Origin of the sequence: Cohnella candidum (genome assembly GCF_003713065.1) — a bacterium.
Lineage (GTDB): Bacteria > Bacillota > Bacilli > Paenibacillales > Paenibacillaceae > Cohnella > Cohnella candidum.
This window is the reverse complement of sequence record NZ_CP033433.1, coordinates 4,658,187-4,715,857: the sequence shown is the minus strand read 5'-3', so window position 1 is coordinate 4,715,857 and position 57,671 is coordinate 4,658,187. Positions and strand designations below refer to the sequence as shown.

52 protein-coding genes and 1 pseudogene (2 of these 53 cut by a window edge) are annotated in these 57,671 nt (G+C 56.1%); 6 read left to right on the top strand and 47 right to left on the bottom strand.

The annotated features are described in order from the left end of the window. The 17 genes and pseudogenes from EAV92_RS21805 to EAV92_RS21720 form a co-directional block, all read right to left on the bottom strand. On the bottom strand, positions 1 to 237 hold the beginning of the coding sequence (locus tag EAV92_RS21805; RefSeq protein WP_123043035.1) for an ABC transporter permease. 702 nt of this gene lie to the left of the window's left edge; the window shows 237 of its 939 coding nt (coding positions 1–237); its start codon is at positions 235 to 237; its stop codon lies off the left edge, out of view. A gap of 5 nt (positions 238 to 242) precedes the next feature. Further along, the gene (locus EAV92_RS21800; protein WP_123043034.1) at positions 243 to 1,733 is read right to left on the bottom strand and encodes a sugar ABC transporter ATP-binding protein; all 1,491 of its coding nucleotides are present in this window, start codon (positions 1,731 to 1,733) and stop codon (positions 243 to 245) included. Between the two features lie 32 nt (positions 1,734 to 1,765). Continuing rightward, a complete protein-coding gene (locus EAV92_RS21795) occupies positions 1,766 to 2,749 on the bottom strand; it encodes an ABC transporter permease (RefSeq protein WP_123043033.1) in 984 nt (327 codons plus the stop codon). A 165-nt stretch (positions 2,750 to 2,914) separates the two neighbouring features. Continuing rightward, complete coding sequence (locus EAV92_RS21790; protein WP_123043032.1) at positions 2,915 to 4,096, bottom strand: M24 family metallopeptidase; 1,182 nt, start codon at positions 4,094 to 4,096, stop codon at positions 2,915 to 2,917. Positions 4,097 to 4,190: 94 nt separating this feature from the next. Continuing rightward, positions 4,191 to 5,234, bottom strand: a complete 1,044-nt coding sequence (locus EAV92_RS21785) for a substrate-binding domain-containing protein (RefSeq protein ID WP_123043031.1) — start codon at positions 5,232 to 5,234, stop codon at positions 4,191 to 4,193. Positions 5,235 to 5,673: 439 nt separating this feature from the next. After that, complete coding sequence (locus tag EAV92_RS21780) at positions 5,674 to 5,928, bottom strand: HPr family phosphocarrier protein (RefSeq protein WP_123043030.1); 255 nt, start codon at positions 5,926 to 5,928, stop codon at positions 5,674 to 5,676. A 155-nt stretch (positions 5,929 to 6,083) separates the two neighbouring features. Then, positions 6,084 to 6,803, bottom strand: coding sequence for a Na-translocating system protein MpsC family protein (locus EAV92_RS21775; protein WP_241158348.1), 720 nt, complete (start codon positions 6,801 to 6,803; stop codon positions 6,084 to 6,086). A 66-nt stretch (positions 6,804 to 6,869) separates the two neighbouring features. Next, positions 6,870 to 7,724: an ATP-binding protein gene (locus EAV92_RS21770; protein WP_164472888.1), complete on the bottom strand. Its 855-nt coding sequence runs from the start codon at positions 7,722 to 7,724 to the stop codon at positions 6,870 to 6,872. Between the two features lie 280 nt (positions 7,725 to 8,004). Continuing rightward, the gene (locus EAV92_RS21765) at positions 8,005 to 9,066 is read right to left on the bottom strand and encodes a BtaManbiosPhlase (protein ID WP_123043028.1); all 1,062 of its coding nucleotides are present in this window, start codon (positions 9,064 to 9,066) and stop codon (positions 8,005 to 8,007) included. A gap of 18 nt (positions 9,067 to 9,084) precedes the next feature. Beyond that, positions 9,085 to 10,044 carry an MTP-1 family protein gene (locus EAV92_RS21760; protein ID WP_123043027.1) on the bottom strand — a complete coding sequence of 320 codons (960 nt, stop codon included), beginning with the start codon at positions 10,042 to 10,044 and terminating at the stop codon, positions 9,085 to 9,087. A 40-nt stretch (positions 10,045 to 10,084) separates the two neighbouring features. Then, a complete protein-coding gene (locus EAV92_RS21755; RefSeq protein WP_123043026.1) occupies positions 10,085 to 10,936 on the bottom strand; it encodes a protein phosphatase 2C domain-containing protein in 852 nt (283 codons plus the stop codon). A gap of 73 nt (positions 10,937 to 11,009) precedes the next feature. After that, entirely contained in the window at positions 11,010 to 12,572 is a 1,563-nt protein-coding gene (locus EAV92_RS21750) for an extracellular solute-binding protein (RefSeq protein WP_123043025.1), read from the bottom strand. 58 nt (positions 12,573 to 12,630) lie between these two features. Further along, positions 12,631 to 13,509, bottom strand: coding sequence for a carbohydrate ABC transporter permease (locus EAV92_RS21745; protein ID WP_123043024.1), 879 nt, complete (start codon positions 13,507 to 13,509; stop codon positions 12,631 to 12,633). 1 nt (position 13,510) lies between these two features. Then, the gene (locus EAV92_RS21740; RefSeq protein ID WP_123043023.1) at positions 13,511 to 14,437 is read right to left on the bottom strand and encodes an ABC transporter permease; all 927 of its coding nucleotides are present in this window, start codon (positions 14,435 to 14,437) and stop codon (positions 13,511 to 13,513) included. 172 nt (positions 14,438 to 14,609) lie between these two features. Then, a complete protein-coding gene (locus EAV92_RS21735; protein ID WP_123043022.1) occupies positions 14,610 to 16,913 on the bottom strand; it encodes a helix-turn-helix domain-containing protein in 2,304 nt (767 codons plus the stop codon). A gap of 169 nt (positions 16,914 to 17,082) precedes the next feature. Beyond that, positions 17,083 to 17,200 (bottom strand): annotated as a pseudogene (locus EAV92_RS24975) (bacitracin ABC transporter ATP-binding protein); the annotation flags it as partial. A gap of 792 nt (positions 17,201 to 17,992) precedes the next feature. Next, positions 17,993 to 19,345 (bottom strand): glycoside hydrolase family 30 protein, encoded by a 1,353-nt coding sequence (locus EAV92_RS21720; RefSeq protein ID WP_123043021.1) that lies wholly within the window; start codon positions 19,343 to 19,345, stop codon positions 17,993 to 17,995. A 111-nt stretch (positions 19,346 to 19,456) separates the two neighbouring features. Here EAV92_RS21720 and EAV92_RS21715 point away from each other — a divergent pair, with 111 nt between their 5' ends. Continuing rightward, positions 19,457 to 20,269 (top strand): helix-turn-helix transcriptional regulator, encoded by an 813-nt coding sequence (locus EAV92_RS21715; RefSeq protein ID WP_164472887.1) that lies wholly within the window; start codon positions 19,457 to 19,459, stop codon positions 20,267 to 20,269. A 105-nt stretch (positions 20,270 to 20,374) separates the two neighbouring features. Continuing rightward, positions 20,375 to 20,938, top strand: coding sequence for a cysteine hydrolase family protein (locus EAV92_RS21710; protein WP_123043019.1), 564 nt, complete (start codon positions 20,375 to 20,377; stop codon positions 20,936 to 20,938). Positions 20,939 to 21,145: 207 nt separating this feature from the next. On the opposite strand, the gene EAV92_RS21705 is transcribed toward EAV92_RS21710, so the two are convergent. The 7 genes from EAV92_RS21705 to EAV92_RS21685 form a co-directional block, all read right to left on the bottom strand. After that, positions 21,146 to 22,000 (bottom strand): hypothetical protein, encoded by an 855-nt coding sequence (locus tag EAV92_RS21705; protein ID WP_123043018.1) that lies wholly within the window; start codon positions 21,998 to 22,000, stop codon positions 21,146 to 21,148. Between the two features lie 140 nt (positions 22,001 to 22,140). Continuing rightward, positions 22,141 to 25,209, bottom strand: a complete 3,069-nt coding sequence (locus tag EAV92_RS21700; protein ID WP_123043017.1) for a peptidase domain-containing ABC transporter — start codon at positions 25,207 to 25,209, stop codon at positions 22,141 to 22,143. A 27-nt stretch (positions 25,210 to 25,236) separates the two neighbouring features. After that, positions 25,237 to 25,995 (bottom strand): peptidylprolyl isomerase, encoded by a 759-nt coding sequence (locus EAV92_RS21695; RefSeq protein WP_123043016.1) that lies wholly within the window; start codon positions 25,993 to 25,995, stop codon positions 25,237 to 25,239. 85 nt (positions 25,996 to 26,080) lie between these two features. Further along, complete coding sequence (locus EAV92_RS24655) at positions 26,081 to 26,236, bottom strand: hypothetical protein (RefSeq protein ID WP_164472886.1); 156 nt, start codon at positions 26,234 to 26,236, stop codon at positions 26,081 to 26,083. 26 nt (positions 26,237 to 26,262) lie between these two features. Continuing rightward, a complete protein-coding gene (locus tag EAV92_RS24650; RefSeq protein ID WP_164472885.1) occupies positions 26,263 to 26,436 on the bottom strand; it encodes a hypothetical protein in 174 nt (57 codons plus the stop codon). Positions 26,437 to 26,528: 92 nt separating this feature from the next. Further along, positions 26,529 to 27,497, bottom strand: coding sequence for a protein kinase domain-containing protein (locus EAV92_RS25085; protein ID WP_164472884.1), 969 nt, complete (start codon positions 27,495 to 27,497; stop codon positions 26,529 to 26,531). A gap of 91 nt (positions 27,498 to 27,588) precedes the next feature. Next, positions 27,589 to 28,620 (bottom strand): DUF3231 family protein, encoded by a 1,032-nt coding sequence (locus EAV92_RS21685; RefSeq protein WP_123043014.1) that lies wholly within the window; start codon positions 28,618 to 28,620, stop codon positions 27,589 to 27,591. Between the two features lie 166 nt (positions 28,621 to 28,786). Here EAV92_RS21685 and EAV92_RS21680 point away from each other — a divergent pair, with 166 nt between their 5' ends. Beyond that, positions 28,787 to 29,014 (top strand): hypothetical protein, encoded by a 228-nt coding sequence (locus EAV92_RS21680; RefSeq protein ID WP_123043013.1) that lies wholly within the window; start codon positions 28,787 to 28,789, stop codon positions 29,012 to 29,014. A 61-nt stretch (positions 29,015 to 29,075) separates the two neighbouring features. Here the strand turns inward: EAV92_RS21680 and EAV92_RS21675 are convergent, their stop codons facing one another. Next, on the bottom strand, positions 29,076 to 30,059 hold the full coding sequence (locus tag EAV92_RS21675; protein ID WP_241158347.1) for a sulfite oxidase: 984 nt from the start codon (positions 30,057 to 30,059) through the stop codon (positions 29,076 to 29,078). 171 nt (positions 30,060 to 30,230) lie between these two features. Between EAV92_RS21675 and EAV92_RS21670 the strand changes: the two genes are divergently transcribed. Then, on the top strand, positions 30,231 to 31,325 hold the full coding sequence (locus EAV92_RS21670) for a M24 family metallopeptidase (RefSeq protein WP_123043011.1): 1,095 nt from the start codon (positions 30,231 to 30,233) through the stop codon (positions 31,323 to 31,325). Between the two features lie 51 nt (positions 31,326 to 31,376). Here EAV92_RS21670 and EAV92_RS21665 read toward each other — a convergent pair whose 3' ends face one another. After that, positions 31,377 to 33,596, bottom strand: coding sequence for a bifunctional 2',3'-cyclic-nucleotide 2'-phosphodiesterase/3'-nucleotidase (locus EAV92_RS21665; RefSeq protein ID WP_123043010.1), 2,220 nt, complete (start codon positions 33,594 to 33,596; stop codon positions 31,377 to 31,379). 286 nt (positions 33,597 to 33,882) lie between these two features. Then, entirely contained in the window at positions 33,883 to 34,209 is a 327-nt protein-coding gene (locus tag EAV92_RS21660; RefSeq protein WP_241158346.1) for a Uma2 family endonuclease, read from the bottom strand. A 45-nt stretch (positions 34,210 to 34,254) separates the two neighbouring features. On the opposite strand from EAV92_RS21660, the gene EAV92_RS21655 reads away from it, so the two are divergent. Together EAV92_RS21655 and EAV92_RS21650 are read left to right on the top strand one after the other, a co-directional pair. Further along, on the top strand, positions 34,255 to 34,728 hold the full coding sequence (locus EAV92_RS21655) for a hypothetical protein (RefSeq protein ID WP_123043008.1): 474 nt from the start codon (positions 34,255 to 34,257) through the stop codon (positions 34,726 to 34,728). Next, positions 34,725 to 35,240 carry a hypothetical protein gene (locus tag EAV92_RS21650; protein WP_123043007.1) on the top strand — a complete coding sequence of 172 codons (516 nt, stop codon included), beginning with the start codon at positions 34,725 to 34,727 and terminating at the stop codon, positions 35,238 to 35,240. The genes EAV92_RS21655 and EAV92_RS21650 overlap by 4 nt, the downstream gene beginning before the upstream one ends. Positions 35,241 to 35,404: 164 nt before the next feature. On the opposite strand, the gene EAV92_RS21645 is transcribed toward EAV92_RS21650, so the two are convergent. From EAV92_RS21645 to EAV92_RS21545, 20 genes are all read right to left on the bottom strand, one after another. Continuing rightward, positions 35,405 to 35,827 carry a type II toxin-antitoxin system RelE family toxin gene (locus tag EAV92_RS21645; RefSeq protein ID WP_123043006.1) on the bottom strand — a complete coding sequence of 141 codons (423 nt, stop codon included), beginning with the start codon at positions 35,825 to 35,827 and terminating at the stop codon, positions 35,405 to 35,407. Next, positions 35,827 to 36,117, bottom strand: coding sequence for a hypothetical protein (locus EAV92_RS21640; RefSeq protein WP_206424250.1), 291 nt, complete (start codon positions 36,115 to 36,117; stop codon positions 35,827 to 35,829). The genes EAV92_RS21645 and EAV92_RS21640 overlap by 1 nt, the downstream gene beginning before the upstream one ends. A gap of 171 nt (positions 36,118 to 36,288) precedes the next feature. Continuing rightward, positions 36,289 to 37,659, bottom strand: a complete 1,371-nt coding sequence (locus tag EAV92_RS21635; RefSeq protein ID WP_123043004.1) for a TIGR02679 domain-containing protein — start codon at positions 37,657 to 37,659, stop codon at positions 36,289 to 36,291. Positions 37,660 to 37,683: 24 nt separating this feature from the next. Beyond that, positions 37,684 to 41,781: a TIGR02680 family protein gene (locus tag EAV92_RS21630; RefSeq protein ID WP_123043003.1), complete on the bottom strand. Its 4,098-nt coding sequence runs from the start codon at positions 41,779 to 41,781 to the stop codon at positions 37,684 to 37,686. A 109-nt stretch (positions 41,782 to 41,890) separates the two neighbouring features. Continuing rightward, positions 41,891 to 43,126, bottom strand: coding sequence for a TIGR02678 family protein (locus EAV92_RS21625; RefSeq protein WP_123043002.1), 1,236 nt, complete (start codon positions 43,124 to 43,126; stop codon positions 41,891 to 41,893). After that, complete coding sequence (locus EAV92_RS21620) at positions 43,119 to 44,648, bottom strand: TIGR02677 family protein (protein WP_123043001.1); 1,530 nt, start codon at positions 44,646 to 44,648, stop codon at positions 43,119 to 43,121. Before EAV92_RS21620 ends, EAV92_RS21625 begins: the two co-directional genes overlap by 8 nt. Positions 44,649 to 44,754: 106 nt before the next feature. Then, positions 44,755 to 45,168, bottom strand: coding sequence for a hypothetical protein (locus EAV92_RS21615; protein ID WP_123043000.1), 414 nt, complete (start codon positions 45,166 to 45,168; stop codon positions 44,755 to 44,757). 81 nt (positions 45,169 to 45,249) lie between these two features. Further along, positions 45,250 to 45,888: a bifunctional 4-hydroxy-2-oxoglutarate aldolase/2-dehydro-3-deoxy-phosphogluconate aldolase gene (locus EAV92_RS21610; RefSeq protein WP_123042999.1), complete on the bottom strand. Its 639-nt coding sequence runs from the start codon at positions 45,886 to 45,888 to the stop codon at positions 45,250 to 45,252. Further along, positions 45,885 to 46,982, bottom strand: a complete 1,098-nt coding sequence (locus EAV92_RS21605) for a mandelate racemase/muconate lactonizing enzyme family protein (RefSeq protein WP_164472882.1) — start codon at positions 46,980 to 46,982, stop codon at positions 45,885 to 45,887. Before EAV92_RS21605 ends, EAV92_RS21610 begins: the two co-directional genes overlap by 4 nt. Further along, on the bottom strand, positions 46,979 to 47,764 hold the full coding sequence (locus EAV92_RS21600; protein WP_164472881.1) for a creatininase family protein: 786 nt from the start codon (positions 47,762 to 47,764) through the stop codon (positions 46,979 to 46,981). The genes EAV92_RS21605 and EAV92_RS21600 overlap by 4 nt, the downstream gene beginning before the upstream one ends. Positions 47,765 to 47,787: 23 nt before the next feature. Next, positions 47,788 to 48,735: a sugar kinase gene (locus EAV92_RS21595; protein WP_123042997.1), complete on the bottom strand. Its 948-nt coding sequence runs from the start codon at positions 48,733 to 48,735 to the stop codon at positions 47,788 to 47,790. A 12-nt stretch (positions 48,736 to 48,747) separates the two neighbouring features. Further along, positions 48,748 to 49,215 (bottom strand): RidA family protein, encoded by a 468-nt coding sequence (locus EAV92_RS21590; RefSeq protein ID WP_123042996.1) that lies wholly within the window; start codon positions 49,213 to 49,215, stop codon positions 48,748 to 48,750. A 43-nt stretch (positions 49,216 to 49,258) separates the two neighbouring features. Beyond that, a complete protein-coding gene (locus tag EAV92_RS21585; protein WP_123042995.1) occupies positions 49,259 to 50,086 on the bottom strand; it encodes a carbohydrate ABC transporter permease in 828 nt (275 codons plus the stop codon). Further along, the gene (locus tag EAV92_RS21580; RefSeq protein WP_123042994.1) at positions 50,083 to 50,964 is read right to left on the bottom strand and encodes a carbohydrate ABC transporter permease; all 882 of its coding nucleotides are present in this window, start codon (positions 50,962 to 50,964) and stop codon (positions 50,083 to 50,085) included. The genes EAV92_RS21585 and EAV92_RS21580 overlap by 4 nt, the downstream gene beginning before the upstream one ends. Before the next feature lie 75 nt (positions 50,965 to 51,039). Further along, positions 51,040 to 52,410, bottom strand: a complete 1,371-nt coding sequence (locus tag EAV92_RS21575; RefSeq protein ID WP_123042993.1) for an ABC transporter substrate-binding protein — start codon at positions 52,408 to 52,410, stop codon at positions 51,040 to 51,042. Positions 52,411 to 52,497: 87 nt separating this feature from the next. Beyond that, positions 52,498 to 53,700: a hypothetical protein gene (locus EAV92_RS21570; RefSeq protein WP_123042992.1), complete on the bottom strand. Its 1,203-nt coding sequence runs from the start codon at positions 53,698 to 53,700 to the stop codon at positions 52,498 to 52,500. A gap of 50 nt (positions 53,701 to 53,750) precedes the next feature. Beyond that, positions 53,751 to 54,485 carry an IclR family transcriptional regulator gene (locus EAV92_RS21565; RefSeq protein WP_123042991.1) on the bottom strand — a complete coding sequence of 245 codons (735 nt, stop codon included), beginning with the start codon at positions 54,483 to 54,485 and terminating at the stop codon, positions 53,751 to 53,753. A 214-nt stretch (positions 54,486 to 54,699) separates the two neighbouring features. Further along, positions 54,700 to 55,452, bottom strand: a complete 753-nt coding sequence (locus EAV92_RS21555) for an SDR family NAD(P)-dependent oxidoreductase (RefSeq protein WP_123042990.1) — start codon at positions 55,450 to 55,452, stop codon at positions 54,700 to 54,702. 83 nt (positions 55,453 to 55,535) lie between these two features. Beyond that, positions 55,536 to 56,885, bottom strand: coding sequence for a GH1 family beta-glucosidase (locus tag EAV92_RS21550; protein ID WP_123042989.1), 1,350 nt, complete (start codon positions 56,883 to 56,885; stop codon positions 55,536 to 55,538). A 21-nt stretch (positions 56,886 to 56,906) separates the two neighbouring features. Next, positions 56,907 to 57,671, bottom strand: the final stretch of a protein-coding gene (locus tag EAV92_RS21545; protein WP_123042988.1) for a beta-galactosidase. It continues 1,596 nt past the right edge of the window; 765 of the gene's 2,361 nt are visible here — the last part of the coding sequence; its start codon lies off the right edge, out of view; the stop codon is at positions 56,907 to 56,909.

Genomic DNA, 57,671 nt, shown 5'->3' with positions numbered 1-57,671 from the left:
TTGCTGCGTGCTCGCGGCGATGACGGCTGCGAGCGCCACGGTGGAGCCCACGGACAGGTCAATGCCGCCGGTGAAGATGACGAACGCCATGCCGACCGCGATGATGCCGGTCTCGGCGGCGAATTGGATCAGGTTGATCAGGTTCTTCACGGTCAGAAAGCTGTCCGAGAGGAAAGATCCCACGATCACCAGGATGATGAGCGTGATCAACGGAAGCTGGTTGTTTAGTCTTTTCATCTGTCTCACCTCGGAAAAGCGTATTCCATAATTTTTTCTTCCGTTGCCTCATCGCGGCTGAACTCCGCCGTCATCTTGCCTTCCGAGAAGACGAGAATGCGGTCGCACATGCCGAGCAGTTCAGGAAGCTCCGATGATACCATGAGGATGGCCAAGTCCTGTTCCAGGAGTTTGTTGATCTCCTGATAGATGTCCATTTTCGCGCCAACGTCAACGCCTCGGGTCGGTTCTTCCAGAATGAGGATTTTATACTTGTCGATCAGCCACCGGCCGATAAGCGCCTTCTGCTGGTTGCCCCCGCTCAGGTTGCCCACATGTTTGTACGGATCTTGCGGCCGAACCGACAACTGCGCGATCAAGCTATTCGCCTTGCGGAGTTCCTTCGACTTATTGATCAGGCCCCCGGTCAGGAAATTCTTAAACAGCGCGGTGATCGACATGTTGTCCTTCACGCTCTGGTTAAGAAACAGGCCCTGCGTCTTGCGGTCTTCCGGCACGAACGAGATGCCGGCGTTCATGCTCTGGCGTGGAGAGTGCGGAACGAACGATCGGCCGTCGAGGACGATGTTGCCCGTAAACCCCTTGACCAGGCCGAACAGGATTTTCGTCACGAGTTCCTGACCCGAACCGGCAAGCCCCGCAAGTCCGACGACCTCGCGTTTGCGGAGCTGGAAGCTTACATTCTGCAGTTCGCCGTCCGGCAGGCTCAAGTTCTTCACGTCGAGCAGCACGTCGCCGCTCTCCACCGTTTTGGCCGGATAATACTCTTCCAGCTTGCGGCCGATCATGCTCGTGACGAGCGCGGCTTCATTCGTGTCCCTGATGTTGATCGTCTGGATGTGTTTGCCGTCGCGGAGCACGGTGACGCGGTCCGCCATGGCGAATATTTCGCGCAAACGGTGCGAGATGTAGACGATGGTCACGTTTTGCCTGCGCAAAAGCGCGATCGTATCGAACAGAATTTTCAGCTCGTCCTCGTTCAAGTTCGCCGACGGTTCGTCCATGATGATCAGTTCCGCTTTGATCGATACCGCTCGCGCGATCTCGACCATTTTCCGCTCGGATATTCTCAAGTCTTCCATCTTCGTCCGGGGGTCAATCATGATGTTCAGGCTGCGGAGAAGGACTTCGGCTTCCTTGAAAAGGTCCGACCACTGCATGAAGCCCATGGACTTCGGTTCGCGGCCCAGAAAGATGTTTTCCGCCACCGAAAGCGCCGGAATTTCCTGAATTTCCTGGAACAGAGTGCTGATCCCCTGGCTCTGCGCCGCATGGGGAGAAGTCAGCTTTACCGCCTTGCCCTTCCAAATGATTTCGCCTTCGTCCGGAAGGTGAACCCCGGAGAGCATCTTGATCAAGGTGGATTTTCCCGCCCCGTTCTCGCCGACGATCGCGTGAAACTCCCCTTGCTCCAGCTGCACGTTGATATTCTGGTTGGCGTAAGCGGGACCGAATTTTTTGGAAACCCCTTTAAGTTCGAGAATCACGTTATTCATATCTATCCCTCTTTACTTCTTCAGGTTGGCGATCAACGCTTTTGGCGTTTGGAGGCAGAGAAGATGACCGCGGCCAGCACGATGGCGCCCAAGACGAATTGCTGGATATAAGGATTGAGATCTAGAAAAACGAGCAGATTGAACAGCAAACCGGACAGCAGTGCGCCCAGGAAGGCTCCGCCGACAGTGCCTTTACCGCCAGCAAGGCTCGCGCCGCCGACGACGACCGCGGCGATGGCATTGAGTTCCATGCCCCCGGCACCGCCGCCTACCGTGATCGGCTGGAACGCGCCGGTTCTGGCCGCTACGAGCAGCCCTGCGATGGCGGCGAACAAACCGGACAACATGTAAACGAGAAGTTGAATTCTATTTACGTGAATACCCGAGTTGTGGGCAGCCAGACGGTTCGATCCGACGGCGTAGATCTGTCTGCCGAAAACCGTGCGGTTCAACACGACGGAGCCCAGGAAGATCAGAACGAACATGATGATGACGGGAATCGGCACCGAGCCGACGTGCCCCGCCCCGATTTCCAGAAAGCTGTCCGGAGCGTTGCCGCTGACGCCTTTACCGTCCGAGATGACTAGCGTCAGGCCGTCGATGATGATCTTGGTTCCCAGCGTTACGATGAATGGTTGGAGCAGTCCGTACACGATCAGCGAACCGTTTATAAGCCCTAACGCCATGCCGATAAGAAGGACGACGATGACGACCAACCAGACGGGCATATCATTCTGAATCAGTAAAATCGAAGACAAACCTACCGCCTGCATGGTGGATCCTACGGACAGATCAATGCCGCCGATCAGGATCGTAAGCAGCATGCCTATGGAGACGATGGCGGTATAGGAAATTTGCCGAAGCAAATTAAACAGATTGTATTCCGTGAAAAAATCGGGCGAAAAAATAGGGGAAATCGCGATGATGATCACGATGAGCAGCGTCAGCAGCGATTCCTCTTGATGGCTCTTGATCATCAAACCAAGTCTGTTTCTCCATCCCAGTTTCATTTCCATATCGGAAGTTCCCCTTCATCCGTAAAATTCCGGTCTTCAAGTTGTGTTTTGGGTAAAAAAAAGGCTTCGCAAGCGCATGTAAGAAGGGGCGCACGGGATGCGCCCGCCTCTTGCAACAAGCGGTGCAAAGCCTTTTTGTCGGATTGAACCAACCGGTTTCCCGTATTAGTCTTGGTACCAGTAGCAGCTGTGCGGGAAGTTAGTCAGGGACTCGGCTCCGTCTTTGCGGATGACGACGGTGTCTTCCACGCGGGTTCCGCCGACGCCCGGAACCATCAGCGTGATTTCGAACGCGATCGTTTGGTTCTCGACCAGCACGTCCTGGCTGTCCGGACCGATGACTGGGATTTCTTCCTCCGGGTCCATGCCCGTGGAGTGCGCGCAGCCGCGGCCTTCGCCGGACATGTGCGGATAACCGTACTCGTGCAGAACTTCGTTGGCGGCAACGTCCGCTTCCGCGCCGGTCATGCCCGGGCGGATCGCTTTCATGCCGGCGGTCCAAGCTTCGAGGCAAGCGTCCAGCATGCGGCGTTTGTCGTCAGACACTTTGCCGTAACCTACGCCTCGGGCCATGTCGGACGAATAGCCGTTGAAGCGGCAGCCGATGTCGATGAGGATCGTTTCGCCTTTGACGACTTTCTTGTCGCGAGGACGCGCCAGGAAGAAGTCGGAGGAGTTCGAGCCGGATTGAACCATGATGTCGAAGGAAACCGTGTCGGCGCCGGCTTGGAACATGGCGGCGTATGCTTGGCGAACGAGTTCGCGCTCGGACAGGCCTTCCGTAGCGAGCAGTTCGTGGATTTTTTCGAGACCGATGTCAGCCAGGCGGCCGGCAACCTTCATGTTGCGAATCTCGTTTTCGCTCTTGATGGATTTCAGGTACTCGATGATGTTCGTTTTCTTGAGCTGGGACGGATCGTTCAGGGCGCCCATGATTTGCTCGTAGAATTCCAGAGCCAGGTACTTCGAGCCGGACAGACCGATCTTGGCGTTCGGCTTCGTGCGCAGGAAGTCCTTGATGCTGTTGCCGAGCTCTTGGCGGATGCCGCGGGTATCGCTGAACCAGGTTTCGTCAGCCGCGTAGGATACCATCGAACCTTCGGCGAACAGGGTCGGCTCGCCTACCAGCGGAAGGAATACCATGGCCGGGTAAGGGAATACGCCGTCGAATGCGCGGTAGTCAGCGAGCCAACGAACGTTGGACATGCGGGCGGCGTCGGACCATACGAGCAGGCCGTCAAGCCCTTCTTTTTCCATGGCTGCGCGAGCTTTTTCCACGCGGCCTTGGTATTCGGTGACCGGAATGTCTTGCATTACGTCTTCGTAACGGAAGTTCAGGTTAGACATGGATAATACCTCCAATTGCGGTTGTTTTGTCTTGTGCGACTCGGTGTGGAATTGCAGCTTCTGGTTGTCTATTTGGAATTCGGTGCTGCCGGTATTAGAATACGGAGTTCGGGTCGTAGTACTTGTCTATGTTGGACTTGTCGATAACCGGCGAATCCAGCAAGACGCGCTTGTCGATCGGCTTGCCGCGTACGGCGTCTATCGCCAGGCGTAGAGCGGTCTCCGTTGACCATTCGTTCTTCACGGACATAATGTAGCTGCCGCCGTTCTTGATCATTTCGAGCGCTTCTTTCTGGGCATCCATGCCGACGACTTTGATTTCTTTCTCCCGTCCGGCTTTCTTGATGGCTTCGAGAGCGCCGAAGCCCATTTCGTCGTTCTGCGCGAATACGACGTCGATCTTGTCGTTAGCTTGCAGAATGTTCGTCATGACTTGCATGGCCGGCAGACGGAGCCAGTCGGCGGACTGGTGGGCGACCACTTTGATGTCGGAGAATTTCTCGATTTCAGGCATGAAGCCTTTACGGCGAAGCTCCGAGTTCGTGGATTCCGGCACGCCGTCGAGGACGACGATGTTGCCTTTGTTGTTGAGCAATTTCGCGATGTATTGGGCAGCCTGTTGCCCCATGGATACTTCGTCGGTTGCAACGTAGCTCACGTATGGGATGCTCTCGTCGTCCGGCACGCCGGAGGCGGCGATGATGAGCGGGATTTTCGCTTCGGCGACTTGCTTGTATGCCGGATAGATCGCTTTGCCGGAGAGGCTGGAAACGACGATGGCGTCGACGTTCCGTGCGATCAAGCTCTCGATGTTGGAGATCTCTTTGTTCACGTCGCCTTGGCCGTCGGTGACGATCAGTTCGACGCCGAGATCGGCGGCCGCTTTCTTGGCGGACTCCACCATTGCAATACGGAACGGATGGTTCATGACGGCTTGCGAGAAACCGATCGTGATTTTACCGTCCTTTTTCGTCTTATACTCATAAGATCCCGTCTGAGCGCTTGCTCCTGCGGATGCGCTCGCTGCAGGCGCGGAACTCGAAGCTTTCGAATCGTTGTTGGATTTTCCGCAACCGGTGATCACGAGCGCGAATGCCAACACGCCGGCCGCTATCATGGACAAGCTTTTCTTTTTCATTGTGTCTGTTGACTCCCTTTCACTGCTGGATTGACTGCCGCATGAAGATAGTATTGCTGTTGAGCGGCGATCTCGTTCTCTTGATCGCTGCCTTGCTTCAGAGCTCGATGAAGACTCTGTCCAGCGTCTTCTTTCTTCGCCTCCTCTCGGAACTTGCCGGTTCGGGATGTCATGTCTTGTTGGGTACGAATTGATTATATAGGGACAGGCCGACCGACTTAGGTCGAAAAAAATGACACTAAGGTTAAATGTTTTGATCGACGGCCGACTTCCCCTATCTTCTCCAACGCAAGGAAGTCCGACAACGCTAACCCCATGCCTTCAAGGTTAGAGATGTCGGACTCCATGGCATACCTCGGATCGTTTAATAGGTGACACCAGGTCCACGTATCTTTCAAGAAAACGAAAAGCCATCCCGAGGATGGCTTTTTGCGTCTAATCAATGCTCCTGCGACAACAACTCTCCCAGCACCGCTTGCGCTTGTTCCGAGTCGGCTCCCTCGGTAATCAAGGTGACTTCGTCAGAGCATTTGATGCCGAGTTTGAGAATCTCGATCATTTTTCTAGGGTTAGCCTGAGCGCCCTTAAACTCAAGCGTGATGTCGCACGCGAAATTTCCGGCAGCTGTCGCGAGGCGTTTGGACGGCATGACGTGGAATCCCAGACGGTTCGTTACGGTGTATGTTTTCTTCATGCGGTTGCTCTCCTCTCGAGTGGATCTTATTCCAGCATAAGGAGAGCGCTTTCATGAAGCAACCAAATCAAAGCCACATATTGTCTACAGCCTTATGGACAAGAGTTGCAAAAAAGGCCCTATACAGGGCCTCCGTTCATTCCGTATTCACGCCTTCACTTCGCCGGATTCAGCACCAGCACGATCACGCTGCTGTCCGAATCGAACTTCCAATCGACGAAGGCATCCACCACGCGTTTCTTCAAAATCCCCTCGAAGCTGATGTTATTGTGCAAATAGCTCTTCTCCAAATTTCTTTTCACGCTCTTCAGAAGTTCGCTGTGTCCCAAGCGGATGAGCTCCTTCTCGATGCGTACAAGAATTCCATTTCGGATAATCAGAATCGTGCGCGGATTGATTTCGAATGAAACGATCTCTTCAGGAACCTTCTGAGCCTGGTGGCTGATATTGACGATTTCTTGTTCGAGTTCCGCTTTGCCGGCGTAATCTTGGTTCACATCCTGGCCGCCCGGAATCGGTTCCGGACAAATCGCGATCAGCATGCCCGACTTATTGTGCAAAGACCAGTCGTAATAAAACTCCTGGGGTTTCACGCCCGTCACGATTTCAATGTAACTCGCGAACTCGGGAATCATCGTCTGCAACAGCGTTTCCCTCATTTGGTCGACGATCATCTCATGGTCCTGCTCCAGCAGGACACGTTCCGAGGGCGTCAGGAAGTTGCGAAAATATACGGTTATGTACTTGGAGCCGATCGACACGACTGCGGATTCCGGGCCTTTGCCGAAATGATCCCGGAACAGCTTGCCGGCATAACTCGCGATCTGCTGCTGATATTGGATGATGGTCTGGTTCATAGGATTGGACTCGTCCATACAAAGCCCCCTAGTGTGAAATATTTACACTAAGTATGTAAACAAACGAGCTTGTTTATCCTCCTGCTAACGATGTATCGGAAGTTTAACGGTAACGACCGCGCCGCCGACCGGTTGATTCTGAAAATGGATGGTGCCTCCGTGATCCTCCACGATCGTTTGGCAGATCATGAGACCGAGACCCGTCCCCTTCTCTTTGGTGCTGTTGAAAGGCTGCCCGATCCGATCCAGCTGTTCTAGCGGAAAGCCCGGACCGTTATCGGCGATTACGATCGATACCCACTCTTCGTCCGCCGTTACCGTAATCGTGATTTCCCCGCCGTCCGACATGGCTTCCACGGAGTTCTTAATCACATTGATGAAAACTTGCTTCAGCTTGCTCTCCACGCATACGATCGTGAGCGATTCGAGCTCGCCCGGATAGCCATCCATCAAATGAACGTCGTGAAGGATCGCTTGCGGATTGATGAGCGTAAACACGCTCTGCAACAGGGGACGCAGCTCTCGGATGACGTATTCGCCCTTCTGCGGCTTCGCAAGAATGAGCAGTTCATTCACGATGTCGTTGATGCGGTCGATTTCCGTGAGCATGATATCGGTGTAAGCTGCCTTTGGATCCGTTTTGTTCAGCTGAATGAATCCTCTTAAGCTGGTTAACGGATTTCGGATTTCGTGCGCGATCGAAGCCGCGAGCGTACCGGTGATCCTCAATTGCTCGGATCGTTGAATGGCCTGCACATATACCTTGCGGGATAGGAAACCGAAAAAAGCCACGATCGCCGAAGTCCTCACCAAACCCCAAACGTTCACCCATTTGTTCACGTGCAGCGCCATAAGCACGCCTTGATCCACGAGGATGACGATGGCTCCCGCCAGAATAATCAGGGAAACCGACGGAAGTTTTCTCGGATGTTTTTCCATGTTAAGGCCCATCCACAACTTGGTTTAAATTGGCAAACAAAAAAGACCTAACTTTCCCCCCTTGCCAGAAAGTTAGGCCATGAAAGTGACTTTTATCCGAAGATAGATTCACTCATTTACCTGATATGCGGTTGGAAAACGCTAGCATTTGTGTTCAAGCATGATTACTATATCATATTAACATTATTAACAAAAGAGCGGGCTTGGAAAAGAGCCTGCTAGAGAGCTTTAAAGATATAAAGAATACTTAAAAAGCGCCTTATTTACCTCCGCCTTCGCCTCACAGATAAACCAAGCTGTCCAGGATTTCCTGCAAGCTCAGCTCGGCGCAGGCCATAGACGTGTCCGCCACGCCGTAATACATTTTCACGGTGTCGCCTTCCACGATCGCCCCGCAAGAGAAAACGACATCGCCGAAGAACCCGTTTCTCTCGTAATCCGCCACCGGCTCCAGTACGGGCACGCCGGAACGCGCGATGACTTTCGAAGGATCGTCCAGATCGAGCAGCAGCGCGCCCATGCAATAGCGGTGCTCCTTCGTCGCCCCATGGTAGAGTTCCAGCCAGCCCTTCTCCGTCCGGAACGGAACGGCGCCGCCGCCGATCCGGCCGCTGTCCCACATGCCTTCCCGCAGGCCGGCGAGATGTTTGTGGTTGCCCCAATACAGCAGGTTGTCGGACTCGGCGATCCAGATTTCCGGATACCCGATGCTTTTCACGGTCGGGCGGTGAAGCGCGTAATACTTGCCGTTCACTTTCTCCGGAAAAATCAAGACGTCTTTGTTGTCGGGGCCGAAAATCATGCCGTGGTGCACGACGCTGACGAAGTCTTTGGTGGACACCATCGACTCACCGATGCCGACCGGGGAAACGGCAGAGAAATAGATGTAATAGGTGTCGCCGATTTGCGTGACCCGGGGATCTTCGATGCCGAAGCTTTCGAGCTGCTGGGACGGGTAGACGAACGGTTGATCGTCCACGGTGAAATGGCGGCCGTCCCTGCTGCGGGCGATCCGGATATAAGACAGCGACGTTAAGTAGGCAAAGCCGGAGGTCACGGTCACGTCACGAATGACGCGCGGATCGGAAAAGTCGTACCGGACGTCGTCTTTGCGGATTTCCACCAAATCGACGGCTCCCCGGTCCGGGTTAAACACGGGAGCCAGCACGAGGTCCGGGTCCGGACTGATCGGCCGCTCCGCAACGCGAAGCAGCATGAGGATTTCATCGCCGTAGACCGCGACCCCCGCGTTGAAAGCTCCGATTACATCGAATCCTTCGTGGAAAGGCTTCACGTCTTTCGGCGTAATAAGCGGATTTTGCTCGTATCGGTATGTTTTCATAGAGGCACTCCTTATCGCTTATCGTTCGTATCGGAGGAAAGGATCGGCGATCGTGATCCGGTGCGCCTCCGCGTCGCTGATGCCGGCATACAGGTCGGCCGTCCCGTCCGTCTTGCGAATGAGACCGCCGCTGAACACGACGTCGAGCAGGTCGCTTCGCTTGGCCGCGCCGGGCAGAAAACGGCTTCTCGTCGCGATCAGCTCGATGCGCGTGAAGCTTCCGTCCTCGGGATTCAAAACGAACGCCATGGGATAATAGTGGCGGTCCCCATATCCGTCGTAACAAGCAATATGGCCGAGCACGCCAACCCATCCGTTCTCCAGCAGGTGAAGCTCGTTGGCTCCTCCCCATTCCTCGTCGGTAAACTGTCCTTCGAGCAGCGGCGCGGATTCGATTACGGCGAGGCTTAGATCGTCCAACGATGCGACGTGGGTGAATCCGATTTTGCCGCGCCCTCCTTTAGCGCCTTGCGGCCGGGTAAAGACGCCTACGCTCCCGTCTTTCAATTCAACTAGCCGGAGGTCCTTCATACCGTCCGGTCCCGTGAAGAACGGCTCCAAATCCCCGATTCCTTCACCCTTATAGAAGATCGTACGCCATGCTAGCATGCCCTCAAGCTGGGGATGCGGGAAGGTCTGCACGCCTCCCACGATTAGTCGACCGCCGATCCGCGTATGGAAAGGATCTTGCAGAAGAAGGGTGGGGGCACCCTCAATTGGCTCCCATGCCCCGCTTCTTTCGATGAAAAAAACGACTTCCGAATGTTCGCTGTCCCGCGGTTCCACGCGTCCGGCAATGACGCTTTCTCCGTGGTATTCGAACGGAGCGGCGATATTGTACACGTCCCGATCGCCGACGCCGCGAAAGACGAGCCGCCTCGGATCGGCAACCGTTTTGCCGCTCATTTCGAAGTCTTGCAGCAGCCTCTCGCAAGGTATGGCGACCGGCTGATGAATCTGTTTCAATGTCGGCAGCATACTGGAAATTCCCTTCTACGGTAAGTGTCCAATCAACAAATCAGAAATCGATCCATATCGCCGTCTTGTCGTCCGACTTCTTCACGCGCGGATAGACAAGGCATTCGGGATCGCTCTCTTCGATTTCGATCACTTGCTTCATATAATCGCAAAGATCCGATTGCCGGATGATGCCGGCCGTCTCCGCCGCGTCGAACAAAGGCTCCCCCGCCCGTTTCGGCATATAGAGACCGTCCGTCATGAGCAGCAGCGACTTCAGATGGTTGCGGTTCAAACGACCGAATTCCAAAAAACAGCCTGCCGAGGGATCCCCGTTCAACACGCCGTAACCGTCCAAGGTGTTCGCCGATTGACGGCCTCTTACGATTTGCGACTTCACGTACGCCCACAACTCCCCGCGAGCCTTCAAACCCAAGCTGACGCCCTCCGCCCAAAGCCGGTACGTTTCCCTGTCGATCTCGGCCAACTGGTCCCTTGTGATCACCCGGACCGTGTCGTCCCGGTAAATGGCGACAATCATGCAGTCTCCCGTCTGCGCGTATTCGACGCCGCACGAAGAGATGCGGACGAACGCGGCGCCCGCACACCACAGCTGCTCCTTCCGTTTGACATCGATGCCGGCCTGGAGCATTTCCTCCCGAAGCGCCCGGTTCGCCATCAACAGCAGGTCGGGAAGCGGCATCGCGTCCTCCCGTTGCAAAGCCCCTTCGATCGTGGAGGCCACGAGGCGGGACGCCAAATAGCCGCCGGTTTTCCCGTCCGCCGAAGCATAAGGCGAGAGCGAAGTCGCGCCGTCGATGACGCCGAACACGTTCCGCAAACTGTCCGCGACCAGCGCGTCCTCGTTCAGCTCGGAACTGCCCTTGACGGAAAGATGCTTGAACTGCAACATGATCCTACTCCTCCAAACAAATACGAACCCGCCTTCGTCGCTTGGATAAAGGCGGGCTCGCTCTGCGATCCGATTATTGCTTCAGCGTAGCCTTATAAGCATCCAATTGTTTCTGGTATTCGGCCAGCACTTTGTCGATACCCGCTGCTTTAAGCTTGGAAGTCGCGGACTTGATGTACTTGTCGTAGTCGACGACGCCGCGGTAGATCGGCGACACGTCGGAAGTGAACACCGCTTGCACGTTCGCCAGCTCGGCTTTGACCGGAGACGGGTCGAAGAAGAAGTCGGCCGCGAAGAAGTTTTTGGCTTCCGGATCCGCGACGTACAGAGCTTTGTTGGCGGACAGGTAATCTTGGTCGACGCGGATGAAGTTCAAGTTGCCGATCATCCAGTCGTCCTGCAGGTACAGCGGCAGGTTGGTCGCGGGATCCATAACGGATTCGAGGCCGTGTTCGCCGACTTTCTTATACGTCTTGCCTTCGATTCCGTACATGAACAAATCGTAGTTGTCCTGGTTGTCGTACAGCCAGTTCAGGAATTTCACCGCCTCGGCCGGATGTTTGCTGTTTGCGGCCACGACGTTGACGTTTTTCGCGTTGACCATGCGGTAGTGCGGCTTGTCGGGATTCAAACGGACGAGTTCGAAATCTTTGTCGGTCGCATCCGGATACGTCTTCTGAACGTCGGACAATTTGTTCGGCGTACCCAGGGTGAACACGTATTTGCCGTATTTGATCTGATCGGCGATCTGCTCTTGTTTCACGGTCAGCACGTCGGGGTCGATCAGCTTCTTCTGGTACGCCTCGCGGAACCAAGCAGCGTCCTGCTTGAATTGGTCGGTTTCCACCCAGTTCTTCACGACTCCGTCTTGGCCGATGAAGGCGACGTTGTCGCGCACGGTGAACGGATAATCGTCATAAGTGCGCTGGAAAATGTCAGCCGGACCGGCCGTGCCTCCGCGCAGCGGGATCGTCAGCTTCATGCCCAGGTTCTTGTTGACTTGCTCCATCGCGCTCATCAGTTCGGTGCGGTTGGTGATCGGGTTCGTCACGCCGGCTTTGTTCAGCAAATACTTGTTGAGGGTGATCGAGCCGTCGACCGAAGCCTCATACCAATAGGCCGGTACGCCGAAAATCTTGCCGTCCTTGGTCACCCCGCTCCATACGGAAGCCGGGATCACTTTCTTCAAGTTCGGGCCGTATTGCTCGACTTCTTTGGTGATGTCTTTCAAGGCGCCGCGGCCGGCGTAATTCGCCAGACCGACCCAGTCGTTCATGACGTGGAACATGTCGAAATCTTCGTTCGTGGACAGCTTCAGGTTGATTTTCTGCTCCCAAGCGCCCCAGTCGATGTATTCTTTTTCAATTTGAACGTTCAACCCGTCCGCGAGCAGTTTTTTGTTCACGGCTTCTTTGACGGCCGGCCACTCCTTCGGCTCCGTGCCCGGAATGACGTATTTGATCGTGACGATGTCTTGCTTGGAGCCGGAATCGCCCGATGCTCCGGCTCCCGACTCATTCGAAGCTTGCAGGCTTGCGTCGGTGCCGCCATCTTTGTCTTTGTTGCCGCCGCCGCACGCGCTGAGCAGCAGAGCAAGCATGAAGCACGTCAGCAAGAGTATGGACGCTTTTTTCAATGTGACCTCTCCTTTGTATGAAAAATCATGTATATATGCACCTCTCGCGAGGGATATATCAGCCTTTAACGGACCCGATGATGAGCCCTTTGGTGAAGTAACGCTGAAGGTACGGATACAGGAAGACGATCGGGCCGACCGTAATGATCACCGTCGCCATCTTGGCCGATTCCGCCGGCATCGTGTATTCGTTGGACGCGCCTTTCGGCAGCATCTCCAGCATCTGAATGTTGGAACGCAGCTGGAACAGGATGTATTGAAGCGGGTTCAGCGCCTTGTCGTCGACCAGCATGATCGCGTTAAACCAGTCGTTCCAATAAGCCAGCGCGTAAAACAGCGTAACCGTCGCCAACACCGGCTTGCACAGCGGCATGTAGATCTGGAACACGATCCGCAAGTCGTTCGCCCCGTCGATATACGCCGATTCCCGAAGCGCGCTGGGCAGGCTCTCCATGAAGTTGCGCACCAGGAACATGTTGAACGCGTTGAACATCAGCATCGGGACGATCAGCGATAAAATGTTGTTGGCAAGCCCCAGCTTGATGCACATCAGATACCAGGGGACGAGCCCGCCGTTAAACAGCATCGTAATGAAGAAGTAGAGCGCGAGGAAGTTTCGGTACTTCACGTTCGGATTGGACAGCGGGTAAGCGGCCAGCGTCGTGACGACCAGCGCCAGCAACGTTCCGGCGACCGTTACGATGATCGAGATCCCGTACCCTCTGAAAATAATGGCTTTGTTGACGAAAATCGTGCGGTAGCCGTCGAGCGACCATCCGTCCGGGAACAGGCTGTATCCGTGCTGGACGATGCTGTCTTCATTCGAGAAGGATACGGCCAGCGTCAGAAGAATCGGCAGCAGGCAAGCGAGCGAGAATAGGGTCAGGGCTGCGTAGATCAGCATCACGCCGACGCTGAATCTTCTTCTTCCTCCCATATCAATACAGCGCTCCTTCCTTGAAAAATCTGCGGGTGAACCAATTCGCGACAAAGACGAGCAGCAGGCCGACCGTTGACTGGAACAGCCCGACCGCAGCCGCGTTCGACGGGTCGCCGATCTTCCTTAAAGCTCGGAATACGTACGTGTCGATAACGTCGGTCGTCGGATAGAGAACGCCGTTGTCTCCGATGATCGCGTAGATCATGCCGAAATCGCCGTAGAAGATCTTGCCGAGATTCAGCAGCGTCAGGATCGCGATTGTCGGCGCGAGCAGCGGAAGCGTGATCCGCGTCATCTTCTTCCACCGCGTCGCGCCGTCAATATCGGCCGACTCATACAGCGAGCCGTCGATGCCGGCGATCGCCGCCAGGTAGATGATTGACGACATCCCCGCTTCTTTCCACACCTTCATGCCTACCAAAATGGACGGCCATACGTTCGCGGTGGAGTACCAGTTCATCGGTTCGATGCCGAGCGTCGCGAGCAGCTTGTTGATGATGCCGTAGTCGGTCGAGAACAGGCTGTACATCATGTAGCTCACGATGATCCAGGACAGGAAGCTCGGGAAAATCATCGTCGTCTGAGCGAATTTAATGAACAGCCGGTGGCGGATTTCATTGAAGAGCAGCGCCAGGGCCACGGCGAAGAAAGTGACGGCGACCAGGAAATACACATTCAATAGGATCGTATTGATCGTCACGCGCACCGCGTCGTTCGATTGGAAGAAGAACTTGAAGTTGTCCAGCCCGACCCAGTCCCCGTTCAGGAGGCCCATCAGGCCTTTCTTCTGATAATTGAAGCGCTGGAACGCGATCAGCAGGTACGGATAGGTCGCGTAGGAAAAAATGAACACATAAGCCATCGCCGGCAAGGCGAGAAGATAAGAATACCGATTCTTGTTCAGTTCGCGAAAGAAGCTTGCCATGTCAGCCCTCCCTTGTTGTGGTCCGTGATTGCATCATAGCGGGAGACCGCCGGGTCCGTAAATTTCGACTTTCGGATTTGCTTTCACTTCGGCGTTTTCCGGCTTTCAATTTCGCGTTCTCAGTATCAAAAAAAACGATAGAACGGCTGACTTACCGCCGTTCTATCGCTCTTTATCCCTCGTCCTTGGGGGCCTGCTCCCGATACTGCGAAGGCGTTACGCCGTATTTCTTCTTGAATACGGTGGTGAAGTACGGCACGTTGTACATGCCCACCATTTCCCCGATCTGCGCGATCGGGTCGTTTTTCGTGACGAGCAGCAGCTTCGCCTGCTCCATCCGGGTGTGCGTCACGAAATCGTTGAAGGTCGTGCCTGCCATGCTCTTGAACAATTTGCCGATGTAACCGGCAGAGAATCCGAACCGTTCCGCGGCGGATTCCAGCGACAACCCGTGCTCCGAATAATGCTCTTTCACGTATTGCTGGATATCCTCCACGATTTTCGCGTTTTTCGAAACCGTCGTGTTTTTCTTGTTCTCCTCCAGGATGTCGACGATATCGAAACATAGACCGGAGAGCAGCTTTTGCATGTCATCCATCGTTTCGATTTCCCGGATGCGTTCGAGACTTTTGTCCAGCCTTTCGACGTCGACGCTCCACCATTCCGTAATGTACTCGAATTCGCGTATGATGCCGAGCACCATGAAATTCATGTTGTGCATCGCGTTCATATAGCCGCTTTGCGACAGAATTTTGCGGAACTCCTCGATTTCCTTCAGCACCGCATCCCGGTTTCCAAGCTTCACGGCCTCGATGAGCCGCCTCTCGACGGAGATCGGATAGCGGGACGGCGTGTCCTCCGCTTCTTGAATCCGACGGGCATCCGCGATGCAGCCATAGCCCTGGAACAGCCGCATTTTCAGCGCTTCCTGCGCCGATTTATAGGACGTGTAAATCTCGCTGATGGAGGCGGAAGGGACTCCGATGCCTGCCGATAAACTCATTTGATAGTATTCGCGCACCCTATCCTGGATTTCGCCGAGCGTCAAATAAACGCTGTCCTGCAGCCTTTCCTCATCAGATTGAAGAATAAGGGCGATTTCGTCCTCTTCCATGTTCGCCACGTCGACCCGGTAGAGCTTGCCCAGCAGTTCCTGCGCGATATTGCTGATGGCGAAGCGATACAATCCCCGGTCGAAAGCGTTATTCCCTTCCCGGAACGACCGATACCCGTCGACCTTGAAGAGCACCACCGTCAAGAAAGGGCCGCTCAGCCGGCTTTCCCACTCCCGCTTCATTTCCGCAGAGACGGCAATTTTATTCGAGTTCCCTTGGAGCAGATGGGAAAGATAGCTGTCCTTCAGCGCCTTGGACGACCTATTCAGCGTCAGCTCCAATGACTTCGCGGTTTGTATGGAATGGTCGAAGGCGTCAGTCAGCATCTCGTATTCGTCGTACCGCAGCAGCGCCTTGTCTTTCGTTCCTTCTGCACCGGCATTGACCTTATCGAGCAGCGCCCGGATCGGGTTATAGATGTTGCCGCTGATCAAGAGCGACAACCCGGTCCCCCCGACGATCAGGAGCAAAGCGACGAGAATCGTCCAGTAGCGGATCTGATTGATGTTGGAGATCATCTCGGCGTAGGGTCGCGTACTGACGAAATACCAGTCCAGATTGGAAGACTTCACGTACGTAACCAGCTGTTTCTGATGATCGATCTTTTCGACGAAGCTCCCTTGACCTTGAGCGGTATCGGACAATATCTTCCGTACGTAGGGGTAGGAAGAGAAGTCCTCCATGAAAAACTCCGGATTGGAATGGGACAATACCTTGCCTTTGCCGTCCATGACGAAGGTACCAGATTCCCGGGAGGATCCGCCGATGCTGCGCATCGTATTGCGGATATAGGATTCGTCCAAATCGAATACGATTGCCGACCGAGGCACTTGGGTGAACGAGCGTTCCGGGATGAATTTGAACGTTAGCAGCCGCAGCGGCTTGTTATCTACCCTGGTCACCTTACGCGGGAAGAAACCGAAGTACCCCGATTCATCCTGCCGGAACATGCCGGGGTCGAGCGGCAGACCCAGACTGTCCACGTATCCGCCCGTCGTGAAATTATAGAGACTTAAATTTTCGATAAAAGGGTAAACGCCCTGGATCCGGGCGAGGAACAAGCTCGCCGTGTAGTTCGCGATCTTGTTGTCCTCTCTCTCTCCGAGGAACGACACGATCTCATGGTCGCTTAGCAGCTGGCCCGTAATCGTCTGAACCTGCTCGTAAACCACGTTGGCGGTATAACTGACCTGCGCCAGCATCTGCCTGGACGACTGGTCGATTTCCTGAACCGCCTTGTTGGAAAACAGACTATATAAAATGAAAGATAGCAATGTAAGCGTAACCACGGTCAGAAGCAAATAAGACAGTACCATTCGCCGATACACGCGGTACTGCCTGATCCTTCTCATAAACGTCATAGCTTGCTACTCCCCTCCGCAGTGTAAAACCCATTCTACCACGGAGTTCGACACCTGTCTCTATCTTCCATGTTTGCCTCGGAGGAGGGGTTCCAGTAACGATTAGCTTCATTAAGAAGCCACGTCCCTGCGGTTAAACACGAGCCATCTCCGTCATTTTCCCGATCGGCTGTACGTCGACCAGCTTCCCGCCTTGGATAATCGCGACGCGATCGCACATTTAACTCCATCTCGGAGTGCAGATGGTTGGAGACGATCACCGCGATGCCCTCTTCCTTGGCCAACCGTTCGTTTTGCCCGCTCCGTTGGGTCCAAGGAAACCGAACAACTCCCTTTCATTCACGGTCAGGGACAGATGGTCGATGAGGGTTTTTGCCGCGGATTACTTTCGTTACGTCTTTCAGTCGCAGAATAGGCTTCACTATTCGATTCTCCTCTCAGCCGTTCTTTCTGCGTCTATCATACCTTCGCGTCTCGGTTCGATGTCGGCCTGCGCGCCTTGTTTTTGCGGCTTGACCGCAATAATTTGCGCGTACGCTAAGAAGCCGGCGCCAGTGAATACTAACGTCGGCTTCTTGATGAGAAGTGGTTTATGTAATTAGGCATTCTTTTTAATAACAAATAGGTAGACAAATAAACCGACTACCAACAACAAAAGAAGGATTCCAAAGTAAAAGTTCCAGCCGCTCTGGTAAAAAATTTTATAACATGCAGTAAATAAAACAATCGGTAAGGCCACGAGCAAACGAATACGTTCTTTGTCCATTGGAACCCCCAGACATGCGGTAAAAAAACGGATCACAGAGGATATTTCTCCGTGATCCGTTCTCTCTCCTGCTTTCTTGGACGCCATTGCCGCACTGTAACGTTACTTTTTAACGCTACAGCTGCTGTTGGACGCCACTGCCACATTGCAACGTTACTTTTTACCGCTGCAACCGCTCTTGGACGCCACTGCCAAACTGCAACGTTACTTTTTACCGCTACAGCGGCTCTTGGACGCCACTGCCGCACTGCAACGTTACTTTTTACCTCTGCAGCCGTTCTTGGACGCCACTGCCAAACTGCAACGTTACTTTTTACCCTTGCGCGAACAGCAGCGTCTGAATGGCATGCGCCGGAATCGTAACGTGCGCGAGTTGATCGCGATAGCGCACGATGTAAGGAATTTCACTGTCCGTCCGGTTCAACACGACCGTCGCGATCGTGCCGTCGCCGTTCTTGAACGCGGTCGTCTCCAGCTTCTCCGTATACCGGGAAGCCGCGATGCGCTTGGCGCCTGGGCGGATATATTTGCTGAAATGGCCAATATAGTAGTACGAGCTTTCGTACACGACCTCGTTCTTCGTCGTGTCGGCGATGATCGGCGCGTCGCAGAAGTTCCCGACATGGTTCGGCCCGCCTTGCTCATCGAGCACGACGTTCCAGTCCGTCCAAGCCGCTGTCCAATTGTTCAGGTTGCCCATGAGATCATGGCCGTACCGCTCGCCCGTCGCCCAGGAACCGAGATGGACGCCGCCCTCTTGGCAGCCTTCGCTGAAAAACAGCTTTTTGTCCGGGAACTTGTCGTGCACGGCTGCCAGCGATTCAAAATGGTCGCCGGAGTACCAGTGGAAGCAAATCCCCCAAATGTATTTGGAAGCCGCCTCGTCCGTGAAAGCCGTCTTCGCCCGCTCATATACGCGTTCGCGGTTGTGGTCCCAAATCATCACTTTCACGTGGGACATGCCCGCCTTCTCCAGCGCGGGTCCGAGGTAATCCCGAACGAAATCCTTCTCTTCCTCCGCGGTGTAGATGCACGAATCCCAAATCTGAACCGCTTTCGCTTCGTTCTGAACGCTGAGCGCCCAGACCGGAAGCCCTGCCGCTTCATAAGCTTGGATGTACTTCACGTACATTTCCGCCCATGCCGCGCGATACTCCGGTTTTAACGAGCCTCCGCCGTTCATCGTTCCGTTCGTTTTCATCCATGGCGGCGGGCTCCAAGGAGAAGAGAACAACCGGAAGTCTTCGCCGATGTGGGCAGCCGCCTTCCGAATCGTTGGAATGAGTTCTTTCATGTCATGGTCAATATTAAATGTTTCGAGGCTCTCGTCGTTATTCTGCACGTAAGCGTAGTTCCCGAGCGAGAAGTCGCAGCTTTGGATATGCGATCTCACGATCGTATAGCCCAGGCCGTCAACGGGGTCGAAGTAGGCTTTCATGACCTCCGCTTGCTTATCGGCGCTCAGCTTGGCCAGCGTAACCGCCGAAGCTTCCGTGATCGCGCCGCCGAAGCCTTCGATGGTCTGATATTCCACATCGTCATAAATATTGATCAATTGGTTTTCCTGGCCGTTCGCGTCCGGAACGAACGACAGCGGCGACAGTTCCGCCAAGCGGTCTCCCGTATCCTTAGCCGTCTGGATGATTCGAATGGTGTTCGGCTGCATCCCAGAACCTCCCTATACGATTTCATTCATTATAGTAGGAAAACGGAGGACACTTGTAGAAACGATATGGTTGAATGCCTCAACGATCTGGTCATCCAGGGAGGAAACAGCTTGAGCCAGCCCGCGGTTGAAATCCAATTGTGCGCATATTCCCGCCACTCGCAGCCTTTCCATCAACGTTATCCGGAAGGGCCCGAAACCTATATCGTCCGACTACAAGCGGAGGGCGAGAGCGAAGCGTTCATCGACGGCCGGCTCGTCCCCATTCTGCCGGGAGACCTCACGTTGTCCCAGCCCGGCGAATACTACGAGCTTAGGATCGGACATCAAGCCAGCCCACTCAGACCCAGCGGCGATTACTACGTCCTCTGTTCCGGAACGTTCGTGGAGGAATGGTGGAAGAAACGTAACCGCCCCAAAATGGTGCGCCTCGCCGACGACCCTAAAATCCACGGCGTCTGGGAGCAGCTCATTCTGGAGAAATTGCGGCTGGACGGAGGAAACCCTGAGGTACTCGAAGCCTTGCTCCGCGCCCTGTTCAGCCTGTTGGACCGGGCGATTGACGAGGCTCCGTCCTCTACTTCCGCGTCGGCCAACCATGCACATAAAATCAAGACTTACATCGAGGCCCATGCACTCGCCCCGCTTACGCTGCAAGAGATCGCCGATCATGCGGGGATTAGCGTGACGAGAGCGGTTCACGTGTTCAAATCACAGTTCGGCCTGTCGGTGATGCAATACGCCCAGCAGCTGAGACTGGCACACGCCGTCCGGCTCATGAGCAACAGCCAATATACGCTGGAAAGGATCGCGGAAGAAGCGGGGTTCGGCAGCTATACGTATTTTCATCGCGTTTTTCGCGCGCGTTACGGGATCGCTCCAGGGCAATATAGAGCCGGCGGCGTGCAGCCGTTAATGAAGTAATGTCAGTCCCAAGACTGAATCGGAGTCCATCCTAAGCTTGATTAATTATTTTTGCAGCAAAGGTATAGTAAACACATAAACAACTCCAATTAGGGGAGATATGTGATGAGAGGTCAAAATGAAGATGTACCGGATTCGGCATTGCTTATTTTGGATATTCAAAAAGATTTTGTGGGAAATGAAGCTCGTATGCCTATAGCAAAGAATCAGGTTAGTCCTATGATCGACAGTATAAATTCTATTATTAAGAAAGCTGATATGGCTGAAATACCGATTATCTATGTAGGGAACGAATTCGAAAAGAAACAATTTTTTTCGAACTGGTTTCGTAATCGTGCCGCACTAAAAGGTAGTGTGGGTGCTGAGCTGGATGAACGCCTTCAAATTGTTAATAAGGTCTACTTCCCCAAAAAACAAGGCGATGCTTTAAGTAATGCACAATTAGTAAATTATTTAAATAACAGGAGTATCAAACATTTAATAATTGCAGGGGTTTTTACAGAAGGTTGTGTTACTGCCACAGCGAAAGGTGCTTTGCGTAAAAAATTTAAGGTTACCGTCATTCGAGATGCTGTGGCTAGTGCAACAGATAAAAAGAGAGAAGCGTCAATCAAAAAACTTTCTACAAATGGAATTTTAGTTTTAAACTCATCGGAGTTGTTTCAATGATCTCATTAAGCAATCGGGGAACGATACATCAATGAAACAGCCTGCCGGCAGTATCCGGCAGGCAATGCACGAATTACTATTCACATGTTCTTGGTTCTACACACAAAGTAAGTACTCAGATAATGCAGAAGAATTAATAGAACAGTTCGAAAAATTACAAGAGAAGTTGATATCCGTTTTTAGAACCCATGATGATGCGGGGTATTGTTAATCCAACAACTCCGCTTTCCCATCGTGAAACCAGTACATCAGTTGGGACACCGGGTGGGGCAACAGATGAAAACTTCGTTTTACGACTTCCGCGAATTTGGACTTTTCGACCAACCTCTTCGCCTTCTGCTTCGTATCCATGTTTTCGGTGGAGCGCAGCAGCAAGGCGTACTTCCGGTTCGTGAATGCGAGCACGAAGTTGCGCGGCGTATTGGAAGCAGCCATCTCCGGGTGGATAAACTGATAATCAATCGGATGAGAGTAGTCCGTGTACACTTCGACCGTACAAGACGGGCGAAATGGACTTTGCAGCTCTAGCCGGGGATGTTCCCAACCCGCCGACCGCAAATTGCGGAATGCGATTCGCTTCACTCTCTCTTCGGTTAACCGGGGATTTGCCTCCAAGGAACCTTCGTTGATGATTTTGCTAACGCCGTCTTTAATCTCCAGAAAAATCACGCGAAGTCCGGGCAAGCCGCACTCTTCCGAGACCATCGGACAATCCCGCCCTGCTTCAAGGACATATCTGGCATCACGAATCGCCGGATACAGATAAGTCATGTCGAGCTTCAGCATTTTGTCTTGCTGGGTCAGGATAAATTGCGAGTTCCTTACGATATCATTCAAGTAATCGACAGCCACGTTCAAATCCCCGCCGGCCAGGTAGGTTCGGAACGTTTCATGAAGGCTGACCCGAATTTTCTCTTCCGGCGCGTCTTGCTTTAAGATGACGTCCAGAAGCAGCGGTTCGTCCTCCTTGCTCTCGACCTGCACGCCCATGCTTTCTCTCAGTTGATGCATCATCATTTCCGCAAATTGTTCGGGTTGATCGTACAAACGGGCCGTTTTCATCTTGCATCTCCTCCATGACGCCAAGACGCAAAAAACACCCTGACAGACGCCTTCGGCATCTGACAGGGTGTTCTTCACCACTCGCGGTTTGGTATTTATTTCATATTATTACACGTTGCCTAGCGCGTCAATCGGATTTCCTACACCCCCTGCTGTTGCACCAGGTAATGATACAGCCCTTTGCGCCCCAGCAGCTCCTCATGCGTGCCCGACTCGGCGATCGCTCCCCGGTCGAGCACGACGATCCGATCCGCGCTGCGGATCGTGCTGAGCCGATGGGCGATGATAATCGTCGTGCGGTTCCTCATCATCGTCTCCATATTGTCTTGCACGATCCTCTCCAATTCCGTATCGAGCGCACTGGTCGCCTCGTCAAAAACGAGGATGCGCGGATCGCGGATCAGCGCACGGGCGATCGCGATACGCTGGCGCTGCCCGCCGGACAACCGGACGCCGCCTTCGCCGATCATCGTGTCGTAGCCGAGCGGCAAAGACTCGATGAAAGAGTCCGCGCCGGCAAGCTTCGCTGCCCGCTCCAGTTCGGCGAACGAAGCCTCTTCCCCGTTCAGCGCAATGTTCTCCCGCACGGTGCCGCGGAAAAGTACAGTCTCCTGGGGCACCGTACCGACCTGCTGGCGGATGGAGTCCGCGTGGACTCCACTCAGCGGATAGCCGTCCACGTAGATCGTGCCGCTCGTCGGCTCAAGCAGCTTCAACAGCAGGTTGGCGAGCGTTGACTTACCCGACCCGCTGCGGCCGACCAGCGCGATCGTCTGTCCCGGCTCGATTTCGAGGTTCAGGTTTTGCAGGATCATTTTCCCGCCGTTGTAGTATCGGAACGACACGTTTTCAAACCGGATATGTCCGCGCAAACCGGACAACACGCGGAAGCGATCCGACTCCGGGTGCTCCACGGCCGCTTCATAAACGTCGTTCAGCCGTTCCATGGAGGTTCTCGCTTCGGACAGCTCGCCCGCCATGGCCGAGATTGTCTCGACCGCGTACATGAACGACGTGAACAGCACGGTAAACGCCACAAGCGTGCCGACGCTTAAGCGTCCGTCCATCACCTGCATGGCGCCGAAGTAGAGCAGCGCGATGTTGGCGGCCTGGCGGATGCCGGCGCTACCCGCTTGCACGATCACCTCGAGCCGGTTCCCTTCCAGCCGAAGCTGCAGCTGCCGCTGCAGCAAACGCATCAGCTTCGCCCGCACGGTCTCTTCTACCGCCATCCCCTTCACCGACGCGATGGCGCCGACCATCTCGACGATCGCCGATTGCGAGTCGCCTTCCGCCTGCAACTGTTTGCGGAAATTACGGCGCATTCTCGGAAGCGCGAATCCGTACAGGACGGCATACACCGGGATAACGACCAGCGGAATCAACGCCAATCCGGCGTGATAATAAATCATAAGCCCCCCGTACACGGCCATCGTCAAGCCGTCCAACAGGAGATGAACGCCATGGTCGGTGAGCAGCCGGCGGATCTTCTCGTTTTCGTAAACTCTCGTAATGATGTCGCCGGTCGTCCGTCTCGCGAAATAGGAGAACGGCAAGCGCATGAGATGCCGGTAGAACCCGTCCAGCATGGCGGCGTCGATGCGGTTGGCCAGTCGGCCGACCAGCACCTGCCGAACGGCGATGCCGGCCGTGCTGAACACTGCCAGTCCCAACATCGCCAGCAGAAGCAAGCTCAGCAACGGCATGTCGCGGCTGTCCAGCACGCGGTCGAAAACCTGCTGCGTCATGACCGGGAAGACTAGGTAGACCAGCTCGATCAGAACGGACAGCCCCACCGTCCAGACAGCGAGCCCGGCATAGGGCCGGAAAAACGCCAAGTACCTGGACCACAGAGGCTCCCGGTCATCCAGCCCTCCGAGCCGTTCGGTCGGTTTCAACTCAATCGCGTAACCGCTCCAGTGCTTCGCGAATGCCTCCGGCGATACGGTTTCCGCGCTGCCGATCGCGGGATCGACGACAACCGCGCCGCGCCGCTCGTCGAATTCGTAGACCATCACATAGTGGTTGCCGTTCCAATGCGCGATGAACGGGGTGTGCAGCTCTCGCAGCAGGGGCATCGACGTCTTCAACCCCCGCGTCTCGAAACCGAGCGATTCCGCCGTCTCGGTCAGCGCCAGCATCGAGGCGCCCTCCGTGCCGACGTTGCACCGCTCCCTCATGCGGTTTACGCTGGCGTTCATGCCATAATAACGCGCGAGCATCGTGAGGCACGTCGGACCGCAGTCCATCTCGTTTTGCTGCAACAGCGCCGGATACCGGCGGAACCGCAGCGAGGGCAGCCGAAAGCGCCGCCTCCGTGCCGGCGTCGGTCCGCCTTCGGGCAGTTCGATTTCCGCATCCGCGGTCACCGCCGCCGTTGCCGCCGTTTCCTCCACAGCCTCCTTCACAGGGGCGGGTGCATAATGAGCGGAAATGCGGCGGATCGACTCCAGAATAACCGGGTAACGGCGAATGAGTTCGTCGAAGTCCGATTTGGCCAGCCGGAACGCCTCGACTCGGGCACCGGAAGCGCGGACGCTGGCCTGCCTCGGTTCGCCCGTCAGCAGCGCCAGTTCGCCGAAGAAGTCGCCGGGGTACAGCCGGTTGACGACGTTCCCTTCTTCGCCTTTTTCCACGAGCGCGGTGCCTTCCTTCAATATATAAAACGCGTCTCCGTCCTCTCCCTCACGGACCAAATACCCGCCAGGCTCATAGACGCACATTTCCAGCCGGTCCAGCAGCGAACGCAACGCCCCGTGATCGACATGCGTGAGCACCGTGTTGTTCTTGAGGAACGTACGCAAAATGTCGGAAGAGACATACTCGCGAAAATACTTTTCCATTTCCGGGTGCTGCCCGATCATCTCGCGGAACGGCTCACGTCCCATCCGCAGCACGGTCAATTCCGTCGACGCCCGCACGACAACCGGCTGCGCCTCCGTTCCCAGCAGCGACTGCTCGCCGAAGTGGCCGCCGGAAACAATCAATCCCTGGTTCGTCTCCTTACCGTCCGCGGTGATCCCGATTTTCCGGGCTTGTCCGTTCACGACGAGATAGAAGGCCGCTTGCTCCGCCCCGATACCGGCCACCGTGCGTCCCATTTGGTACGTTTCCATGCTCATCCGTTCGGCCAGCAGCTGCCGCTCTGCATCGGTAAACACGTCGAACAGCCTGATCTCCCGCAAAAATGCGGTGATTCGTTGATTCATTCCGTCATTCCCCCGCTGATTTCCCCTCTAACCTTCCAGTCGCCAAATCGTTTCGCGGATGTCCAATGACCGCCTGAACTTCTCGAAAGCTTCTTCGAACAACCGTTCACGGATGTCCGCCGTCGTCTGCTCATCCAGCTCTGCCGTACGCAGGGACTCGACTTTGACGAGCCAAAATCCTTGATCTGTCTCGAACGGCCCCAGCACTTCTTCATTCTTCGCGCCGAAGACGGCGGCCGCTGTCAGCGGATTCAGCTCCTCCCGGCTTTTCCAACCGACATAACCTCCGGCCGGACGGCTGTTCTCATCCGTGGAGTGCGTCCGGGCAAGCGCATGGAAATCCGCGCCCTCCTCCAAACGAAACCGCAGCTCCTGCGCCTCCCCGTATTCGCGGACGACGAGGGTGGACAGCTGCGCGAGGTCATAGGCCATACGGTTTTCCGCAAAATATCGCTCGACGGCATCCATTTCGATAATGCGCCCCTTCAACAATCGCCTCAGCACTCTAGGACGCAGCATCGTGACGAGGTCGTCCAACTCGGCCCCCCGCTCCTCCAGCCAAGCACGCGCGGAAGCGGCCTTGAACAATCCGTGCTCTTTCCGAAATGCCGTCAATTCCCGCTGCAGATCGTCCGTTTCGGCTTGCACACTAAGCTGCTCCGCCCACAATTCAATCGCGGCATCGTCGGCGATCCGCCGAACCGCAGGCATCGTACCGCTTAGTCGCCCATAGAGCAGAAGCTCCCGAAGGGACACGCTTCTGCCGTTCATCTCGATCGCTTCCATCCCTTCACCTCCTCCTTGACCGCAACTTGAAAAAAAGGACCCGCTTTACACGGATCCTTCCTCTTATTTTTTATTCATAATGGAATTAAGAGCCTCTGACTCTCGGTCGATTACGACCGCCGCCCCAGCCGCCTTCCACTTTATCTTGTTGCTGGTTCGTGAGCTCCTGCTCCAGGTCGTTCAGCTCGATTTCTTGCTGCGCTTTCGGCTCCTGCTCGGCCGGTTTCTTCTCTTCCGCCATCTCGATCCCTCCATTGAATGGAATGTTTAAGCTCCCCTTCTTCTCTGCCTGGGCTTCTCCGGACCGAAAATTCCAGGCAAGCTGATGCCGCCATCCACTTCGCCTCGCTGCTCGGCCGTCAGTTCCTGTTCCAGATCGTTCAGCTCGATCTCGTGCTGCGCCTTGAGCTCTTGCTCGGCCGGTTTCTTCTCTTCCGCCATCTCGATCCCTCCGGGGTTTGTCTGTTAACCCCATCGTACAATGGCGATTAAGCGCGAAGCCATTCCCCGTTTGGGGGATTTTGTCACGAATCTTATAGAAAATGAAGCCTTCGGGCTTCCTCGACTGCCTGAATACGTCTGCCCACCCCGAGTTTGGCGAAAATGTTTTTTGTGTGCGCTTTAACCGTCTCCGTCGTGACCTGCAGCCGTGCCGCAATCTCTTTGTTAGAGGAGCCCGACGCCATCAGAGCCAGCACCTCCAGCTCGCGCGTCGTGAGCTGCGGCACCGCCCCCAGGCCGTCCGTGTACCTCTTCAGCTGCGCATCCGCTTCCGCGGCGGACGCATACCGGTCTTCCGGCCGGACGGCGAGCAGCTTGCCGAGCACCGCCGCCACGCCTTCCGGCAGCGCAGCCAAACCCGCTTCATCCGCGGGCAGCCGCCCGCCGAATAGCTCGTACAACGTCACGCCGAGCGAATACAGATCCGTTCGCGGATCGTAAGAACCGCGGGCGACCATCCCCGTCAGTTCCGGCGCGTTATAGAAGGGATGGCCTTCCGGCGCCTGCGGAGGAGCCGCGGCTACGGTGCCGTCCGAGCGAAGTCGCACCGCTTCCGGCAGTCCGGTGAGATGGACCTGCATGGTTTCCGGCTGCAGCAGAATCGTATCCGGACGAATGTTGTGGTGAATGACGCCGTGTCCATGCAGCTCCGCTACCACGTCGCAAATCGCGCGCGCGGCGGCAAGCGTCTGCTCCGGCGTCCGCTCTTCCTTGCTTATGTAATGCCGCAGCGTCACGCTTTGAAGGATGTGGTGGACGAGCAATACCGTGTCGTCCTGCCATTCAAGCGCATGCGGCTTGAGCACGCGGCTCATTTCCAGCCCGCTCAGAAGCTCGTATTCGTGGATAAGCTTCGCGTTCTCCATCGCCATCCGCGGTCCCGGCTTCACCATTTTAATCGCGGCTACCCGGAGCGTCGGCTGCGAATAGGCGTGTACGACGCGGATCCGTTCATCCTCGTACACCACGCCGAGAAACGTGTAGCCCGGCAGCGTAATCATGGTTGTCCTCCAAATGTCGTCTTGATTCCAGTATACTGGCAAACGATTCGACAGGACAGGCCGGATTTCCGACAGATCGCGCTCGCCGGCCTTATTCGAAGGACAATGCCTCGCGGTCGACAGCTTGCGGCGGTTGCTCCATCCACCCATGATCGATGAGAATGTTCGCGCCGTCCTCCAGATAATTGCCCACTTCCAGAAGCAGTCGTCCGTATTTTTGGGCAAGATCATGTCTCGCGCAGAAAGCCAAAGCATTGCCGTAGGATCGGATTCTCATGGAATACATGTCGAGCTTATGGTACAGCATCAGCTTCTCCGAAAACGGCGAAAACGTGGAGGTCGTCACATAGGGATCAAGGATTGGAGGAGCGGGCAAATTCTCTTTTTCCAGCACCCTGCTGAAAATATCGTAATGCTTGCCGGCGATTTCCCTTCCTCTGTGAAAATAAGATTTTGCTTGCTCCGACTGGGCGACTTGGCCGAATGCAATCAATACGGCCCTGCTGGTCGCGTTATTTTCGATGTTCTCGTACAGATGGGCGATTTCCAGCGCGTGCAACTTCCTTACGTCTCCGAAGAATCCGTTCAGGTAGCTTTGTTTTTTCACGAAATCGCGATGAGTCGGATACGGGATCAACGGAGGTTTGGTCATCAAGCCCTTCGCGATGAGCAGTTCATTCACGCGGTTCATCAATTGGTTCGTAGAAGCCAGACATTGCGTGAAAAACTCGCGGATATCGAGCCTGGTCATTAAACCGACGGCGATTCCGTAGACGCTCATTCCCGCTTTGCCCGTATATTTGAGGTAATGGAGATAAAATTCGTCCGAGAATAACCTTTTCGCTCCTAAATTCACATCCTCCTCGGAGAATCCTGCGGGGATGGGATAATTCTCTTGGTTAAAAATCTGCACGATCGTCTCCACCATCTGGGTGGAAATGTCCAACGCAGTTTGCAAAGTTTGTTCGATTTCCTGATCTTCCACGTTCTGAAGCATGTAACTCAGCACGCGAATGGCCATCGAATTCCCCATATAGGTGGCCCAGAGTTTCGCCTGTTCTGCTGATGTTAAGGGTCCGGCCGCATTTAGCGGAGTTAAAGGAACCGGCTTACTGGGGCTCATTGGTTTTACCATTCTCATGAGGAAACCTCCAGACGTTTTGTTTAAGTTTTCCTCATCGTCCACAAAAAAACTCAGATCGAAGCGAACGGACATGAAATGAATAATCCTCAGGAAAAGACTGCATATTGAAAAGGTCAAATTCACTCATTGAGGAGGATCCCTTCACATGACCGAACAAAACAAATCGGATCAAGCCCAAAACGCGCTCGAAAACGTAGAGCATGCGGTAGACCAAGCGCAATCGCATCCGACGGCGGACAAAATCAACGAAGCGCAAAACGCCGTCGCCCATGCAGAAATCTCCGTCCGGCAAGCCGACGAGAGCAGCCAAGCCGGCGCTCTGTCCCAGCAGCTGAACGAGGAAAAAGAATCGCTCAATGGGCTGAACGACTAAAGCCGTTAATTTTCCTACTTGAACGACATGGCCCCTTCCTCGTCAGGAAGGGGCCATTCCGCTATTCAATCAAGATTTTGATTCGATCCGCCGCGTTATACCCGTACCCCTTCCGGTTCCAGTACGCCCTCATCGGCTGGATCCTGCCTGAGGTGTCCCTGGCTCTCGAGAGTATCGAGTATTCGCCTGCTTGGTTCGCGTCCCAATCGTAGCGCCAAAGCACCCAGCCATGAGGCCGATCGGTAGGTCTTTCTATTTTCGCTTCCCGCCATGAAGTTCCTCCATCCACGCTGATCTCGACCCGATCGATTTCCCCCAGCCCCGTCCAAGCGGTGCCATGAATCGCATGCCTGCCTTTCCTCATGATGGATCGATCCCGCGGTGTTAGAATAGATGAATTCACATGCTGAATCGTCACGGGATATTTGATTTGTGGGTTAGTCTTGTCGGGATAGTACTGGTAATCGATACTTTGAAAAGGCCCCTGAAAAGGCGACTCGGTGACGAAGATTCTTCGAACCCATTTCACCGACGCCATGGCGTACCATCGGGGAACGATCAGCCGGTAAGGGAACCCGTGCCGCGGCGACAGCGGACTTCCGTTATAGGCGTAAGCAAGGAGCGTATCGGGGTGCATGGCTGTCGCAACCGGAATACTGCGCGCGAACGGGAATATTCCCGGCATGTCGTGACGGCGTCCCATGTCCCAGCCTTCCGCGACGACTTCCTGAGCCGACGGTTTCATGCCCGCGTACCGAAGCAACTCGGAGAGGGGAACTCCCGTCCAGACGCCTTGCGCCCACGCCCCTCTTTCCCACTGTTCACCGAACGTTTTCGGCTCGAAAAAAGCCCGTTTGTTGCCCGCGCATTCCAGTACGACGTGAACGTTCCTGGATGGCAGCGAGCGGATCGTTTGATTATCGAAGACACGCGGCTGGGACACCGCTCCTTGAATCGTGATGCGGTAAGCTTCCTCTTGAAGCGTCGGATAAGCAAAATGATTCCTTCTATAGAGAAGCTCTTCCGGGATGTTCGTGAGATTCATAAAATGGACAGGCGACTCTTGATTCTCCGGAACGAGTTGTCTGGTGGTCAAGTAAGGTCTTACGGTTTCGTCAGGCACAGGGTCCACCACGCTTAAGATCATTAACCTAATGTATGGCTGGCGTCGCTCTTTCAGACTCAGTAGAATGGAGGGTGAAAGGCGGTTGATGAGATGACATCCCGAATGAATAAGCTGCATGACTATCTGGACCATAACCGGCTCGACGCGATGCTGATTACATCGCCCAAGCATGTGTATTACTTGACCGGATTCGCCACCAACCCTCACGAGAGATTTCTCGGTTTGCTGCTGCCTAAGGGCGAAGAACCTCTGCTGCTCGTTCCGGCGCTCGATTACGAAGCCGCCCAAGCCGCAGCCGCTTCAACCGTGCCGAACATCCACACGCATTCTGACACCGACGATGCCTATGAGATCCTGAGCAAACTGATGCCCCGAGGCATCCGGAACCTGGGCGTGGAGAAAGACGACCTCAGCGTCCGTCGTTACGAAGCGGTTCACGGGGCGGTGGGCGCGGCGACTTATGCCGATATCGGAGCCCCGCTTCGCGAGATGCGCGCGGTCAAAACGCCGGACGAGGTCGCGCGGATGAAGCACGCCGTCCGCATCGTCGAGGACGTTCTGCGGGCAGGCGTTGCCCGAGTGAAGCCGGGCGTCACGGAGATCGAGCTGGTCGCGGAGCTGGAGTATCAAATGAAGAAGCTCGGTGCGCAGGGACCTTCCTTCGATACGATGGTCCTGTCCGGCGCCAAATCCGCAATGCCTCATGGCACGCCGAACAACGATCCAGTTCGCGATGGCGAGCTGCTCTTGTTCGATCTTGGCGTGTACGCGGACGGTTATGCCTCGGACATCACCCGGACATTCGCGGTAGGAGACATCTCCGTAGAGGCGAAGAAGATTTACGCTGCCGTCCTGGAGGGGAATCTTCGGGCCATCGAAGCCATCCGGCCGGGCGTCACCTTCGGCAGCCTGGACCGCGCAGCCCGGCAAGCGATCGAGGCGGCGGGCTATGGGCCCTACTTCAACCACCGCCTCGGGCACGGCCTCGGCATGGACATTCATGAGTATCCGTCCGTGCACGGCCGGAATGAAGATCTCGTGCAAGCCGGCATGACTTTCACCGTGGAGCCGGGCATCTACGTGCCTTCCGTCGGCGGCGTCCGGATCGAAGACGACGTGTTCGTCACGCCGGACGGCGTCGAGGTGCTGACTTCGTATCCGAAGGAATTAACCGTGATTGGATAAAAGCAAAAGCACCCGTCCCTTACGGAGACGGGTGCTTTGCTTATGCGCGGCTTACTTCTGAGGAATCAGGATTTTCTGTCCGACCCGAATGAGGTTCGGGTTTTTCAGGCGGTTGTATTCCGCCAGCGCGTGCCAATCCACATGGTAGGCTTCTGCGATTTTGGAGAGCCAGTCGCCTGCCTTCACGATGTACACGATGTCCGCTTTAACCGGCGGCTTTTCAGGTTTTTCCGGCTTTTCGGGCTTTTCCGGTTTGTCCGGGGTTGCGGGAACGGCCGCGGTTTTCAAATCGATGCTGTATTTCGCGAAGCCGCTGTCCTCAGTGCTCAAGTACTTAATGCCCTTCATGCTCTTCGCCGCCGTCTGCGCGTTCGGCGAAGTTTCGAACGTGACGTTCACGTTACCCTTGATCGGCGCGAACGTCCAGTTGTTGTCGGCCGACGGATTGATCGTTTTGTTCGCGTTAATGTAGTTAATCACGACCTGACGGTTCTCGTCCGGGGAATCGATGACGATGTTGCTGCCGTCCAGCCCCGGGAAGAAGCCGCCGCCGCTCGCGCGGTAGTTGTTCGTGACCACCACGAACTTCATGTCTTTCGTGACGGGTTTGCCTTGATATTGCAGGTTCACGATCCGGTGAGCATCCGGGTTAACGACTTTCCCTTGATCGTCGTAACGGGAAGCTTGGGTCACGTCGATCTGATACGTAACACCGTCGATGACATCGTAGTTGTACGTCGGGAAGCTGTTGTTGATGAGCGGCTGCTCTTCCTTCTTGTTCGGGTCGATTTGGTTGAATTGCCCCGCCGCCCGCTCCAGCCACTCGCGGACTTGGTCCCCGTTCAGCAGAACGGCTTTCAACGTGTTGGGATAGATGTACAGGTCCGAGACGTTCTTGATGGCGATCGTGCCTGCCGGGATGTCGGTGTAGTAGCTCGCGCCTTGACGGCCTCCCGCTTTGAACGGAGCGCCAGCGGACAGAACCGGCAGCCCTTCGAGCTCGGTGCCTTGGATGTTGTTTTCGACGTACCATTTTTGCGCGTTCGTGACCAATTGGATGGACGGATCGTCCGCCACCAACGCGAAATAGCTGTTAATCGGGGCCGTCGTGGTGCCAACCGGTCCGCGAATGTAATTCAAAGTGGCTTCGTGCTCCGTTTTGATCGCGTCCACGACTTTCGGATCGGACTGCACGAGCGCCACGTTTTGGCCGTCTTTCTTGCCGAGAATCGGACGCGCTTCCGTGTGGCTGTTCGTGACCGTCCATTTTCCGTCTTTTTGCGCCAGGGTGAGATCGACGACGCCGAGGTTGTTGCCCCAGAAGCCGGCCTCCACCACCGCAACGCCGTTAACCGTCCCTTTTTCGAGATCGACGCCCGGCGTATCTTTGAAGGTTGCCGACGGGAACACCACGTGGGAATGGCCGAATAGCAGCGCGTCGATGCCCGGCACGTTTTTGGAGAGCTCCCATGCGGTGTTCTCATCCATGCTGCCGAGCTGAGGCAGGCCCATGCCGCTGTGGTTGATCACGACGACAAGATCGGCGCCTTTGGCTTTCATTTCGGGTACGAATTTTTTGGCGGTTTCCACGATGTCTTTGGCGATGACTTTGCCTTCGAGATTCGCTTTATCCCAGGCCATGACCTGCGGCGGAACGAAACCGATGACGCCCACCTTGATCGTCTGCTCGGCGCCGTTCGAATCCTTCACTTTCTTATCGAGAATGACGTACGGCGTAAAATAGTTTTTGTCGTTATTCGGGTCTTGGTCGTGATCGTCCACGAAAATATTGGCGTTCACATACGGGAATTGGGCGCCCTTCAGCGTTCTTTGCAGGTAGTCGAGACCGTAGTTGAACTCGTGGTTCCCGATCGCAGCGGCGTCATACTTAATCAGGTTCATCGCTTTGAAAACGGGATGGACTTCGCCTTCCGTCTTCATGCCATCCACGCGCGCCATGTAGTCGCCCATCGGGTTGCCTTGGATCAGGTCGCCGGCGTCGAACATCATCGAATTCGGTTTTTCCGCGCGTGCCTGGTTGATCAGCGTAGCCGTGCGAACAAGCCCATACTCGTCCGTGGGAGCGTCTTTGTAGTAGTCGTAGTTCATGAGGGCGACATGGATGTCCGTGGTTTGCAGGAGACGAAGCTCGACGGTTGCGTCTGTTGCTGCTTTGGCACTCGGTACGTTCGACCAGGTCCCGGCAAGGACCGCTAAGCTTAAAGCACCGGATGCCAGCGGGTACAGCCACTTCTTGGTACGCCGTTGCATGGAATCAAACCTCCTGGATAAAATTGGTATGCACCTATGTAGGCGCACCTATTATAGCAAGGCTAATTTGGGAAAGATGTTCGTTTTTGTAAAATGGGGGTCAATGTACGAACTTGGCTAATATTTTCGTATATCGCATGTACACAACAATCTTTATTCACCTTGGTCGGTCACTTCTAAACAACCAAGCGACCGCCTCCCCGTCGGGAAGCGGCCGCTTTTTCACAGATTCGTATAAGATCGCCAACCGGCAAAGCGGTAACCGCTTTTTTGGCTCTTGCCTGCTTTATCCGAAAATCTCGCGAAGGGCGACCCGGAGGCCTCCAAAATGATAAGATTCGGTCTCTTGGTCCGCGCTTTTGAGATAGGTACTGTTGTTCAAGATATCGCCGTCCGCCAATTGATAGATGGTCACCGACTCATTGATCGGGTCGACGACCCAGTACTCCTTTACTGCGCATTGCATGTACAAATCCAGCTTTTTGACCAAGTCCTTGCTTCGGGTAGAAACAGACAGCACTTCGACGGCAAGAGCCGGAATGCCTTGATACCGATCCTTGTGATCCCGGTTATCCGGCCCTCTCTGGGCAGCCGGTATGCATAACGTCTCCAATACAGGAAACAATACTGTGGAAATAAGCAGCTCGGGGGGATTGACGTGGGATTTACCATTCTTTTTCTTGTCGCTTGGCTCCTGGTCGTGATCGCCTTAACGATGAACAAGAAACTTACGTTAGCCGAGAACACCTTCGTTTTTTTGTTGATTCTCGTCCTCAACATTAACTGGTCTTGGATCGCTTTCGAGGAAATGAATCTGGTCGGGATCTCACAGCAACCCCTGCAGAATACGGCGTTTCTCATTAACCGAAGCATCACGATTCCAGTCGTCATCCTGATCGCCATGAACCTGATGAGGAGGGCTCGTTCAATCGGAAGCCAATTGTTAACCGCGGTGCTCTCGGTGGTCCTGCTCGAGGCGATCACCGCGACTGCCCGTTATTACGGAATCGTGAAATTCATCCGTTGGAATTACGGATATGACGTTGTGTACTACTTGGTGTTGCTCGCTATTGCTTATCTTTTGTTGTCAGCCTTTGACCGCGCAGGAGAGAGAGGGGTACAACGGACATGACCCTGTGGCAAAACTTCGACAAGAACGAGATCTCCTTGATTATTTTGAACGTCCTCGCGTACTTGGTGTTTTTTCTGCTGCGGAAGAAGTTCCCTCCTCAAATCCGGAACGTCGCGCTGATGTGGGGACTTGCGGTCGGCATCCTGTTCGATTTCACGATCGGCGGCGGGCTGATCGATTTCTATAAAGTGAACGATTCGAACCGCTACGAGGGCACGGACGTTCTGTACTACATATTGTACGCGCCTTTCGGTTATTTCTTCTTTTACTTTTACGAAACTCTGAAGATCGACAAAAAGACGTTCCTGTTCTACGTGCTGGCATGGTCGTTCGTCGGCTTGGCCTTACAGTGGCTCTTCACCGTTTTGGACATCATCACGCTCCAAAAAGGCTACCGGCTGGCCTATTCGTTCCCCGTGTTCCTGCTCACGCAGACCGTAACGGGGATCTATTTCGAAATGATTCGGAGAAGAAGCCGCCAACCGGCAGGGGGAAGACTGGCTACCTCGTGATACAAGGAAAAGGGAGAGCCTTGCGGCTCTCCCTTCGACATTCCGTCGGCGTGAGCAGAACCTTGTGAATTTTGATCGTATTCAACCTCCGGTTGAGCGCGTGAATTTCGGGTCAGAAAAAAGCCACCCTTCGTCAGGGTGGCCCACATTGTCGGCATCGTTGGTCATTCCATTTGTTTAGATCCTTTACGACGCATCATTTCTTCCCATCGCTTCTGTTTAGCGTGAAGCTTCCGGGCCTCTTCTTTAGTTAGTTTCCGAAATATCTTCATCCGCGAATGTGCTATCTTAAAAGCCATATCACTTGTTCGTCGTTCAATCGTCAGAATATGAACAATTCGAAGTACGTCAACGACTTGATCCGTCACGCGATATACGATTCGAATGCCGGCGTCCCGCAGTTTAATTTCCCTACAGCCTGCCAGTTTGGTCTCATTGTTATTCCTGAGTGCCTTTCCGACTTCATCGGCTCGTTGGACCAATTCGTCGATCACTTTGTTTACGATGCCAAGAACAGAACCATCCAGCCGGTTATATTCATCTTCAGCATCCGGATCGAATCGAACGTCAAAACGCTCTTCTGGCATCACGTTATCGGATTACGCCGGATTTCTTTCCATGATTTCGCAGCTGCTGGATTCCGGTCGATCCGTTCGATGCGCTGTAACAAGATCCGGCGCTCTTCTTCTTCCTCTAAACGAGTGAGCCGATCATAGATTTGCTCGAAGAGCTCATAGCCTATGAGTACAGAATCAACGGTGCCGTTATCCGTAATGTACTGCGGGAGCTCCTTTGCTTTTTTTCGAAGGTCGCCGAATTTTTTGGCTGCATCCGATGACGTGGTCAGCTGATCCACGTTAAAAGTCGGTTTCGCCATCGTCCTCACCATCCTTAAGTCCCCCTTGCTTAATTTATTTTATGCCCCATTCATGAATTGACCATAACTTCCTACCCAATATGTTACGTAAAATTATACGGACTAGCAAGTTGTTCTTAAAAATCTCGTGAAGAAAGCCACCCTGGGAAGGGCGGCTCCTTAACTAAATCCTTAAACGAGTTGAAGATCCTGCCATAACCATTCGACCAATAATTCCTGATAGACCTTCGTTCTCATCTCGATCATATCGGAAATCAGCTCCTCATCCCAAAGAACCTGCAGCCGCTTCAAACGTACTTTTTCATCATCGCTGAGCGGGAGGCCGTGCGCGGACACTTGCCGATAATCGTCGGCCGACATTCGCCACGCACGAAACCGGCTCCCATACCTCCGTTGCAGGAAACCGGCGATTTCCAGCCCTTTGACGTCTAGATCACCAGCATAGATCAATGTTGTTTCTGAGTCGTTGCCTTGTGGAATCAAACACCGGTCCAGCCACCGAAGCGTGGCTGAACTCGGATACCCGTTTACGCATACGAGCATGACGTCATTCGTGGACCAGTCTAGCCCTCGATCGAGAAAAGCACCGAACAGAGATGGATTTTCTACCGCATAAATCCGTGAGACACGAGGAATTCTGTCCGAGCGCTCGACCTGCCGAAGGGTTAAAATCCGCTCTTCCTGATCCCCCGTCCAGCACGGAGCGTAAAATATGACCTGCGAGCTAATATCGTCATCCGCAATGCCCGCTGCGCGGTAAAGCTCCCGACGAAGCAGCGCCCCCTCAGCCAGCCAAGCATCGACTGACAACTCGCCCGTAAAGTTCTCCTCATCCTCGTCTAAATCCGCTTGCGGCTCCCCTTTCTGCCCCCAAACTGCTTGAATTCCACTGATCAGAAGCCTTCCGAGCGGTTCTTTCCAGTCAAACGCGTGCGCGTCGCCCGTGGAGACAGCCGCAAAAACAGGAAGTCGGATGAGCGATTTCGAGCGGGAAGCCTGACGATCGATCAATTCCATCAGCGCCGACAAGCATATCGCCAAATGACTTTCCGCCACGGAGAAATCGATATCCGCGATCTTACGAAGCGTCCGGGTTCCGACCGCCGTCCGCTCGTTTAATTGGTTAAGCCATCTATATACCGGAGCGTGGAGGCTATCCGTGCCCGAGCGAACGAGACCGGACGCCGACGAGGCGTTCTCGATCATTCCCCGCCATGCTTCCTCATGCCATTGCTTGCGTTCCGAGCGTATGGCCACCGGGCGTCCATCCAGCAGTTCCAGCATGTCCCGGACCCCGCCGCCAAAGGGGCTGCCGACCAAACTTGCTTCCAGATCGCGAAGCTTGATGACCGCCGGTTTCCCCGGAGGATGGTACTCCCCCATCAGGGAAGAGACCTCTTGACTCTCCTCCTGGGTCAACTCTCTTAACGTAACGTTGCCTTTGGCACCAAGCGCATCGAATTTCTGCCTGACGGCGGCAATGAGCCGGGCCAGACCCGGCTGCTCGAAATACGTTTTCCAAACTTGGCGATCCTTCTCCATGCAGCTAGTCCTTTCCGCACCGCGCTATTCGACGAGTTCGCGCTGTTTGCCATTCCACCGGTAACGGAACAGCGTAACGTAATCTGCGTCTTTAGGGCGATAGATTTCCACGATCCCCAGACGAGGCACCGTATCGTAACATCCCCACAGCGCCTGGGAAGTCATCATATAATCGAAATCCATGTCCGTGAGCAGCTCGAACAAATCCCGGATATTCTCGTCGTCGACACCTGCGAACGCTTCGTCGAGCGAAATGATCCTCGGCGTCTCCGGACCGGCATCGGCATAGCGGGAAGACGTGGCGGCGAACAGCGGAATGTACATGCTCATCGCCTTCTCCCCGCCGCTGAACGTATTGAAACGGGCATCCGTAAGCGGTCGGTACGCGGTCGCTTCCCCTTTCTGATACCGCAGCTCGAATTGGAACCAGGTGCGGTAATCGAGGAGCTCGTAAATCTGCTTGCGCAGCGATTCGCGTTCTTCCTGCGCCGCCTGTTTTGCCCATCCGACCCGGGAGCGGAAGTGCCTGCTCATTTCGTCGATTTCGGAGGGATGCAGCAGCCGGGCGTCCTTCATCAGCAAATCGACCAGTTTCTCGGCGTTCATTTCCTGTTCCGATTGCGCGGGTCGGGGTACCCAGTCGAGCTGCAACCTGAATGCACCCGACGTGTTGCGTTGTCCCATCAGCTTATTGATTTCTTTGATCCAGTGGGACGCTCTCTGTATTCGCTGCCGGATTGCCTTGCCTACGCTGCGAAGGATGATTTCCTCGTACAGCTCGCGATCCTTCTCGCCGAGCAGTCCGTTCTGTTCTTCGATGTAGAACTCCACTTCCGCCAGCAGAACGGCCGGCGATTTCGGGCGGCTGCGGTCTTGCATTGAGAGCATTTGAAGCCGTCCGGTTTCAGGTGTTTCCTGCATTTCCAAGGCATAATCCAACAGCAAATGCTTCACCGCATGAAACTGGTCGTGCAGGCTCGTCGTCGCGCTCGATACGCTCCTGCCGGCAAGCGATTGAAGTGACGAACGGATCTCGCGGCACAGCCTGTACCCCGCTTCCTTGTCCTCGTTCGAATCTCCCGAAGGAGTAGACGCCACCCAATCGGAAACCAGCCCTAAACCAAGTTCCGTCCGCCATCGATGGAGCGCTCGGTCCGTCCTCATCTGCTCTTCCCGAACCCGCTCCTCCCGGTTTTTCTCCCTCTCCTGAAGGACGGCAATTTCCCGATCGGCCGCCCGGATTTGCCTATCCTCCCGGTTACGACGTTCATCCAGCGAGCGCTTGCTTAGTTCGAGCGCCGAGATTTGTTCGTACAGGTTCTCGATGCCTTGTTCCTTCATCCACTTGCGCAAGCTGTCCGCCTGGACCTTGGTTTGCTGCCGTTTGACGGACAGCTGATCCAGCTCCTCTTGTTCGTTCTCCTTCGTTTCCGCCAGCTCGGCGAGCTCCGCCCGGATGCGTTCCAGCGTTCCGGACGCTTGGCGATATTGCTTCCACTCCGACCACAGCGCCGTAATATTCTCCGAATAGGATCGCATCTGCTCTGCCGCTTCCCGCAAATCGTTCAACGTCTTCAGCCGCGACCAGCCCGACATGCCGGCCACGAATTCCGTCCGCAGCCGCTGCCAATCCGCGGTCATTTGCCGAAGCCGTTCCGACATCCGCTGCTCTTGTTCAACCAATACTTGCATGCGGTTAAGTGCCGTGGCCCACTCCTGTAATTTCTCCTGCAGACCAGCATCGTCCGGAAAATCATTCAGCTCCGCTTCCGCTTCGGCGGCCCGTTCCCGCAATTCGCGCAGCGATTCGCCGATTCGCGTCAGTTCGGTCTCCCACGCTTCGATCTCGGCTTCCAATCGGGTCATCTGCGTTTTCTTGTACCGGCGTCTTGCTTCTTTGCCGATAAATTGAGCCGGTCCCTGCGAAGTTATTTTGCCGTGCAACGGTCCCAGATGAAACTTGCCGAATCCCAGCGTCGGCATAGCCGCTTCCCCGACACCCCATACGGCATCGGCCGACAGGGACCGAATCCCCACGTCATCCTCGGACCAGGCGAAAGAGCGCAGCACGGCTTCGATCGCGTCGGTCGTCAAACCGCTCTCTTCCGAAGGGGACGCTTTCAAATAGTCGGCCAGCGTATAACCGAATTCGATCGGCTCGGGAACGGCCCATGTTTCCTCCCCTTCATCCGTAACCAAAAACGTTCTACCGTCCAGTGAAATCCAGGCATCGAGCACACCCGCGGATGCGAGCGCGGCTTCCAGAAGCCCTTGTTTGACCTCGTCAATATGCGGCTGAAATTCGCAAACCGCATACAGCGGAGCCCCTTGCCCCGCCTGACGCGATTCGCGCTCCCGTGACCGCTTCTCGGTCCTTGCCGGCTCGGGTTCGCGGCTCTCCTTCCAAGCCTGCAGCTCGGCCGCAGCCGCGGACCGGCTGGTTTCCGCCGCCTGCTTCTCGGCGATCAGCCTCAGCTCTTGCTCGGTCAAACCGCGCCGAAATCTGTCGTGCGCTTGCACCGCAAACGCTCTGACGTTGCCGTAAGTTCGATGGGAAACGGTCAACTCAGACAAACGCCGAAGCATGGCGGATAATTCTTCCTCCTCCAGAGCGAGATGACGCAAGCTGCCCCGCCACCGTACGATCCACTCTTTCTGTTCCGCCAACTGTTTCTCGCAGGCCTTCTCTTTGTCCGCGACATTACGCTCGCTTTCATCCCGTTGCTGCCGCACATCGCCGAGCTCTCTATCGTAGGCTTCGACTCGCCGGGCTTCTTCCCTCTCCCGCTCTCCAAGCTGAAGAGCGGCCGCGAGCGCTTCCCGATGCTTAGCCGCGTCGGCCCGCCACGGGGCCAGAAAAGCGTCATTGTCCGGCGCTCCGGCGTTCCAGTAACGATGGTACACGTCGTGTTGGTAAAATTCGGAGTCCCGCGCCATCCCTTCCATTTCTTCGAGAACATCCCGCTGACCTCGCCGTCTGTCCTCCGCTTCGCGCTCCGCCTCTCCGGCATCGCGCTCCAGCCGCTCGATCTTCGTCTCGGCCGCGGTGAGCCTGGAACGGCTCTGTTCCTCACGGCGTAACGTCTCTTGGATCGTATCTTCCAGGCGTTGCAGCTCTTCGTGTTTGCCGATGCCGTCATGGCGGCTCAGCACGTCGAGATCCGCCTGTACCGACGCCAGGGCTTTCTCGGTCTCTTCGAGCTTGCGAACGTTCTCTTCCAGGTCTCGCTCTTTGTGCTCCCGCTCGCTATGAACGGCTTTCCACTCCCTAACGGCAGCGTCCAGTCCGGACTTGGCCTCCATCGCCTGTTCCGACGCTGTCAGCAGCAGAAGCCGATTGTAGCGGTCATACACCTGTTGCAGCTTGTCCAGCTCCTGCCGCTGAAGCTTCAATTCTTCCAGCCGGTCCGACATCTGGTCCAAATCTTCCAGCACTTCCGACAACGGACGTAGATCGTCCTCCTGCAGGGGGGGCAACGCATCCGTCAGGATCTCATAGATCGCCGAAGGTTTGAAGTCCTTGGACAGCTTCGGGCTGCGAAGCTGAATGAGCAGCTCCAGCAGGTCGCCGTATGATTCGCTGTCGTAGAAGCCGAACAATGCATTGTTGACGAGCTGCTGATAAGACTTCTGATCCTGAACGACCTTCCCGCCCGCACCGATCCGCTCTTCCAATTCGCGCCTGTCCAGCGGATATTGGGCTTTCGATTCGATCCAGGCGTTACGGTCATACAGCCAGAAATCCAGATTGATTCTGCGCCCGTCGTCCAACACGAAACCCCAAAACCCTACGTTCGCACTGTTTTTCTTCGCGCGGAGGCCAATGCCGATCGTTTTGTAGAAATTTTTAACCGGGTGATGGAACTCCAGCCAGAGATACCCGATCCGGTCCGTATGGCGGTCGTCTTCCCCCAGCAAATAATATTCGATACGGCGGTCGCGGGAACCGAACGGATCCAACCGTTTTGGATGCTTGTTTCCGTCGAGAACAAGGGGGATGAAGCTCTGCATCGTAACGGACTTCCCCGCTCCGTTCGTCCCCCGGAGCATCAGCCTCCCCTGTTCCAGCACAAACTCCTCGTCGTCGTAGTACCAGAAATTGAAGATGCCGGCGCGCGACATCTCCCAGCGGGTTCTCACCCGCTCCTCCCGCGTTGTCTCCTCTTGCCTCGATTCCCCCGCCAGTTCCCTCTCCGTTAAGCTCACGTTGCCCACTCCCCGTTTTCAGTGCCTAACCGAAATCTTGAAAATCGTCCGTGCGATACTCCGCGTTCCAGCGGCTCAGGGCGGGACTTACCGCGAACCTGTCGCTTGAAACCGGCTTGCCGAGGCCCCACTCCGTAAGATGATTCATTAACTCCTGAGCGAGTTCTCCGGATGTCATGTCCAGATGCCCCTTGCTCCAATAGGCCTTATGCTTCTGGCTCAACACCAGGAGAAGCGTCTCCACGTCGCTTCGGGAAAGGACGACCGTTCCGTCTTGTTCCGGATACCAAACCGCATGCTCTTGATGGATTCTTCTGCGTATCTCTCCGGCAAAAAGCAAAGCCAAATCAGAGATCGCCGACGCCGTCGGAAAGAGAGCGGCTTCACCCGTCGGATCGGGATGGAAGACAAGCAGCCCCTCGCGGTAACGGCTGACTTCCCACCCGAACATGAGCTGCAGCTGGTCGGCGATCGAGCGGCGCTGGTTGATCACGTATTTCAAATCTTCCGGATCCCAGTCGCTGTCCGTGACGACCGGCTCCAGCAGCAATCTGCGGTAAACGCGATGGCGTCTTCGCCTGAGCTCGCCTTCCGTCGTTTCCGGGTAGACACCCAGGGCGTGCATATCGTCAAGCGATTTGTAATGGGCCATCTCGTCCGGAAATTGCCGCAGGATGTACCGGGAATGCGGAGAGCATTCGTACAGCACGTTCTGTTCCTTGTTGTTTGCCCAGTCGCCTTCTTCCCCGTCGATAGCCGCCAACGCTCCAAGCTGCCGAAGCCTTTTGAGCGCCCTGACCATCGACAGCCGATGCGGATAGTGCCCCCAATCTATGGTCAGGCCTTGTCCCACCATTTGCTCGCGTATATGTTCAGCCATATCGGTCAACAGAAACTGATCCAGCTCGGTCTTGTTTTCCAAGTACCAAAGCCCATAAGTGAAAAATACGTAGTCCCGGGTTTCCCGGAATTCAACGAAGCCCATCCAGGACTCCGCGTGCAGCGGGGCCTTGTCCAACTTGGCCATGGTACGGGTCAGAATCAGCATGAAACCCGTAAACTCGGCGAACCAGTCTCTGAGCTCCCGATACTGGTCCTTCACCCAATAGAAAAGCTCCGGATCGTCTTCCTTGCGGATCCAAGGACGATTCAGCAGCGCATTCGCGCATTCGCGCCGCCTGGAGGTCCAAACGTCCGAACCCTCCCTGGCCTGCGCCCGCATCCGCCTAATCGCCCAGGAACGCGCTCCGCCCTTAGCCATTCGCCTTCGCCATCCTTTCCTCCAGCGCATACCCGAACGACAGCGAATAGTCAGGCATTTCCAGGTCCCCGTCCGTACAGCGCAGCGTAACGCGTCTGCCTTCTGCCGCTTCCGAGAGGGTAATGCGATAACCGTCGGAGGTGACGAAAGACCGCTTCTGGCTGGCCGTGCATCGTCCGATCCAACTAAGCAGCCGCAGCCGGTCGCGCGGCGCGAGCACGCCGAATCCTTCCAATGCCACCGTGCCGCGTTTCGCCAACCGTTCCAGCAACTCGCGCTCTTCCCGCAGCTGCGCCTCGACGACTTCGCGATGCTGACGCTTGCGTTCCTCGTCCGAACGTACCGGCTCGGCCTCTCCTTTACCCAGGCGTTTCAAACTGCGGGAGCGGATGCCGCGCACGAAAGGCGGTTCCTCCCACATCGACGCATCCGCACGGTCCGTCGTACGCACGCGCGAATCTTCTCCTTGCAGGTGTCGGCCGGGAAACAGTCCGAATACGTATGCGGCCAGACGATGCGCTTCTTCCAACGACTCGGACTGGTCGAACCGCCGCGCAAGCCACTCCAGGTCCTTCCTGCGGCTAACTCCCACCCGTCTGCGTTCCTGAAGGCGCAGCGCGCTTCGCACCACCTTCGCGATCGTATCCTTCGTCGCTCTTTCCAGTTGCTGAAGCTCGCTGATTTCCCGATCGTCGCCGAGAAACCAACGCCGTAGGTTCATCCAACCCCGTGTCCATTGCTCCAGCAGTTCTTCCCGCGTCGATCCGGCCTCAAGCCGAGGCTTAGCCATTTCGTCGTCCACGGCCTGTTCCAGAAAGAAATCCCGGATCACCGGAGTAATTAGTTGCAGATGCCCTTCTATTTGATAAGCGCTTTGCTGCAAGCCCCGGACAAAATGCTGCAAATAGTCGGTCAAGCGATCCTTCATGGAGAGAAAAGCGTCCGTGGCCATCATTTCCTCCGCCTGGATCGAGTTCATGCTACCGATGAAGTCCGCCGCATTCTCATGCATTTGCTTAAACGCATGAAATAACTTATCCCAACAGGCAAGAGCTTCGCCGCCGCGGAAATCCCCGACTTTCTTTCGAATGTCCAGCAAGCACTCCGCAATCGTATCGAGGTATGTCGTCTCGAGCGAACCGCCATACCCTTTGATCGTCTCCAGCGTTTCCAGCATTCTCTCGATCTCGATAGAGTACGGCGTCAGCAGATAGAGACTCTTTTTGCGCATGTACTCCTCGATCGTGACTGCTCTTCCTCCATCGTGCCTGGAAGCGAGATTTTGCCAATTCTTCAGAACCTCCAGATCCGACATGCATTGTTCCAACGTGTAATTCTCAAGAACGCCCCATGCACATACTCCTTCGTAAACTTCCTCCGGACGCATCCAATAGCGAAGCCGCTGATACTCGAGGTAAAAAAACTTCATGACCGCTCGATACCGCGCTACATTGTGGTCGGCGTTCAAATAGCGCAGCTCCGGCACATCGCGAAGACCGGCGGCCGTTATGGCGTTTCTCATGGCGAACCTCCTGTTTATTTTTGATCATCGTTTGCGTCCGATGGCATCATCAACGAGTTTTTTTGCGGTACCGTTTTAAAAATAGGCAGCCAGCACCGCGCATCATCTACACTTCCAAACTCAAAGAATACCATTTTGTTCTCGCTTGGAACGAAAATTCCAATTGCTCCCCGGCTACTCTTTTGGTCAGCATGATACGCATGGCCATATCGTAAGTCGGGATAACAAAATTTTGCAACATCAAATGTATACGATCAACTGGAATATCATAGTTAATGGTTGAAATAATTGATCGGGAATGCACGGGTGGCCTGAATCCTATACGCATATAGAAATCAGCCGTACTCAAACGTCGATCGATGGCTAGTAGTGCAATTTGGGCGGGGAAGTGATGTTGTTCATTGAAAGTAAAAAACCCGACTAAGTTTTGATTTTCATCAAAATATAGTCGGGTAATCGCAATCTTCTTTTGATATAGAGGCAGCGCTTGCTCTTTAAAAATTCCTTTCAGTCGGATCACTAAAAGTTACTTCAGTGGGTGCTTCGTCAACAATCTATCCCTTCGCATACGGGAAGGGTCTCGGGCTTTCTGTTATCTCTATTATAAAACTTTCGCGATCGCCTCGACATAACGCCGTGACCGGTCCGCAAGAAGCAACTCCCATCCGTCCAAAGTAAAGTCGCGCGCGCTCACCAGGCTCCCGCCGACGCCCGCGCAGACGGCCCCCGCGCGCAAGTATTCGCCCACATTCTCGGGCGCCACGCCGCCGACGGCCATGAGCGGCGTACCGTTCAGGGGAGCGAGCACTTCCTTGAGGTACCCGGGCCCGAGGCTGCCGCATGGAAACACCTTCACGATGTCGGCGCCCAGCCTCGACGCCCGGACGATTTCGCTTGGCGTCATCGCGCCCATGTACACCGGAATCCCGGCCTCGCGGGCGACGGTCGCGGCTTCTTCCGTCACGCACGGCGTGATCAGGAACGCGGCTCCCGCCCGGATGGCCGCCTCCGCGTCTTCCCCCGTGATCACGGTTCCCGCTCCAATCAGCATTTCATTCCCGTACTCCTTGCGGAGACGAGCTATCTGCTCCAACGCTCCCGGCGTATTAAGCGTCACTTCCACGGCCCGGATCCCGTTGCCTGCCAGCACGCCGACGGCTTTCACCAGATGCTCGTCGGGGACGTTGCGCAGAATGGAGACGATCCGCTGCCGCAGGACCTGTTCCGTAACCGGGTTCATCGGACGGTGAAGTCCCGGACGGCGTCTTCGTCGAGCTCGACGCCCCAGCCCGGTCCTTCCGGGAGGACGAGGCAGCCGTCTTCGTAGGAGAGGTCGACTTTCAGGATGTCTTTCTTCACGAACTGCGGACCGACAAGCTCCGAGGCCAGGTCCGACCCGGTGAGCGCCGCGCAGAAGTGCCCGTTCGCCACCGTTCCGACGCCCAGCTCCAGCATGCTGCCGAGGAGCGGTTTGATTCCGGCGGATTCGGCCACCGCGGCAAGCTTCAGCGAAGGGAATAAGCCGCCGGACCTCGCGGTCTTGATGTTCAGGATGTCGCCGCCCACGTAGGCCGACACGCGGAAGGCATCCTTCAGCGTCAGGACGCTTTCGTCGATGACGACGGGAGTCGGGCTGTGGTCGCGGACCATGCGGAGCCCGTCCAAATCCCAATGGGGAACGGGCTGTTCGATGTGGGCCGGACGGTACGGTTCGAAATCCGCCAGCTTCTTCAGCGCTTCCTTGCCTGTCCAAGCCTCATTGCCGTCCAACCGGAGCTGCACGTCGTAGCCGATCGTTTCCCGGATCAGTTTCACGCGGGCGACGTCGGCCTCGTGCTCCGTGCCGACCTTCAACTTGAAGACCCGATACCCTTCCTGCTTCTTCTTCAACGCTTCGGCCGCGAGCTGTTCCGGATCGCTGGCGCTGAACACGGCCGTCACCTGGACCGGGCGGTTGTTGCCTCCCAGCAGTTGATAGACCGGCACTCCGTAAGACTTGGCGGTCAGATCGTACAGTGCGTAGTCAATGGCGCTCTTGGCATAGCGTTCACCCTTGACCGTCCGGCTCATGATGTCATGAATAAGGCCGATGTTGCGCGGGTCCTGGCCGACCAGTAGCGGCTTGAAATACTTGCCGATCGAGAAGACGACGCCCGCCTGACTGCCCTCGTCGTAAATCGGAATGGTGGCCGCTTCGCCGAGTCCGGTCATGCCATCCTCGGTGATCACCTTTACGATGACGAAGTCGGCCGTCGCCCGGACGCCGTAGGCGGCTTTGAACGGTTTCAACAATGGGACGCTGACGGGAATGGCTTGAATGTCCGCGATTTTCATTTGGCTTCCTCTCCTCCCCATACGACTTGAATCAGATCCGCGAATTTGGCGATGATCGCGTCCGCGATCCGCTCGCCTTTCTCCTTCGAAGCCAGCGATGGAGCGCCGATCTGGCCGAGCTCCGTCCAAGCCTTGAAAGGCTTATAAACGCCGTATTTGTTAGGCGCGAACATGTCGTTGCCGAAATACGGCGTGCTGTCCAGCATGACGTCCCGGATTTCCTCTTGCCGGACGTCCTCAGGAGAAAACAGCATTTTAAGAGAGGTCTCCAGCTCGCATGCATGGCTGATCCCGCCCATTTCGGACTCCCGAATGTCCCCGATGACATCGGAAATCAGATTCCAATACGTCACGTAGACCGGAGATATGCCATGCTGGACACCGATCTCGTCAACGACCGTTTTCAGCAGGGAGATGTTCCCCCCATGGCTGTTCAAGAGAAGCACGCGTTCCACGCCATGTCGGATGAGGCATTCGATGATGTCGTTCACCATGGCGAACAGCGTGGATTGGCGAAGCGTAATCGTGCCGGTGAAATCCATGTGGTGCGGGGAAAACCCGGACCATACGGGCGGCAGGACCAGCGTTCGAATCGGGGAGGCTTGGGCCACGCGCTGGGCCAAGCTGAACCCGAGGTCGGTATCCGTGTTGATGGCCAGATGCGTGCCGTGCTGCTCCGTCGCGCCTACCGTAACGATAACGATCGGGTTCTCTTCTTCGATGATGCGCTTCAATTCGTAAGTCGTATGGGAACTCCACAAAACGTTGCTCAATGTCCTCACCCGTTCCTTCCTGATGTCTTCCTTCAGCGAACCGTGTCTTCTACGGGATACAGGCATTCCAGCTCCGTGAGATCGGGCAGCCCTTCCCAATCGCCCTTGATCGTGACCGCGTAAGAACCGAGCACGTTTCCGAGCATGACGGCCTCCGCATGGGATTGCCCCTTCAGCACGCCGGACAAGAATCCCGCCGCGAAGGCGTCGCCCGCCCCGATCGGATCGGCGACTTCTTCCACCCGGCAAGCCTCGATCCATCGGCCGCCATCCCGGTCGTATAGATATGCGCCCTTCTTACCGTCTTTAATGACGACCGCCTCAGGCCCCATCCGGTGAAAATAGCGAGCCATATCTTCAATGGAGGCAATCCCCGTCAACAGGCGTCCTTCCGAATAGCCGGGCAGGAAGTACGTGCATTCGGGAATCAGGGCCAGCAGCGTTTCACAAGCTTTATCCGCGTCCCACAGCTTCAACCGGAGATTCAGGTCGAAGGAGACCGGTACGCCAGCCTCCCTGGCATAACGGATCGCTTGGCAGACGGCCGCGTGGCATGAATCGCTCAAGGCCGGCGTGATGCCCGTGACGTGCAACATGCGGGAGGCCCGGATCCATTCCTTATCGACGTCTTCCGAACATAGGCGGGAAGCCGCTGAGTTCGAACGGTAGTAATAGACGTTCATCAGCCGGTTGTTCCGTCGTTCCTTGAACATGACGCCGGTGGACGCCCCGGCATCGGCGATGACCCGGCTCACGTCGATGCCTTCCGATTTCAACGTCCCGGTAATGTATCGCCCGAATTCGTCGTCGCCGACGCGGCTGAGCCAGCCCGCGCGGTGTCCTAGCCTGGCGAGGCCGATCGCGACGTTGCTCTCCGCCCCCGCCATGTGTTTCTTGAATTCGCTCACATGCCGAAGCGGACCCGTTGAGGAAGGATCGAATACGACCATGCTCTCCCCGAGCGTAACGATGTCGTTCATGGTGCACCTACCTTATTCGCATTCGACGATCATTTCGATTTCCACCGGAATGTCAAAAGGCAGCTCGTTGGCCGCGACGGCCGAACGAGCGTGTCTGCCGCGTTCGCCGAACAACTCGACGAGCAGATCCGAACCGCCGTTGATGACCATGGGCTGCCGGTTGAAGCCTGGCGCGCTGTTCACCCAAGCCAGCAGTTTCACGATCCGCTTCACTTTATCCAGGCTGCCGAGCTCGTTCTTGATTACGGCCAGGCAGTTGAGCATCACGTGTTTGGCCGCGTCATATCCCTGCTCGAGCGTCAGCTCGCCGCCGACTTTGCCGACGTATTTGTATTTTCCGTCCTCGATGGGACCTTGGCCCGAAATGAACAGCAGGCTGCCCGTCCGCACGGCCGGCACGTATGTCGCGACGGCAGGAGCTACCCGGGGCAGCTTCAAGCCGAGCGATTCCAATTTCTCCAGTACCTTGTCTTGATCCACTTGAGGGTTCCCTCCTTACCGAATCTTCCGACCCGAAGGTTGCTTATTTCGAATTCCGGACGGCTCCCAGCGAGAAGCCCCGGACCATGTATTTCCTCGTCAGGATGGCGAATACGATCGGGATGGCGCTTACGACGGTCGATGCCGCCGCCAGCTTGCCCCATTCGATCTCGCGGGACCCGAAGTACGTCGTCAGATGGACCGGATAGGTCGCCGCCACGTTGCGCGTCAGGATCGACGCGAAGAAGAATTCGTTCCATGTCATGATGAAGACCAGGACGGCCGTCGTGATGAGTCCCCCTATCGACAAGGGCAGCGTGATGCGGAAGAAGGAAGTGAGCGTCGTGCAGCCGTCCACGTAGGCGGCTTCCTCGATCTCCTTCGGGATTTCGTCGAAAAATCCGCGGGTGAGCCAGACGCAGAGCGCCAGGTTCATGAACACGTAAACGCCGATCATCCCGAGCCGGGAATCCAGCAGGTGGACTTTCGTCATGAGCAGGAAGAAGGGAACGCCGAACGCGACGGGCGGCGCCATGCGGGTCGTGAGAATGAAGAAGAACAGGTTCTCCTTCTTCCGGATGTTCATGCGCGCGATCGCATAACCCGCGAGGCTGCCGACCGCGACGGTGATGAGCACGGTAGCGAAGCTGATGACGATGCTGTTCCACAGCCGGTCCGTGAACTGCCCTTCCGTGAAGATGGCCCGGTAATTGTCGAGCACGGGCGAGAAGAAGCCCAGGAAGTCGGCGGAGTTGACGGATTTGGCAGGTTTTAACGACGTGGTGACGAGCCAGAGGAACGGGAACAGCGTCACGACCAGGTAGATCCACAGACCGGCGTGAAGGAGCGGCTGTTTGGCTTTCGCTTTCATCGGCGGTCTCCTCCGTTGAACGTGTTGGTGTACTTGACGAGAATGAAGCAAAGCATGGATGTGATATTCATGGCGATGAAGCCGAGCGCCGAACCATGGCCCATGTCGAACCAGCTGAAGCCGACCGTGGCGAGATACGTGTTGAGCGTCTCCGAGGAGGTCCCCGGGCCGCCCGCGGTGACGAGCTGGATGGATTCGTATACCTTCAGGGAATCCATGAGGCGGAGCAGCAGCGCGATCACGATGAACGGCTTGAGCATCGGCAAGGTCACGCTGCAGAAAACGCGCAGCGGCCTTGCGCCGTCGATGGCCGCCGCCTCGTAAGGTTCGCGCGACAGCGTCTCGATGCCGGCCAGCAGGATCAGGATGACGAGCGGCGTCCATTGCCAGATGTCGATCAGGACGGTGGACCAGAGCGCATAGGCCGTATTGCTGAGAAAATCGATTTTGGGCAAGCCGACCGCTGAGAGCATCCGGTTGAAAATGCCGAAATTGTAGTTGTACATGAACTTGAAGTTATAGGCGGCGACCGTCGGCGAGATGACCATCGGGATCAGGAATGCCACTTGGTAGAACGTCTGCAGGTGCCGGATCTTGGACAGCATCAGGGAGACCAGGAGGCCGACGACGAAGGAGACACTCACGCTGACCGACACAAACAGGACAGAACGGCCGAGCGCTTCCCAGAAGCGGACGTCCGTAAGGACGGTGCCGTAATTCCGTAGGCCGATGAACTCCCGGGACGTAGGATCCGTGAGCGTGTAATTGAAGAAACTCGTCCACAACGCCTGCAGGGTAGGGTAGATGCCGAGCAGCGCGAAGATGATCAGGGCGGGAAGCAGGAACCACAGGGCAGGGTTACGCAGCAGGCGGTTCAATTTACGTTTCCTCCTTTCCCGGACGCGGAAACCGGGAACGGTTGCCCATTCCCGATTCCATCCGGATTCAAGCGGTTATTTTTTCAGGATTTTCTGGATGGAAGCCTGCGCCTTATCCAGCGCCGCGGACACGTCTTGCTTGCCGGCGATCGCGAGCGCGATTTCCTGCTGGAGCGCTTGTCCGAGCTGGTCGAATTCCGCCACGTTCGGCCAATACGTCGTGTCGATCGATTTCATGACGTCTTGGATTTGCTTAGCGAACGGCTGGTCCTTCGTCGCTTCCTGATACTTCGCGGAGTCGTAGACCGAGTCGAGCGGAAAGTCGACGCGGATCTTGTCCGCCGCTTCCTTCTCCGCCACCTCAAGGCTCGTCCTCCATTGCAGGAACAGCCACGCGGCGTCTTTGTTCTTGGAGTTGGCGCTGATGGCGAGCCCTTCGCCGAACATCCATTGCGCGGCATGGTTGGCCGGTCCGGTGATGATCGCGGTGTCCACCTTGCCGGCGACTTGGGAGTTCTGCGGGTTGTCGTACACACTCGGGAAGCCGCTCATGTCGAAGTTCATGGCCGCCTTGCCTTGGCGGAACACCTCGGACATCGTATCCCAGCCCATGGCGGCCGCGTCTTTGGGGCCGTAGTCTTTCATGAGGGTGACCCAGTCGCCGACCGCTTGCTTCATGGCGTCGGAGTTCACCGTCACGTTGCCGCCGGCATCCAGGACGGAAGCGCCGTAAGCCCATGCCCAGCCCGCCGTGCTGCCGAAGGAAGCGGAGGAGGATTCGCCGCGGCCGATGAACGGCACGACGTCGGCCGGAAGCTTCTCCTTCAGGGTCTTGGCGGCGGCGAGGACGTCGGCCGTGGTCGCCGGCTTCGCGATGCCGTACTGGTCAAACAGGTCTTTGCGGTACATCAGCACGCCGCCGGACGCGGTAACCGGCAAGGAGTACAGTTTGCCGTCGGTGCCTTTGTACGTATCTTTCAGTCCTTGCGGCATGTCGTCGACCGACAGCCACGGGGATTTCTTGTTCGCGATGTAGTCGTCCAGCGGCTCCAAGCTTTGCAGCTTGAGGAATTCCGGCATGTACCAGAACTCGGTCGCGATGACGTCGTACGCGCCTTGCTTGGTCGTGCTGTCGAGGATGAACTTCTTGCGGGTCGTCGGCTCGTCCACCACTTCGACGTTCAGCTTGATGCCCGTCGCCGCTTCGAACTCGGATTGGTAGTCCGTGATGGCTTGGGCGGTATAACCGGTCTTCATGAGGACGTTGAGGGTCGTGCCTTCGAATTGCTTCAGATTCGCTTCTCCGGAATTGGAAGAAGCGGGCGATGCCGGTGCCGATCCGCTCGGGCTGGCCGATTCGGAGGCCGTTCCGCTTTTGGAGCCTCCGCAGGCGGCCAAGGATACCATCAGCATGACGGCAAGCAGAATACCTAGCGTTTTTCTCATTGCTGCACCTCGTTGGGGTTAGTGTGATGGTCGTAATCTATCGTGCACGGGTGGCCCGGATTACTTCGTTCGTCGGACGCGGACCGGTCAGGTCCGAAGCCCCTCCTCGATCCATTCCAGCGTCTCGAGGGAGAGAAAGCTGTAGTTGTAGAACGATAAGCCTTGCACGCTTTTCCGCAATTCCCGGATTTGCGCGACCAACTGGGCTCTCGATTCCGTCTGCGGGAGGATCGGCCGCAGGATCGGCTTCAGGGGCAAGTCGGCGCCCGCGTCGGCGAGCATCCGGACATATTCCGCGGTCTTGGCCCGCAGCTGCCCGAGATCCTTGAAGTAGAAGGTCGGGTTGACCTGATCCAAGAAGGGGGCATAGTTCATCAGGTCGAGCCCGCTCTCCCACCCCGTCCCGTCGCTTCCCATCGGATACCAGACCGGGCCGAAGTCGATGACGGACAGCTTCGTCTTGCCTTTCGTTTCCCTATGGATCTCCGCCAGCAGCGAGGTAAGCAGCCGCTTGCGGAAGTCGAGGAATTTGCCCATCTCCCCGTCGGCCGCCTCCCTCAGCTCCTGCCATGTAAGCGATTTGGCCCCATGGGGCCGGTCGAATTCCGCTTGGCAGGCCGCGCGGACGAAATCCCGAACCTTCTCCACGTCGATCCCTGCGGCGGATGCTTTCTTCACCATGGATTCGCTGAAGGACAGGCTCAGCAGGAATTCCGTCGAAGGCGTCAGCGGAATGCCGATCACTTCATGGTGATAACCGTGCCGGAGAGGCATGCATTCCAGGGATTCGAACAGCAGGGTATCGAACCAGCCTCTCGACGCCAGGTCGCCGGCCAGCGCCACCATGTAGGTACGGACGTCGTCGTTCGCCGCGCACGGAATCGCGGGATTGGCGTCGCCGAAGGCGTTAACGACGTTGGTATCCGGGTAACGGGTACCGATTCCCGTTCCGTGCAGCGCGATGGTCCAGGCGGTGATGCTCATGCCCCGCGAGTCCGCTTCCTTGCGAAGGCGGTTCCAAAAACCGTTGTCCGCCATCCCGGAGATGGGCGGCTCGATCCGGATGTTGCCGTGCCAAGCGCGATTGGGCTCGAAGTACAGGGCGCCCGGTTCGGGAAAGACCAACTTCCGCTTCGGATTGTGCGGCATCAGGAACATGCCGGAATGGTAGGTGGGGCAGATGGTGATCCCGTTCAAGCCGCTTTTCTTCATCCGGTCCAGCACGGGTCCGATGCCCTCGTCGATTAGGTCCCAGGGGTACAGGAACATGCTCGTTTCCATGTCGGTCAACCTAGAGTCCTCCTTGTCTTGGATGTCTCGTCTGCGTCCGGAGTCCTCCGTCAGGTGTAACCCAACTCGGTCGAGATCGCCTGCGCCGATTCCAGAAGCAGCGACTTGTGGGACAGCAGCTCGGACAGCGAGCTTCTCGAAGAAGTGATGGAGACGCTCATGCCGGCGACGACCTTGCGCTCGAAGTTGAAGATCGGAGCGGCGATGCAGCGGACCTCGTCTTCATGTTCGGCGTTGTCGATCGACAAGTTCTGCTGCCGGATCTTCTCCAGTTCCTTAAGCAGCTCTTCATCCGACGTAATGGTCCGCTTGGTGAATCGCTTGTACTCGAGCTTCTCCAACACCTCGCGAACCTGCTTGTCCGGCAGGTAGGCAAGAATCGCCTTGCCGACGCCCGTGCAGTAGACCGGGCTGCGTTTGCCGATGCTGCTATACATCCGCACCGGATAGATGCTGTCGATCTTGTCAATATAGACCACTTCGTGTTCATCCAGAACGGCCAAGTGAATGGTACCTTTTGTTATTTTCGCAATATTCTGAATATAAGGCCTAGCAATATCCCGTAAATCGATGCTTTCCTGAATCTTGTACGCCCATTGCAGAATCCCGTATCCCGGCGAGATGAATCCGTTCTGGTTCTTCAGCAGCTTATGGGCTTCGAGCGTTTGGACGAGCCTGGACGCGCTGCTCTTGTGAACGTCCAACGCTTCGGCGATCTCGCCGACCATCATGGGCTTGTGCACGATCAGTTCGATGAGCCGCAAGGCCCGGTCTACCGTGTTCATCGACCTCTCCCTTCTCAAGCGCCGCGTGCGTTGCGCTATTTGCAACGGCGTTAATTTCTTTGCAAGTTTGTAGAATAATAAACGCTTACATGGTAAGTGTCAATAAGTTTGGCGGAAAATAATCGCGTGGTAATTTCATACAGGAACAAACGCCGAAAGCCCCCGACGATCCAACCCGTCGGGGGCTTTCTATTCGTGGAAACCCGATAACCGCTTAATAAACGGTGGAACCTCCGTCGACGCGAACGGCCGCGCCGTGCATGAAACTCGCGTCGTCGGAAGCCAGGAACACGGCGGCTTTCGCCACTTCCTCCGGCTGTCCGTAACGGCCGGCCGGCGCGTTCATCGTCAACTGCTCGAACGGTCCTCCGTCGACCGCGACGTCCTTGGTCAGCGCTGTCTCGATGACGCCCGGGCAAATCGCGTTGACGCGGATTCCCTTCTGCCCGTACTCGTAAGCCAGTTGTTTCGTGAGTCCGAGGATGGCGTGTTTGGACGCCGTGTAGTCGCAGCCGGCGGGGCTGGCGATGAATCCGGAGGCGGAAGAGGTGTTGATAATAGTGCCTCCGCCGTTGCGCAGCATATGCGGAATGACGCGCCGACAGACCATGAACATGCTCTTCACGTTGACGTTCATGACGCGGTCCCACATGTCCTCGGACGCTTCCAGCGCCGGCAGCGCGGCTCCTCCGATGCCGGCATTATTGCATACGACGTCGATTCGTCCGTAGGCTTGAATCGCCGCATCCACCATCGCCTCGATCTGCGTCGCTTCCGTGACGTCGACCCGCACGGCGATCGCTTCCCCGCCCGCTTCCCGTACGAGGCGGACGGTTTCGTCGCAGCCGGCCTGCTGGATGTCCGCGACAACGACCCGCGCGCCTTCCTTCGCCATCTCCAGGCAAATCGCCCGCCCGATTCCGGATCCCGCACCCGTGACGATAACGGCTCTTTGTTGCAGTTTCATGTTGTTCGACTCCTCTGAAAATTTTTTTAATGACTATCATAGTCTTTCAGAGAAGGGTTGTCACGTCTTAGATTTCCGTCGGACTATACCCGCTCCGGCAAGCCGTTGCGCCGAATGACGTCCGAATACCATTTCGCGCTTCGTTTGGGGGTGCGAGTCAGCGTCTCGTAATCGACGTGCACGATGCCGAACCGCTTCTGGTAACCGAGCGCCCATTCAAAATTGTCGAGGAACGACCACACGTAATATCCTTGCAGGTTTCCACCCTCGCGGATAAACCGGAGGCAGGCTTCCAGATGGTCGTGAATGTACGCAATGCGGTTGTCGTCCCGGATCTCTCCTCCGACTACCGGGAGATCGTAAGCGGCGCCGTTCTCCGTAATGTAGATCGGCAGCTGCGTGTACTCTTCCTTCAAACGGGTCAGCAGGCGGTACAGCGATTCCGGATGGATGTCCCAGCCCATGTCCGTCTTGTCGGCGTCCGTTGCCGCGAAATCGACGTCCAGCAGCGGAAATCCGCTGCCGGCTTTAACGACGTCGCGCGTGTAGTAGTTGAACGCGAGAAAGTCGCCCGGCGTATTCATGATTTCCAGATCCCCGTCTTGGATGAACCGCAGGGGGCCCAGCTTGGCCGCATACCAAGCCGCCATATCCGCGGGATAAGCAGCCTTGAAAACCGGTCCCAAAAACCAGGTGTTGAAATAGCCGTCGTAACGGGCGGCAGCCGCCTTGTCCTCCGCGGATTCGGTCGCCGGATACGTCGGGGTGAAATTCAGCACGATGCCGATTTCTCCCGTAAAGCCCATTGCTTTGTACTTCCGGACGGTCAGCCCGTGACAGAGCAGCACATGATGGGCGACGGCCAGCGCCTCGTACCAGTCGGTATGGCCCGGCGCGTTAACGCCGGTGCCGTGGCCGAGCATCGAGACGACCCAAGGCTCGTTGATCGTGTTCCACTTGTTCACGCGGCCGCCGTACTCCCGGAACAGGAGCTCGGCATACGCGAGAAAATGGGGCACAATGTCCCGGCTGGCCCAGCCGCCTTCGTCCTGTATCCATTGGGGCAGGTCCCAGTGGAAAATCGTAGCCATCGGCTCGATGCCGTATTTCTGAAGCTCGTCCAGCAAGCCATGGTAAAACCGGATGCCCTCCGGATTCACTTTGCCTTTCTCCGGAAAAATACGCGGCCATGCGATCGAGAACCGGTAGTTCGGGATCCCGAGCTCCGCCAGAAGCGCGATGTCCTCCTTATATCGATGGTAGTGGTCGCAAGCCGTATCTCCCGTGTCCCCGCCGGCGATCTTGCCCGGCGTATGGCAGAAGCGGTCCCAGATCGATTCTCCCTTGCCGCCTTCGTTCGCCGCGCCTTCGATTTGATAGGCGGATGTCGCCGTTCCCCAGACAAAGCCTTCCGGGAATCGTGTGTCGTTCATGCTGCGTATCTCCTTCCCCGTCTATGCTTGCCTGCTGAAATGAAATTGCCCCTCATCATCTTCCTTCACTTCGTACAAGAACGATTCATCTCGGTATTCTTTGCCGCCACGGTCCGTCCAGCGTCCTTCGAACCGAAGCTTCACCCGGCCCGATCCGCCATGCGGCTTGAAAGTCATCTTCACATCGTTTCCGCCCGCCTCAAGTCCGGTCATCTCCGCCGTCGCTTCCTCGACGACGAGACCCGGCGCTACCCGGTCTTGAAGCAGGAAAATCGCGCCGCCGCGAGGCTCCAGCGCCACTTCCGAGCCGCCGAACAGCGTTTGTCCGTCACGGCTCAACACCGCGCTTTGCGCCACCTCGTCGTAATTGTGGACGAACAGAAAGGAACGTTCTCCGTCCGTTCTTTCGACGAGCGACAGGTTATCGTTGCTTGCCGACAGATGGCCTTCGATGCCGACCAGCGCGGCGACTTTTCGGATGACCTCCAATTGATACGCATAGTCCTGTCCCATCGACACGCCGAACACGAGAATCTCGCCCCGGCCGGCCGGCTTCAGGTAAGCGGCAACCTCATCTCCGCCCTCGCGGGTGAAGGAGGCGACTTTCCGGCCCTCGTAACGGGAAAACCGAAGGCGCTGGCGCACCAGCACCGAATCGACGTCCAGCACGTCGACGTAATCCGCGTAGGCGGACACGATCTCGAAATCGCCGAGGTCGAGCGCGTCTTTAAGCACCGTGCAGGGCTTGCCCATCCGGTCCTTCGTCGGAATTTCCGGGTACAGCAC

Bases quoted from the DNA above. Each gene is read 5' to 3' on its own strand.
- EAV92_RS21740 (WP_123043023.1), bottom strand. From the start codon at position 14,437: ATGGCAAGCTTCTTTCGCGAACTGAACAAGAATCGGTATTCTTATCTT.
- EAV92_RS24650 (WP_164472885.1), bottom strand. From the start codon at position 26,436: ATGGCGGAAGAGAAGAAACCGGCCGAGCAAGAGCTCAAGGCGCAGCAC.
- EAV92_RS21645 (WP_123043006.1), bottom strand. From the start codon at position 35,827: ATGCCAGAAGAGCGTTTTGACGTTCGATTCGATCCGGATGCTGAAGAT.
- EAV92_RS21565 (WP_123042991.1), bottom strand. From the start codon at position 54,485: ATGAACACGGTAGACCGGGCCTTGCGGCTCATCGAACTGATCGTGCAC.
- EAV92_RS21785 (WP_123043031.1), bottom strand. From the start codon at position 5,234: ATGAAAAAGAAAAGCTTGTCCATGATAGCGGCCGGCGTGTTGGCATTC.
- EAV92_RS21670 (WP_123043011.1), top strand. From the start codon at position 30,231: ATGACATCCCGAATGAATAAGCTGCATGACTATCTGGACCATAACCGG.
- EAV92_RS21705 (WP_123043018.1), bottom strand. From the start codon at position 22,000: ATGAAAACGGCCCGTTTGTACGATCAACCCGAACAATTTGCGGAAATG.
- EAV92_RS21775 (WP_241158348.1), bottom strand. From the start codon at position 6,803: ATGGACGAGTCCAATCCTATGAACCAGACCATCATCCAATATCAGCAG.
- EAV92_RS21770 (WP_164472888.1), bottom strand. From the start codon at position 7,724: ATGGAAAAACATCCGAGAAAACTTCCGTCGGTTTCCCTGATTATTCTG.
- EAV92_RS21700 (WP_123043017.1), bottom strand. From the start codon at position 25,209: ATGAATCAACGAATCACCGCATTTTTGCGGGAGATCAGGCTGTTCGAC.
- EAV92_RS21630 (WP_123043003.1), bottom strand. From the start codon at position 41,781: ATGTCGCGCGCCGGCATCTTCAATTTCTGGTACTACGACGACGAGGAG.
- EAV92_RS25085 (WP_164472884.1), bottom strand. From the start codon at position 27,497: ATGATTACGCTGCCGGGCTACACGTTTCTCGGCGTGGTGTACGAGGAT.
- EAV92_RS21605 (WP_164472882.1), bottom strand. From the start codon at position 46,982: ATGAAAATCGCGGACATTCAAGCCATTCCCGTCAGCGTCCCATTGTTG.
- EAV92_RS21735 (WP_123043022.1), bottom strand. From the start codon at position 16,913: ATGACGTTTATGAGAAGGATCAGGCAGTACCGCGTGTATCGGCGAATG.
- EAV92_RS21595 (WP_123042997.1), bottom strand. From the start codon at position 48,735: ATGAACGACATCGTTACGCTCGGGGAGAGCATGGTCGTATTCGATCCT.
- EAV92_RS21585 (WP_123042995.1), bottom strand. From the start codon at position 50,086: ATGAAAGCGAAAGCCAAACAGCCGCTCCTTCACGCCGGTCTGTGGATC.
- EAV92_RS21625 (WP_123043002.1), bottom strand. From the start codon at position 43,126: ATGGCTAAGGGCGGAGCGCGTTCCTGGGCGATTAGGCGGATGCGGGCG.
- EAV92_RS21575 (WP_123042993.1), bottom strand. From the start codon at position 52,410: ATGAGAAAAACGCTAGGTATTCTGCTTGCCGTCATGCTGATGGTATCC.
- EAV92_RS21760 (WP_123043027.1), bottom strand. From the start codon at position 10,044: ATGCTGCCGACATTGAAACAGATTCATCAGCCGGTCGCCATACCTTGC.
- EAV92_RS21800 (WP_123043034.1), bottom strand. From the start codon at position 1,733: ATGAATAACGTGATTCTCGAACTTAAAGGGGTTTCCAAAAAATTCGGT.
- EAV92_RS21780 (WP_123043030.1), bottom strand. From the start codon at position 5,928: ATGAAGAAAACATACACCGTAACGAACCGTCTGGGATTCCACGTCATG.
- EAV92_RS21550 (WP_123042989.1), bottom strand. From the start codon at position 56,885: ATGAACGACACACGATTCCCGGAAGGCTTTGTCTGGGGAACGGCGACA.
- EAV92_RS24655 (WP_164472886.1), bottom strand. From the start codon at position 26,236: ATGGCGGAAGAGAAGAAACCGGCCGAGCAGGAGCCGAAAGCGCAGCAA.
- EAV92_RS21790 (WP_123043032.1), bottom strand. From the start codon at position 4,096: ATGTCTAACCTGAACTTCCGTTACGAAGACGTAATGCAAGACATTCCG.
- EAV92_RS21675 (WP_241158347.1), bottom strand. From the start codon at position 30,059: ATGAATCTCACGAACATCCCGGAAGAGCTTCTCTATAGAAGGAATCAT.
- EAV92_RS21685 (WP_123043014.1), bottom strand. From the start codon at position 28,620: ATGAGCCCCAGTAAGCCGGTTCCTTTAACTCCGCTAAATGCGGCCGGA.
- EAV92_RS21555 (WP_123042990.1), bottom strand. From the start codon at position 55,452: ATGAAACTGCAACAAAGAGCCGTTATCGTCACGGGTGCGGGATCCGGA.
- EAV92_RS21720 (WP_123043021.1), bottom strand. From the start codon at position 19,345: ATGCAGCCGAACACCATTCGAATCATCCAGACGGCTAAGGATACGGGA.
- EAV92_RS21635 (WP_123043004.1), bottom strand. From the start codon at position 37,659: ATGGAGAAGGATCGCCAAGTTTGGAAAACGTATTTCGAGCAGCCGGGT.
- EAV92_RS21795 (WP_123043033.1), bottom strand. From the start codon at position 2,749: ATGGAAATGAAACTGGGATGGAGAAACAGACTTGGTTTGATGATCAAG.
- EAV92_RS21680 (WP_123043013.1), top strand. From the start codon at position 28,787: ATGACCGAACAAAACAAATCGGATCAAGCCCAAAACGCGCTCGAAAAC.
- EAV92_RS21765 (WP_123043028.1), bottom strand. From the start codon at position 9,066: ATGAAAACATACCGATACGAGCAAAATCCGCTTATTACGCCGAAAGAC.
- EAV92_RS21710 (WP_123043019.1), top strand. From the start codon at position 20,375: ATGAGAGGTCAAAATGAAGATGTACCGGATTCGGCATTGCTTATTTTG.
- EAV92_RS21650 (WP_123043007.1), top strand. From the start codon at position 34,725: ATGACCCTGTGGCAAAACTTCGACAAGAACGAGATCTCCTTGATTATT.
- EAV92_RS21610 (WP_123042999.1), bottom strand. From the start codon at position 45,888: ATGAACCCGGTTACGGAACAGGTCCTGCGGCAGCGGATCGTCTCCATT.
- EAV92_RS21745 (WP_123043024.1), bottom strand. From the start codon at position 13,509: ATGGGAGGAAGAAGAAGATTCAGCGTCGGCGTGATGCTGATCTACGCA.
- EAV92_RS21695 (WP_123043016.1), bottom strand. From the start codon at position 25,995: ATGGAAGCGATCGAGATGAACGGCAGAAGCGTGTCCCTTCGGGAGCTT.
- EAV92_RS21665 (WP_123043010.1), bottom strand. From the start codon at position 33,596: ATGCAACGGCGTACCAAGAAGTGGCTGTACCCGCTGGCATCCGGTGCT.
- EAV92_RS21620 (WP_123043001.1), bottom strand. From the start codon at position 44,648: ATGAGAAACGCCATAACGGCCGCCGGTCTTCGCGATGTGCCGGAGCTG.
- EAV92_RS21640 (WP_206424250.1), bottom strand. From the start codon at position 36,117: ATGGCGAAACCGACTTTTAACGTGGATCAGCTGACCACGTCATCGGAT.
- EAV92_RS21755 (WP_123043026.1), bottom strand. From the start codon at position 10,936: ATGTTGCAGTTCAAGCATCTTTCCGTCAAGGGCAGTTCCGAGCTGAAC.